The following is a 57671-nucleotide window of genomic DNA, read 5'->3' on the forward strand; positions in this document are numbered from 1 at the left end:
AACACGTCACGCGTCGCATCATCGGCAATATGGCGATAGCCCGGCAATTCATGCGGGAACGATCCCATATCGCACGAACCCTGCACGTTGTTCTGCCCGCGAAGCGGGTTCACCCCCACGCCCGGACGCCCGATATTACCCGTCGCCATTGCAAGATTGGCAATCGCCATCACGGTGGTCGACCCCTGGCTGTGTTCGGTCACGCCAAGCCCGTAATAGATCGCGCCATTTCCACCGCGGGCAAAAATACGCGCCGCCTTGCGCACGGTTTCTGCCGGAACACCCGACTGGCGTTCGACTTCTTCCGGGCTGTTTTGTGGACTGGATACAAACGCTGCCCAATCCTGAAATTCATCCCAGTCGCACCGTTCGCGAATGAATGCCTCGTCAAACAGGCCTTCGGTTACGATCACATGCGCAAGCGACGTCAGAACCGCAACGTTCGTCCCCGGACGCAATGCCAGATGGGCGGCAGCCTTGATATGTGGCGTGCGCACCAGATCAATACGGCGCGGGTCAATCACGATCAGCTCCGCCCCCTGACGCAACCGCTTTTTCAGGCGCGATGCAAAAACAGGGTGCCCGTCCGTCGGGTTGGCCCCGATCAGGATCACGACGTCTGTATGCTCGACACTGTCAAAATCCTGTGTTCCGGCCGATGTCCCGAATGTGGTTTTAAGGCCATAACCGGTCGGCGAATGACAGACACGCGCACAGGTATCGACGTTGTTATTGCCAAACCCGGCCCGGATCAGCTTCTGCACAAGGAAGGTTTCCTCGTTCGTGCAACGCGATGACGTAATCCCGCCAATCGCGGCCTTGCCGTATTTTGCCTGAATTGAACGGAACTTGTCCGCCGTGTATCTCAGGGCTTCTTCCCAACTGACTTCGCGCCACGGATCAGACGTGTTTTCGCGGATCATCGGGTTCAGGATACGGTCCTTATGGCTGGCATAGCCATAGGCAAACCGACCCTTGACGCATGAATGCCCGCGGTTGGCCTTGCCATCCTTGTACGGCACCATGCGCACCAACTCATCGCCGCGCATTTCCGCCTTGAACGAACAGCCGACCCCGCAATAGGCACAGGTGGTGACGACCGAATGTTCAGGCTGACCGATTTCGATCACCGATTTTTCCTGAAGCGTTGCCGTCGGGCAGGCCTGAACACAGGCACCGCACGACACGCATTCTGAATCCATGAAGTTTTCATGCATACCGGGCGACACCCGGCTTTCAAACCCGCGCCCCTCGATCGTCAGGGCGAAGGTCCCCTGCACTTCCTCACATGCCCGCACGCAACGCGAACAGACGATACATTTCGACGGGTCATAGGTGAAATACGGGTTGCTCTCGTCCTTGGCCATATAGCGCGGATTTTCCTCGCCATTCTGGCGGGTTTTGACGTGGTTTTCGCCGTCATAGCCATATCGTACATCACGCAGGCCAACCACACCCGCCATGTCCTGCAATTCGCAATCGCCATTGGCCGCACAGGTCAGACAATCCAGCGGGTGATCGGAAATATAAAGTTCCATCACGCCCTTGCGAATTTTCTTCAATCTTTCAGTCTGGGTATGAACAACCATGCCATCCGCGACCGGGGTCGTGCAGGATGACGGGGTGCCATTACGACCTTCGATTTCAACCAGACACAGGCGGCATGACCCAAACGCATCAACCATATCGGTTGCGCACAGTTTCGGCACCTGAATGCCCGCCTCCATCGAGGCGCGCATGATCGACGTGCCTTCGGGCACGGTCACATCAAATCCGTCGACATTGAGTGTAACGGTCTTTTCAGATTTGGCGGCGGGGGTTCCGTAGTCGACTTCTTTTACCAAGGACATCGTTCTCACTCCGCGGCTATGTCAAGCGCATGGGGCTTGAAATCATCAGGGAAATGGGTCAGCGCACTCATCACCGGATAGGGCGTAAACCCGCCCAGCGCACATAGCGACCCGAACTTCATCGTTTCACACAGATCGGCCAGAAGTTCCTTCTGCATTTCGGGATCTTCGCCGCGTGCGATTTTATCTACAACTTCGGTACCGCGTGTTGACCCAATGCGGCATGGCGTGCATTTGCCACATGATTCAATCGCACAGAATTCCATGGCAAATCGGGCCTGCTTCATCATGTCGACACTGTCGTCAAACACGACAACACCGGCATGACCGATCAAACCGTCCGCCTTGGCAAAGGCCTCGTAATCAAACGGCGTATCAAACAGGTCACGCGGGAAATATGCGCCAAGCGGACCACCGACCTGAACGGCCTTGACCGGGCGGCCGCTTGCCGTACCCCCACCGATCTGATCAACAATTTCACCCAGTGTCAGGCCAAAGGCCGTTTCATAAAGGCCGCCATGTTTAACATTGCCCGCAATCTGGATCGGAATGGTCCCACGCGAACGACCCATACCGAAATCGCGATAATATTCCGCCCCCTTTTCAAGGATCACCGGCACCGAACACAACGAGATAACGTTGTTAACAACCGTCGGCCGGGCCATGAAGCCCTCAAGGGCCGGAAGCGGCGGCTTGGCGCGGACAACGCCCCGCTTGCCTTCCATGCTGTTCAAAAGCGAGGTTTCCTCGCCACATACATAGGCACCCGCACCCATGCGGACTTCCATGTCGAATGCGTAATCCGATCCCAGAACCTTGGGACCCAGCAGTTTGTTTGCCCGTGCGACTTCTATTGCTTCGTTCATGATACGGATCGCATCAGGATATTCCGACCTTGTATAGACATACCCCTTGGTCGCCCCCGTCGCCAGACCGGCAATAATCATCCCTTCGATCAGGACGAAGGGCTCGCCCTCCATGATCATGCGGTCGGCAAATGTGCCGCTGTCGCCTTCGTCGGCATTACAGACGATATATTTCTGATCACCCGGCGCCTGCCGCACGGTATTCCATTTGATACCCGTCGGAAAACCGGCACCACCGCGCCCGCGAAGGCCAGAATCCGTCACTGCCTTGACGATATCCTCGGACGTCATCTTAAGGGCATTTTCAAGCCCCTTGAGACCGTCATTGGCACGGTAATCGTCAAGCGACACCGGATCGATAATCCCGCACCGCTGGAAGGTCAGGCGTCTCTGCGCCTTCAGGAACGGGATATCCTGCGTATGTCCAAGATACCGTTTATGTTCGCCACCCCTCAGGAACCCGGCATCAAACAGACTGTCGACATCCTCGACTGCGACCGGGCCATATGCCAGACGCCCGCGCGATGTTTCGACCTCGACCATCGGCTCCAGCCAATACATACCAAACGAACCGTTACGCACGATCTGGATATCTTCGCCGCGCTTTGCTGCCGCAGATGCAATCGCGCTTGCGACCTCATCCGCCCCAAGCGCAACCGAACCGGAGTCAAGCGGGACGTAAATCCTGACTGTCATGATCCCACCTCGCTCAGGATGCGATCAAGGCGATCCTTGCTGACACGACCGACAACCTTGCCATCGACCATCGCCGCCGGGGCGCAGGCACAAAGCCCAAGGCAGAATACCGGTTCAAGCGTGACATTCCGGTCGCTTGTCGTTTCCGACCAGCCGACTTTCAGCTTGCGTTTGGCATGGTCCGCAACGTCATCCGCCCCCATGGCCTGGCAGGCTTCGGCACGACATATCTTGATGACATGCTTACCGGGTTTTTCTTCACGGAAATCGTGATAAAAACTGGCAACGCCGTGGACTTCCGCCCGGCTGAGATTGAGTTTCCTGGCGATTGTCTGAAGGGCGCCATCGGGAATAAAGCCGAATTCCTCCTGTACTTCATGCAGGATCGGCAAAAGCGGCCCTTCAAGCCCGGCCAAACCATCACAGATGGTACCGACGCGGACGGATATTTCCTCGGTCGTCTCTGATAAAGACATGCAAGCCTCTCTCACTTAGCAGTCTATTGAATTCTTTGTTATTCCATCCAGTGTCGGTGATTGCCAACGTCTGTTCAATAAAGCGATCCCGTTACGCGATAGCGAAAACCTATCAAGGGGTTTTCAGACCGGTTCCAGTTCCGAAATATTCTTTGCCTCTTTCAACAAGGCCGACACAACCGGCGTCGCCGGTTCCCGTTTTGCCGCAATCATGCCCACCAGATGCGATGCATCGGGATCGACAATCGGGATCGATTTGACCCGGTCGCGCATGCTGAATTCCTTGACCATCTTGACCGGCATGATGCTGGCCCAGTTGCCGGTATGCACATGGGTAAAAAGCGCAATCATCGAATCACTTTCCAGCGTCGGGCTGACGCGCGCACCTGCCTCGGTCAGATGCTGATTGATAATCCGCCGGTTCTGCATGTCGGGCGTCAATAGGCACAGCGGAAATTCGGCGGCCTCGCGCCAGGTAATACTTTCGCGATCCCCGATATCATCGAAATTCGACGTCACTAGATGATAGCGTTCATAATAAAGCGGGATCGATGTCACCCGGCCAAGCGGCTCATTATCCAGATAGGTGATCCCGACATCGATTTGAAGGTTATCCAGCAATGCCTGAATTTCCACCGAGGTTCGCGACAGGACGGAAAAAGTTACATCCGGATGCTTTTCGCGAAACGGCGTGGTCAGTTCATGGACCATCGATAATGCCGTCGGAATAACCGCAATCTGCACCTGCCCGGTCAGACCGAACCGCATGGCGCGCATTTCATCGCGCATCGACCGCGAACTGCCGACAATATGACGTGCCCATTCCAGAACCCGCTCCCCCTCGGGCGTTAACCCCTGATAACGCGAACCACGCCGCACCAGCACCACACCAAGATGGTCTTCAAGCTGGCGCAGGGCACTGGAAAGTGTCGGTTGCGTCACGCCGCACTCCTCCGCGGCATGGCCAAAATGCTGCTCGCGGGCGAGCACCATAAACATTTCAAGTTTGTCGATCATGGCGTATCCGGCGCCTTTCCGGGTTATCCCGTTTTTGTAGCGCAGTTAAACAGGTTGATAGACACCTTGAGCGGGCGGCGTCCTGTTTGCAGGATAACCCATTTTACGGGTCATCCTGCAACAAAACCGGACATGAAAATACCAATGCGTCTTCATGTCCGACGGCACCGGTCCGGGTTGTGCCGACCGGTGCCAGAGACAGCAAGTTACGCTTCGGAAGTCGCCTCACGACCGGACGGTGCCGGTTTGGCGGGTTTCGCCGACGTTTCCATGTAATGCTTTTCGGCAATCGGTTTGACCAGCGCGTTAGCAATCAGGCCAACCACCAAAAGTGCTGCCATGGCATACATGGTCGTGTTGTACAGACCTGGCGTCGGATCGACCGTCCCGGTCGGGGCGATTTCCATCAGACGGCCAATGGTAACGGTGTTGGCCGCGATCAGCTGATCAAGCTGATCCATACCGGCACCAAACTTCGCCTGAAAAGCTGCCGGATCAACTTTCGCGGCCAGATCCCTGATCGAATTCCCTACCGAAGTTTCACGCAACTGGGTGATGGCAACCGGACCAAGCACACCGGCAACACTCCATGCGGTCAGAAGACGGCCATGGATACCGCCAACATATTTGGTCCCGAACACATCGGCCAGATAGGCCGGAATGGTTGCAAAACCGCCACCATACATCGTGAAAATGATCATGGTTGCGCCATAGAACATCACAAGCCACGTCACGACCGGGTCCACACTGACCTGCCCCGCCGCATACGGGATCGACAGATACAGCACGATGCCAAGGATAAAGAAGCAGTAATAGGTATTCTTGCGCCCGATATAATCCGATGTCGACGCCCAGAAGAACCGGCCGCACATGTTAAACACCGAAATCATGAACACATAGGTCGCAGCAAAGCCGGAATTGACGATCAGCGGCAGGGTACTGCCAAAAATTTCGCTCATCATCGTTTTTGCGACACCAAGCACACCGATGCCCGCCGTCACGTTAAAGCACAGCACGATCCACAGCAGATAGAATTGCGGCGTTTTCAGCGCCTGATCTATGTGGACATTCTTGCGCGTAATCATGCGCTTGGAGGCTTCCTCGCCCGTGGGCGGTGTCCAGCCGGCTGGCAGCCACCCTTCACGCGGCACGCGATAGGACAGGGCCGCAATGATCATCACAATGAAATAGGCAACACCAAGTGTAATGAAGGTCGCCGCCGCACCGGTGTTGCCGGTGCCTGCCACATAAACGCCTTCCTCGATCGGAACGGGTGCCGATGCCACCTGTGCCGCCCCCGCGATCACAACCTCGACCATTTGACCGCCGACTTCGGCCATACGTTTGCCGCCTTCGGTCACAAGGGTGACGGCACTTTCCGGGCCAAGATATTCCGGCACCTTGTAGAACAGCGAAAGCAGACCTTCCTTGATCGGCGTTGCGATCATCGCACCACCGCCAAAGCCCATGATGGCCATACCGGTTGCCATACCGCGCCGGTCCGGGAACCAGCGGATCAGCGTTGAAACCGGTGACACATAGCCAAGGCCAAGACCGGCCCCGCCAATCACACCATATCCCAGATAAACCAGCCAAAGCTGATGAGTAGCAATCCCGAGGCCGCCAATGATAAAACCACCGCCCCAGCAGCAGGCAGCAACAACCCCGACCATACGCGGGCCGACTTCTTCAAGCCACTTGCCGCCGAATGCCGCCGCAAGACCAAGGCAGACAATGGCGACCGAGAAAATCCAGACAACGGATTGCAGCCCCCAGTCACCGGAACTTGCGGCAACAACGCCGAATTCCTTGATCAAGGGCGGATTGAAAATCGACCACGCATAGACCGAGCCGATGCAAAGATGAATGGCGATGGATGCTGGCGGTACTTTCCAGCGGTTGAAATCGTCCCCTGCGACGATATGTTCTTTTTTAAGGCGATCAAACATTTGTGTTTTCCTCCCGGTATTTGTTCATCCGGCGACCCCATCCCCCCATATTTGGATGAATGCTGCATGGCCATATCGGTAAGACCTGGAAATGACACTGTGGCAATCGCTATGCCATTCAGTCTGTTGCCTGATTTTCTGGAAGTTTTTGAAAGACAATCATCATGTTGCGGCGCACGCGCACAGACAAAATGTCCAACATTTTTTTACTGTGCAATGCACCATCCGGACAAAATGTCCAATCCCTGACGGGATAATCAGTCCGCCTCGGGCAACCAGATGGTGAATAACGTTCCCTTGCCTGGCTCGCTTTCAACCGTCATGGTTCCGCCTTGCCGGTCAATCAGGGTTTTACTGATCGACAACCCCAACCCTGTACCTTCACGGCGCTTGGTCGTGTAGAAAGGATCGAAAATACGGCCCAGTATTTCGGGCGACATGCCCGTACCCGTATCGCGGATCGAAATGCGAATGCCGGGTTTTTCTTTCTGGTCAAAATCCTCGTCAATCAGGGTTAGCGTACCGCTGCCGGGCATCGCGTGCAGCGCATTGACCATAAGATTGACCAGCACCTGCTGCAATTCCGTCCGGTTCATCAGGATAAGCCGCGTGGCCAGACTTTCACGTGATACCTCAATATCGGCCTTGTTCAACAAATGCTGCACCAAAGGCAGGCAATCGCCAATCACCTCGCCCGGTGAATGGCGCTCGACAAATCCGGCATATTCTTCGGGTTTGGCAAATTGCAGAAGCTTGGTCACAATCAGGTTGATGCGGCTGACCTGTTCATCAATCAGCCGGAATTCGGTTTCCGCCAGCCGCACATTTTCACCCAGCAGGTCCCGCACCACATCAAGGTTCCCCTGAAGGACGGCCACCGGGTTATTGATTTCATGCGCCACACCGGCTGTAATTTCGCCAATCGCAGCGAGTTTTTCGGACATGATCAACTGCTTGGTCGTTGCTTCAAGTTGCCGGTTGGCTTCGCGCAGTTCGCTGGTCCGGGCATCCACCCGCGCGTTCAGTTCCTCGTTCCAGGCCCGCAATCGCTTGTCACGTTCCTGCACCTGATCCAACAGATCATCAAGATGTTCAGCCACCAGCGATATTTCATCCTGCACCTGATTGATCCGGGTACGCGCGCCAAGATCGCCGCTTTCGACCCGCGCAATCGTTTGCGTCACCCGCTCCAGCGGCTTGAAAATACCGCGCGCCCAGCGCAAAAAGATAGGTACACTTAACGTCGCGACAAACAGAAACGCCGCAATGATAATCAACAGGCTTTCATATTTCGTCTGGGCAAACGGTGCCTCAAGGAACCCGACATACAGCATCCCGACCCGCTTGCCAAAGCTGTCCACAATCGGCTCATAGGCAGAAATATACCAATCATTGACGACAAACGCGCTATCGAGCCACACCTTGCCGTCTTCCAGAACATTCTGGCGCACCGCCGCTGATACCCGCGTGCCAAGCGCGCGCCGCCCTTCAAACAGCCGCACATTGGTGCTGATCCGCACATCGTCGAGAAACAGGGTCGCCGTGCCCTGGCTGCCTTCGGGAAGACTACCTTGGCGGTAAACCAGATCATTGATCGTATCGATAAAGACAAGGTTCTGGTTCAACAATATTCCGCCAACCAGCGCGCCGTCTATCCCCTCTGCCCCGATCATCGGCAGGGATACATGGCTTGCGGAATGCACTACCATGCCACGCGTTTCTGCATCGCGCGTGGTTGGCTCCGCATTGGGTGTCTGCACCAGATCAAGCCGTGCACGCGCCGCCAGACCGGGCGAAATCGCCGCCAGATCGGCATTGTCAAATATATCCACCCCGGTCAAGGATGCCCCCGAAAGGGCCGCCGCAATCACCGGCCAGTCGGCATCAAGGCGCGGCGTGGCCTGCCTTGGCGCTGCCCCTGAAACAATCCCCTGCCGATTGGCGATATACAGGAAATCAAGGCCAAGCTCGGCCTGCTTTTTAGCCAGCAGATCATCAATCCGCATCCGGTCCCCCGATATCAGAACATCACGAAACGTCACTGATTGGCCAAGGGCCTCGATCTGTTCGCCGGTGGTTTCAAGGATATGGGTGAAATATTGATGGGCAATCGTCAGGTCGCCATTGACCTTTGATGTCAAAAGCGCGTCAAACTTGCTGTTCCAGCGCACCATCATCACGCCCAGCAAAAGCGGCAGGATGACCAGTGTTGGCAATAACGCAATCGCCAGCAATTTAAACCGGACAGACCGGGTGCGTTTGGCTCGGCGGCCCGGCCACTGCATCAGTCGGCCCAATCGGCAAATTTGCGATCAATCGTCTTGCGTGAAATGCCCAGACGCCGTGCGGCTTCATTGCGGTTGCCGCCGGTCTTGTGCAACATTGCCATGATGTGGCGACGTTCCATTTCCTCCAGTGTCTCGTCATGGTCTGTCTGCCCTTCGGCACCGGCCTGCTCGTCACGGAATTCCGCCGGGAACCGCCCCAGGATCAGAGTACGTTCGACAAGGTTGCGCAATTCGCGCACATTCCCCGGCCAGTCATATCGTGTCAATCCGGCCCGAACCGCCCCATCCATCGCGACTTGCGGTACGCCAAGCTGCTTGGATAGCTTGCTCATGAACAGGCTGGCAAGTTCAAGCACGTCATCGCCGCGATCACGCAGGGGCGGCATGGCGATATGCATGACATTGATCCGGTAAAACAGATCGGCACGGAACCGGCCTGCCTCGACCTCTGCCTCAAGATCGGCATTGGTGGCAAAGATGAATCGCAAATCAACCGGTGCCTCGCGCTCCGACCCTACCGGGCGAATACGGCGGCTTTCAATCGCGCGCAAAAGCTTGCTTTGCGTCGCCAGCGACAATTCACCAACCTCGTCCAGAAACAGGGTGCCGCCCTGCGCATGCATGAAAAGCCCGTCGCGCGTGGTTTGCGCCCCGGTAAAGGCTCCCTTAAGGTGTCCAAACAATTCGGCCTCGATCATTTCGGACGGAATCGCGGCACAATTGATCGGCACGAACGGCTTTTCGGCACGATCTGATAGCGCATGCAGGGAACGCGCCGTCACTTCCTTGCCCGTACCGCTTTCCCCGGAAATCAGGATCGATGTCGGAAGTGGCGCGACCCGCGCAATCGTTTCGCGGATTTCCTGGATTTGCGCCGAATAACCAATCAGCTTGTCGCGCAGCAAGACATGATCGGACGTTGCACGCAATTCATGGCGTAGAACATGGTTTTCGCGCCGTAACCGCATCCGGTCAAGGCAGCGCGCCACCGCGTTCAAAATCTGGTTGGATCGAAACGGTTTCAGGACAAAGTCAACCGCCCCGGCCCGCAATGCCTTGATCGCGGTATCCAGATCGGCATAGGCCGTCATCAGGATGGCATCGGAAAAAAAGCCGATCTCGCGCTGCTCGGTCAACCACTCAACCCCGGACTTGCCCGGCATGATGTTATCAAGGATCACGACATCAAAATGATGCTGATCGAGAAGCTTGGTCGCTTCTTCGCAATCGGCGGCTTCCTCGACCCGTTTGGCACGCGGCCCCAATGTGCGGACAAGGAAATTGCGCATCCCCGGTTCGTCATCGACAATCAGGATCGATGCCTTTTCCAGCCACGGTCCGAATTCCGGCCCCGGCTTGCCATCCGGTTGCGATGCAGGTAAAGATGCCGCCAAATCCGGCGCACCCATTGCACTCGATCTCATTGATATTCCTCCGCCGATCTTCCCGGTCATTTTGTTTTTATTTTTTCGAAGATTAGATCAGCAGCACCTGAAAAGCAAAACCGTTGGTCGCATTCCTCAAAGTTCTTCGCGCAAGCACAATAAAAATCGGGCGGGAAACCAATGTTCCCCGCCCGATAGGCTCAGTTTAGGATTTATGCTGCCAGCGGCATCACTTCATCGTCGGCATGACGAATTCGGCACCCTTGCGAATGCCCGTCGGCCAGCGCGAGGTGATGGTTTTAAGGCGGGTATAGAACCGCACACCTTCCATGCCATGCATGTGGTGATCGCCAAACAGAGATGCCTTCCAGCCGCCGAATGAATGGAACGCCATCGGAACCGGGATCGGCACATTGATGCCGACCATGCCGGTCTGGGTGCGGTTGGCAAATTCACGCGCCGTATCGCCATCGCGGGTAAAGATCGCAGTACCATTGCCATATTCATGGCTATCAACAAGATCGGCAGCGGTTTCAAAATCATCGGTCCGAACGATCGACAGGACCGGGCCGAAAATTTCTTCCTTATAGATCGTCATGTCGGGCGTGACATTATCAAACAAGGTGCCGCCAACGAAATAGCCGTCTTCATAGCCCTGCAAACGAATGTCGCGGCCGTCCACAACCAGCTTCGCGCCTTCTTCAACGCCCTTGTTGATGTAACCGACAACCTTGTCGCGATGCTGCGCAGTGACAAGTGGGCCCATCTCGGCTGCCGGATCTGTCCCTGGTGCGACGCGAAGCTCGTTAATGCGCGGGACAAGCTTTTCGACCAGCGCATCCGCCGTCGCCTTGCCGACCGGCACCGCAACCGAAATCGCCATGCACCGTTCGCCAGCCGATCCATATGCCGCTCCCATCAAGGCATCCACCGCCTGATCCATATCGGCATCCGGCATCACGATCATGTGGTTTTTCGCACCACCCAGCGCCTGGCAACGTTTGCCCTGCGCGGTCGCGGTTTCATAGATATATTTCGCAATCGGGGTCGACCCGACAAAGCTGATCGCGCTCACATCCGGGTCAAACAGCAACGCATCAACCGCTTCTTTGTCGCCCTGAACAACGTTGAACACGCCATCGGGAAGACCTGCCTCGCTCAGCCATTCGGCGAGCAGAAGCGACGCCGACGGATCGCGTTCCGACGGTTTGAGAATAAAACAGTTGCCGCAGGCAAGCGCGACCGGGAACATCCACATCGGCACCATCGCCGGGAAGTTGAAAGGCGTAATACCCGCAACAATGCCAAGCGGCTGGCGCACCGAATGGCTATCAACCTTGGTGCCGACATTCTCGGTAAACTCGCCCTTCAAAAGCTGCGGCGCGCCAGTGGCAAACTCAACAACCTCGATACCGCGGGTAACTTCGCCCAGCGCATCCGAAAGCACCTTGCCGTGCTCGGCAGTGATCGCGGCGGCCAATTCTTCGGAACGGCTTTCAAGAATGCCAAGGAATTTATTGAGGATACGGGCACGACGCAGCGGCGTGGTATTGGCCCATTCGGCGGCCACCGCACGTGCGCTTTCAACAGCCGTCCGAACCTCGGCCTTGGATGCAAGGTCAACCGTCGCACTCTGCTGACCGGTGGCCGGGTTGAACACGGCAGCACTGCGGCCCGATTTGCCGGCAACACGTTTGCCGTTGATGTAATGGGTGATCTGGCTGGACATTCGGCTTCTCCCGATAATCTGATGATCTTTTGTTGCGGGTCATAAAAAAACTGCCCGCAAAGTATGCCGATTATGGATATGCATATGGATGCACATCAATTATCATTATTGCAAATTCGATGTGCAATTTTTAAAGTCGACTAATCATGGATTGGGACCGCATTCGCATATTCCTTGCTGTTGCCAGACAAGGACAAATCCTGTCGGCTGCCCGTCAGCTTGGCCTGAACCACGCCACAGTCGGTCGACAATTGACCGCGCTGGAACAGGAACTTGGCACCAAGCTTGTCGAACGGCGCACTACCGGATCGGAACTGACCGAGGCCGGAAAGGCGCTAATGGGTGCGGCAGAGGCCGCAGAATCCGCCTTCCTTAAAGTCGGCACCGCCTTCCCCAACCGGGCAGAAGGCATCGTCGGGACCGTACGTGTCGGCGTACCCGACGGGCTTGGCAACTATTTTCTGGCGCGCGAACTGGCTGGCTTTGCCGCCCAGCATCCCGATCTGGTGATCCAGCTTGTGCCGCTGCCGCGCACCTTCTCGTTATCACAACGCGAGGCCGATATCGCCATCACCCTTGACCGCCCCAAACAGGGGCGGCTGGTGATCAAAAAACTGACCGACTACTCGCTCAGCGTCTATGCATCCCAAAGCTACATCACACAATATGGCGCGATCCGGTCGGAACGCGATCTGACCGACCGGTTGTTCGTCACCCATATCGAAGACCTGATTTACAGCCGCGCGCTTGATTACGCCGCACGCCTCGGCAAACTGATGAAGCGCCGCTTTGAATGCGGCAGTGTGGTCGCCCAGATGGAAGCGGTGCGCAACGGGCATGGCATTGGCATTTTGCATGATTATGCCGCACGCAATATGCCGGAACTGGTTCGGCTGTTACCCGATATCCATTTTATCCGGAACTACTGGATGCTGCTTCATCCCGATACCAAGGACACACGAACTGTTGCCGCCGTTGCTGATCATATTTCGCGAATCGTACGCGCGGCACGTGACCAGTTTGTTCTGGATTGATCCGGTTGATCAAACCTTGTCGGCAAGTCGCCAATCTGGCACTCCGGGGTCTGCTTTTTACCAAACCTGGCCATCGATAGATGCAGGCAATTCAATACTATACGTTTGATCGCAGGATCGAAGGCATACAGCGGTTTCTAATAAAGGCATTTGAATGCTCGGAGCCCCAAAAATCCAGCCTTTGGCTGCATTTTCATTTATTTAACATACAATTTTTCACGACAGTCTCTTGCAAAACAGGGCCGATCACGGCCATATTCTTTCAGATATGGTTGGGGGAAACAGCCAATTGTGATGCGGTCGCGTGAATAACCTGACGAACAGGATCATTAGGCCTGTCACAATATGGCAGTAACAACGTTTGAAAGGTCAGACGTTGCAGAAGCGCACAAACACGTTTGCGCCGGGGACAGAACGGCAGGGAGAACCGCTTACAACGCCGCAGTCGAGCATATGGCTTGACTGGGCCGAAGGCGACGATTGCGCAAATTACAATATTTGCAGCGTCATCCGGTTCGAGGGCGATCTTGATATTGCAGCCCTTTACAAGGCAATTGTCCAAACCGATCAGGAAAATGACGCCCTGCGTCTGCGCTTTGCATCAGAAGGCGGCAATCCGTTTCAGACCTTTGCCGATGACTGCCGCGAAACCGATTTCAGCGTCATCGATTTAAGTTTTACCGATGATCCGGTTCTGATCGCCAATAACGAAGTCGAGGAAATCCGCCGCCGTCCGCTTGACCCGGAAAACGGATATCATTGCCGCCATCGCCTGTTGCAACTGGGCACGGGACGTTACTGGTGGGTTCGGGTCTATCATCATCTGGTCTGTGACGGATATGCCGGGCATTTGATGGCGCAACGCGCGGCGGAAATTTACAGCGCACTTAAAACCGGTACTGCCGTCCCCGAAAGCACATTCGGGTCCTATGGCGACTTTATCGCTGCTGACGCGACCTATCCCGAAACACCGGCCTATCAACGTGACCTTGTCTATTGGCAGGAACGCCTGCAAAACGATCACGCGATCACGCGGTTTTCATCCGACAAACCATCGGGAAAGCTGATTCAGGCCCGGCTGGAACAGACGCTGGATGGTCAGGAACTTGCCAGACTGACCCAGACGGCCAAAGCCTGCGGCACATCGCCCACCGCGATTGTCATGGCCACATATTTCATCCTGCTGGGTCAGGTCACCCATATCAAACACCCGACCGTCACCATGCCGCTTCTAAACCGGATGGGACGGGTGGAACGCCATACGCCGGGGGCATTTTCCTATATCGTGCCCTTCGATGCCGATTTGGGAAAACACTCACGTTTTTCGGAATTGGCCCGCGATATCTTTGCCCGGGCGCGTCGCGATGTCCGGCATATGCGCCTTGGCGCGCCGCGCATGCGTGCGGCAAGGCTGGGTGCCAGGGGCCTGTCGGGCGGCGGTGCCTTTTTCAACAGTCTGGACGGGGCAGAACCCTTATCCTTTACCGGGATCGATACGCGCCGGGTCAATATCTATAACGGGCCGGTCACCGACCTTGGCCTGATCTATATGATGCAGGCCATAAGCCCGGACAGGCAGGAAGCCGAAATCATCTGGCAATATGATACCGCTTGTCACGACGTTAAATCCGTTACCCGCATCGCCGACCGTTTCCGTCATTTCCTGTCCCGTGCACTGGACGACCCGGAACAGGAAATTGCGACGATTGCCGCACCGCCATTGGACGAGCTTGCCGTTATCCGCAAACTTGAAACCGGCGCGGCATTCACAAGACCGGTTCCCGAACGACTCATTCCTGACCGAATTCAGCACGCCATATCATCACGCCCCGGCGATATCGCGCTGATCACCGATGATGGCCACGAAGTCACCTTTGCAACGCTGGGCCACATGGCCAATGCCGTTGCGCATCACCTGCGCCAAAGCGGGATTGCAGCGGGTGACTTTGTCGGCATGAATGTCTCGCCGAGCGCGCAGCAAATTGCCGCTGTGATCGGCGTCCTGAAATGCGGGGCAGTCTGCGTGCAGCTCGACCCGTTGCAGCCCGTCGCACGCAACGCGTCGATGACACGTCATCTTGATTGCCGACTTGTTCTGAGTGACAACACCGACGCATGGCGCGAGATCGGCAACACCACCATCACGGTGAAGGATATCAACGCCGTGCCGGGCATTGACGGCAGAACCGTCTTGGAAGATGTCCGTGCCGATATTTGCGGTGACGATATTGCCTTTGTCTTCCATACGTCGGGTTCAACCGGGCAACCAAAACCGGTTCCCGTTCATCACCAATCCCTTGCCGACAAGATCGACGTCGCCATTGCGCTATTCGGCATCGGATCACATGAAAACGGCAATCCTGAAACTATAGGACTGTTCCCATCGCTCGGATTTGATCCGTGGATGCATCAATTCTGTGTCGGGTTGATCTGTGGCCATCGTATGTGGCTGATGACCCATGCGATACTCAGCGACGGGCATAAATTCTGGAACGGTGTAGCGCGACACCATGTCACCCACCTTATGTCGGTGCCATCATTTTATGAAAGTGTGATTGATGCCATTCCGGCAGATGGCAATTTCAAATTGCGCCGAATGATCATTGGCGGCGAGGTCCTGCAACCAACACTTTCCCGGCGGCTTTATTCCGTTTTCGAGTCTGCCGATATCTGGAACTGCTATGGCCCGACCGAAGCCACAATCCATGCCGCTACCCATCTGATCCCAAGGGACATCAAAACCAAAAACATCCCGCTTGGCTGCGTCGACAGGGGGGCATTTGTCCGGATACTTGATGAGGACGGAAAACGGGTGCCGCTTGGTGTTCCGGGCGAGATTTACCTCGGCGGGATCGGGCTTAATCGCGGCTATATCAATATGCCCGCAGTAACCGCTGAAAAGTTTATCAAAGACCCGACTGGCGAGACCGGTGAAACCTTTTATCGCAGTGGCGATCTGGTTTCCTGGGGCGAAGACGGGCTGCTTTATTATCATGGGCGCACGGACGAGCAGGTCAAAATCCGCGGGCAACGTATTGAAATCGGGGAAATCGAATACCAGCTTTCGCGTGTTTCCGGCGTTGGACGGGCTGCCGTATCGTATGTCAAAACCAATCATGGCGGCGAACTGATCGGTTATCTTCTATCCAACGGAAACCCTTCGTCGCGGCCCGACATTGGCACCGTGCGTGGCGAACTGGCGCACCACCTGTCCGACGCAGCGGTTCCGACCCGCCTTGAATGGGCAGAAACGCTTCCACTGCTGCCGTCGGGCAAAATCGACCGTAAAGCACTTGCTGAATTTGCCGCACTCCGCGACAGCAAGCAACCTGTTGCCCAAGCCACCAGCCCGCAACCAGCGGTCCGTAAACCCGATCAGATGCGCATCCTTCAACTGGCAGATAAAATTGCCAAAATCTGGATGGATTTGATCGAAACCGACGAAATTGAATTTGACACCAACCTGTTTGAAGCCGGTGCCCATTCATTGCTGGTGCCACGTGCCCAGTTTGCCCTGTCAAAACTTGCCGGTCGCAATATCGCGTCGGTCGAAATATTCAATCATCCGACCATCAATTCCTTTGCCCGTCACCTTTGTGCCGATGACCAAGCCCCCCCCGAAACCGTACAGGCCGACCCAGTAAAGTCCCAACGCAATGTGTCTGAGAATCACGACATTGCGATTATCGGCATGGCGATGCGCCTGCCCGGTGCGAATGATCCCGACGCCTTCTGGTCAATGCTTGAAAACGGGATCAATCAGATAAAGGATGTCGATATTTCGCGGCTAAGCGCAATGGGCGGCGATCCATCGGCGCTCGAAGACGCCGATTTCGTCGCACGTCACGGGATTCTCGACGATATCGATATGTTCGATCCCGCCCCGTTTGCCATGACTGCGGGCGAAGTCATCGAAACCGATCCCCAACAACGCCTGCTGCTTGAAGTCGCCCTTGGCGCGATGGAAGACGGGTCTTGTGATCCGGCGCGCGACGGCCCTGTCGGTGCCTATGTTGGCGTCGGTTTCCCGACCTATCTGGTCGACAGCCTGCGCGACAGCCTGCGCGACCGCCCCGATGCGATCCGGTATGGCGTAACAATCGGCAATGACAAGGACTTCGCCGCCACACGGCTTGCCTACAAGCTGAACCTGACCGGCCCGGCCATCGCATCCTCGACCGCATGCTCGACCGGTCTTGTCAATATTGCGCTTGCCGTAAATGCATTGCGGTCCGGCCAATGCCGTGTCGCCCTTGCCGGTGGTGCCTCCCTTGGGATCAGCCCGGCTGGCGGATATTATTTCACGCAGGGCGGCATCGGATCACGAAGCGGCGTCTGCCGCCCGTTCGACAGCAAGGCAGACGGCGTTGTCGGCGGCAGCGGTGCGGCCATTATTCTTCTGAAACGTCTTGATGATGCCATTGCCGACAGGGATACCATTCATGCGATCATCAAAGGTGTCGGTATGAGTAATGACGGCTCTGCAAAAGCCGCCTTTACCGCCCCCAGTGTCGATGGTCAGGCAAAAGCCATCCAGACGGCCCTTGACGACGCCCAAATCGATCCATCCACCATCCGCTTTGTCGAAGGCCACGGCACCGCAACAGCCCTTGGCGACCCGATAGAGATCGCCGCACTGAACAAGGTTTATGCAAAGGCCGATGCAAGGCCAACGCATCCGATCTGGCTTGGCTCGGTCAAGGGCAATATCGGCCATCTGGACAGTGCCGCCGGAATTGCCGGTCTGATCAAGGCCGTATTGGCAATCCGCCACCGGGCATTCCCGCCGACCTGCCATTTCAATCAACCGAACGAAAACCTTGGTCTGGATCAGGGACCTTTTCGAATAAACAATACCGTTCAACCATTGTCGAATAATGATGATGAACCGCTGCGCGCGGGCATCAGCAGCTTCGGGGTTGGCGGCACCAATGCGCATGTGATTATCGAGGAGGCCCCCCGTTTCGATGGACCGGCATCACGCCAGACACAAAACGATATTCCCCATATCCTACCGTTCTCGGCGGCAAGCGAAACCGCCTTGCAGAAACTTCTGACCAACACCGCAAGCTGGCTTGACCGCCACGGATCAGGCATGGCGATATCCGATGTGGCCAACAGCTTGTCGTGCCGCCGCGCCTATCGTTTCAGGGCCGCCATCGTTGCCACCGACATCAACGCTGCGATTTCCTCCCTGACAAATCCGAAATCGCCCGCCCATCACCAATCCGTTGCCAGACGCAACACTCCTTCCATCACCTTCCTGTTCCCCGGTCAGGGATCGCAACGACCGGGCATGGCTAAAGATCTTTGTGCCGCCGATCACGCATCAGCAGAACGGATACGCAATGCCTGCCTGCATGTGGCACAAACCGGTGGCCCCGATGATCTGTTTGACTTGCTGACCGTGCCTGATGAAAGCCCGGCAACCGCAAACCGCATGGCACGCACCGAAATAGCCCAGCCCGCCCTGTTCATTTATGAATATGCGCTGGCAAACTGGCTGATCGAAAATGGCATTTCTCCTGCGGCACTGGCCGGGCACAGCATCGGCGAATATGTCGCCGCCTGTATTGGCGGGGTTATGTCCTTTGACGATGCGCTTCGCCTTGTGGTGATGCGCGGTCGCCTGATGGGCCAGACCGAACCGGGATCAATGTTTGCCCTGTCCATGGCCGAGGCCGAGGTCGGTGATCTTCTGTCGGCCTTTGGCCCCGATCTGTCGATGGCCGCAATCAACGGACCGCGTCAATGCGTGGTGGCAGGCAGCACCGAATGCATCGACGCACTTGAAGATCATATCACGGCTCAAGGGAAATCCGGTCGTCGGCTTGTGGTTTCCCATGCCTTCCATTCACGCATGATGGAACCGGTTCTCGACGAATTCCGCAATACGGTCGCCAAAATCAGGCTGAACGCGCCAACCCTTCCGATCCAGTCCAACCTGACCGGTAACTGGCTGACACCCGAAGACGCCACAAGCCCCGATTACTGGGTTCAACATCTGCGCAATGCGGTGCGCTTTGCCGATAATATCAAGGGACTTATCGCCGAAATGCCCGAAACGATCATGGTCGAATGCGGTTTTGGCAACACGGCAAGCCGCCTTGCCATCGTCAACGGTACCCCGACGGGAAACAGCATGGCCCTGCAACCTGCCCCCGATGCCGCCCGAAAAACAGATGCCGTCATCACCGGCTCAAATGCACTGGCCGGAACGATTGCCAGACTTTGGGTCATGGGCACGTCGCCCGATTGGGACAAGGTCAACCAATCCCATGATGCCCGCCGCATTCCATTGCCGACCTATGCCTTTGATCGACGCCGGTTCTGGCCGGACAAGGGAACCACCACAACATCCGACCTGCAATCTTTCGCAGCCCCTGCCACATCGGCAGAAGTCACATCGCCACCGGCACAGAATGCACAGAATGCACAGAATGCACAGAATGAACCAAACGCAAACATGCACCGGCAGGCCACCATTCTGGACGTCTGGCGCAATATGTTTGGCGATCCGACCATCGGTCCCGATGATGACTTCTTTGAACTTGGCGGGGACTCCTTATTCGCAGTGCGGATCGCAACACGGCTTTCCGAAATCCTGGCCGCCGAAATTCCGGCTGCCGTAATGTTTGAAGGCCGCACGGCTTCGGGTGTTGCCAACCTGCTTGCATCCTTTGATACAAACAGCACGCCGACCAATCCCCAGCCAGCGCCAGCGACAACAGCAAAACCAACTGCAACAGCCCCCCTTCCATCACGCGAACAGGGAGTGCTGTAATGAATACCGATCAGCTGTTTCGCCGCACGCAAACCGCACGCACCCTGCTTGATAAACTTCGTCAGCGCGACATTGCGCTAAGCCTGCATGCCAACGGGCACGATCTTTGTTTTGATGCCCCGACCGGTGCGTTTGACGATGCCCTGAAATCCGAAACCCGTGACCTGAAGGCTGAAATCATCGGCCTGCTGCGCGCACCCTCCGAACCAGACACCAAGGGTTCCAGCGCCGGTCCGATCCTCAAATCCTTCCCGGCCCATCCCGCCATCGAAGGACAATGGATTGCACGGCGCGACCAGCCGACAAGTGCGAATTACCATATCGTCACGGGCTTTTCCCTTCCCGAAGGAACCGGTTTCAGTGCGGTCCGCGATGCCATCGCCACCATTGTCAAGCGCCATGATGCCCTCAGATCGACCTTTGTCGAACAGGATGGGCAACTGATCCAGCGCGTGCATGCCTACATGCCTGTAAGCGTGCGCAAGATCGAAACCACCCGTGAAATTCGTCATGATCTTTTTGATCTCGCCACCGGTCCTTTGGCCCGGTTTGGCTATGTCGGACATGACGATGGACAAGTCCCGCAACTGGCCATGGCAATCGATCATCTGTGCTTTGATGGTCAATCGGTCATGTTGCTGCAAAAAGAGCTTCTTGCCATTCTTGCCGGAAATCCCCCCGGAAACATTCCCGACATCGAAAAACTTGTGCGCAACGCGCATTACAATTTGGATCGGGAACGCGGCGAAATCGCTCGGAAATTCTGGTCGTCACGAACCGATAAGTTGTTATCTGTCGGACTGCCTGACGATCCGGCAACAGACAGCAATGGCGACGGCAAACGCTTTTTGATCGAACTGACGGGGCAAGACGCCGAAGCCGTTGCAAAGCTTGCCAGCCATACCCGCAAAACGACCCAGACCACACTCTGGGCAGCACTCACCATCGCAGTGATCGCACGGCACAAGGAAAACGCCACAGCCATCATCGGGCTGCCTTTTGCCGGCCGCAGGGACAGGGAAACCATGCAGTCTATGGGCTGCTTTGTGAATCTCCTGCCTGTCGCGATCAAACCCGATATGACAGGCACCCTTGAAAACCTGACCAGACAGGTCGGGCACGAGGTCCTGTCCATACTCGATGTTCAGGATTACCCCCTGTCGCGTCTGGTTCACGATCTGACACAGGCGGCACAGGGCCCGATAGGCCAGCCATTCGATGCCGTTCATGTAATGGAAACCTCCGACAGCCCGTTCGTGATCGAAGATCTCGACTTCGGCGCGGGTAAATTCCCCCTGATGATCGGCATGATGAAAAACGGCGCGGAAACATTTTTGGCTGTCGAATATCAAAGTAACATCTATGGCAACGCATGGGCTGAACGCTTTGCAAAACGTTTCCTGACCTTTGCACGTGCGCTTGCCAAAAACCCGGACATGCCGCTTGGCCTTGTTGATCTGCTGCCCGAAGACGAACGCGACCACCTGTCCATCACGCTGAACGATACTGCATCGGATTACCCGCACGACTGCGGTCTTGGTGAATTACTCGCCCGGCAAATCGCCAAGCCAGCCAATGCGGACAAGGTCGCCCTGCAAGATCGTGATCGAAAAATCACTTATCGCATGTTGGGCCAACGGGTTGCCGCCATTTCTGCCGGGCTTGATGCTCTTGATGTTGCGCCCGGTTCGATTGTTGCTCTGGCCGCCGATCGTTCTCTTGATGCGATTATCACCCTTCTGGGCATTGCATGGCATGGGGCGGCCTATCTGCCGATTGATAAATCGCTGCCCGGCGATGCTATTGCCACCCTGATGGCCGAATGCGGTGCCGGTATTTTGCTGTGTGACGACGCCGAATTTGAACGCCTGTCGGGCCTGTCTGGTCGCGTTCGTATTGCCCGTCTTCCCGACACCAACGCAACATCCGATGCGACCTTTACCAGACGATCCGGCGATGATCTGGCTTATGTCATGTTTACCTCCGGCTCCACCGGCGCCCCCAAGGGGGTGCTGATCCCCAACCGGGCAGTGGCACGTCTGGTTGTCAATAACCGGGCGCTTGCGTTTGATGACACCGATGTCATGGCACAGGCCGCATCGCTTGGCTTTGATGCCGCAACCCTTGAAATCTGGGCCCCGCTTCTGAATGGTGGCAGACTGGTTCTGATCGATAACGAAACCCTGTTTGATCCAGAATCCCTTCACAATGCCCTTAAAGATGGCGGTGTCACCACCATGTGGCTGACCGCAAGCCTGTTTAACCGGATCGCCGATGATGCCCCGGGTTGCTTTGCCCCGCTCAAAAGACTGCTTTCCGGGGGCGAGGTGCTCAGTCCAGCTCACCTGCAAAAAGTCATGGCCGCCTGCCCGGACCTGGCCCTGATCAACGGCTACGGCCCGACGGAAAATACGACCTTTACCTGTATCCACCCGATCACGGCTCAAGACGTCCAATCGGCAAACATCCCGATTGGACGACCGATTGGCAATACCCGCACCTATATTCTTGATACCGGCGGTCAACCGGTTCCAACCGGGGTCTGGGGCGAACTTTACGCCGCAGGCGACGGGCTGGCACTGGGATATTCCGGCGCGCCCGAACGCACCGCCAAGGCATTCGTCACGTTCGATCATTTGCCCGAAACGCGCCTTTACAAAACCGGCGACCGTGCGCGCTGGCGGGCGGATGGTGTAATTGAATTTGGCGGCCGCGGTGACGGGCAGGTCAAAATTCGCGGGCACCGGATTGAAACCGCCGCCATTGAAAAACGCCTTGCCGAAATCGATGGCATTCGCAATGCCTGCGTGATTGCCGCCGACTCTGGTGCCGATGCCTTCCTTGGGGCGGCCATCGCCGCCGATCAGGATAACAGCACCATCTGGATGCAGGTCCTTGGCCGCAATCTGCCCGATTACATGATCCCCGAACGGTTTCTCGTGCTTGATCATCTGCCAGTCAATGTGAATGGCAAGGTGGATCGAAAACAGCTTCTTCATGCCCTGACAGATACGGCACCACTTGTCCCCCAAACCGGCAACGCTGCGACCGGCAACGAACTGGAACAGATCGTTACCGAACAATTCAGGGCCCTGTTTGGCAACCGGGACATCACCCCGTCATCGGATTTCTTTGCACTGGGCGGGCACAGCCTTGTCGCCATGCGCCTTGCCGGATTGCTCGAAAAATCCACCGGCATTCGCCCGAAACTTCAGGATATCTTTGTTGCCCGGACAGTCGGCGGGATAGCAACCCTTCTTGCCAACCATAAACAGAATGGCAAACAATTCCGGATCCCCAAGGCAGACGGCCCGAAATTCCCGCTTTCAAGCGGACAGGCCCGCCTTTGGGTTTTGCAACGCATGCAGCCCGACATGGCGGTCTATTCCGTCCCCGCCGCGTTTGAAATCAATGGTCCGATTGATGCCGATGCCTTGCAGGCCGCCCTGCACAAACTTGAAGAACGGCAACATGCGCTGCGCCTGCGCTTCAAATCTGATCCGCATCATCCCGATGGCGTCAGCCAGTATCTGGCACCCGCCGGTTCATGGGTTCTTGGCCGCCATCAAATGGACGAAGGCCCCGCCCGCCTGTTCATCGCACGCGAAACCGTTCGTCCGTTCGATCTTGAAAACAAACCATTGGCACGGGCCGATCTGATCACGCTCGCCCCCAAACGTCACTGGATGCTGGTTTCCCTGCATCATGCGATTTGCGATGGCTGGTCGATGCCGACATTGCTGCGCGATCTTGCCGCCCTTTATGCCGCCGAAACCGGTGCAACCGCTGCTTCCTTGCCGTTACTCGACCGGCATTACGAGGATTTTGCAAGCTGGCAACATGGTTATTTAAACTCGACCGGGGGCAAGGATTTGCTGGCCCGCTGGAAAGAACGGCTGTTGCCCCTGCCCGAACCACTGGCCCTGCCATCGGACCGACGCCGACCCAAAGTCCGTCGTTTTGCCGGTGATTTCAACGAAATTGCCTTTGGCGAACAAACCACGCGTCTGATCAACGATGCGGCGGATCGGCATGGCACAACCGCCTTTTCCATTCTGACCGCTTTGGTGCAAATCCTGATGTACCGCCAATGCGGGCAGACCGATATCCCGCTTGGCATGCTGGTGGCCGGCCGTGAACAGACCGCCCTTGATGATGTGGTCGGCTTCTTTGTCAACACCGTCGTCCTGCGCCAGAATGTTGATCCAAACGCCGGATTTGACGATCATCTGGCCCAAACCGGCAAAACCATCATTGATGCCCTGTCCGATCAGGCCGCCCCGTTCGAGGATGTGGTCGCCGCAGTCAATGCGCCGCGCGATCCCGCCCGCAATCCGCTGTTTGATGTTCTGGTCGCCTGGCAGGACAGCATACCTAACCTTGGAAAACTCGGCGATGCCGAACTCTCGCTGCTGAAAACCGAATTCCCGTTCTCGAAATTCGATCTTGCGTTCTATTTCAGCAAACAGAACGACGCCCTGCTGTGTCAGATCGAATTTGATACCGACCTGTTTGACAAATCCACCATTCAGGCAATTTTCAACCGGCTTGAAATCCTTGCAGTTGCGGCCCTGTCCACGTCATCAAGCGCCAAAATCGCCGAATTACCTATTTTGCCCGCGAACGAGCGCACCCGGATCGATCAATTCAATGCCACCGATCTTGACCTTGTCATTGAACGCAGCATTTCCGAACCGTTTATCGATCAGGTCCGTGCCACGCCAGACGCACCGGCGGTTATCGGAACATCTGCAACGCTAAGCTACGAACAATTCGCCCGTCGTGCTGCCGGGATTGCCGCAAAACTGCGCGCGGCATCGGTCGGACCGGGCGATGTCATCGGCGTTGCCGTGCGTCGTTCGGTCGATATGCTGGCCGCGATTCACGGGATTCTTCTATGCGGTGCGGCATATAGCCCCCTTGACCCCGACCATCCCGAACAGCGCCGTACGGACATGCTTGATGATCTCGGCTATCCGCGCGTCGTCACCACCGCCGATCTGGCCGACCTGTTTGATGCCAACAATGTCCTGATCATCGATGGCCACGAAGATGCCGATATCCCTGATGCAATCAACGCACCCGATGACCTTGCCTATGTGCTGTTCACATCCGGCTCGACCGGTCGCCCAAAGGGTGTCGAAATCGCCCATCGGGGTGTGTTGAACCGCATCCTCTGGATGCAGGACGCCTTCCCGATTGGCCCCGATGACGTGATTTTGCAAAAAACCCCGATCACATTCGATGTGTCGGTCTGGGAACTGTTCTGGTGGTCATGGACGGGCGCACGCATTGTTCTGCCTGATCCGGGTGTTGAACGCGATCCGCAACAACTTGCCCAGGCCATTCGCGATCATGGCGTCACCACCATGCATTTCGTGCCTTCGATGCTGGCAAGTTTCCTGTTTTCGGTCGAACACGGGCTGGTCGATATCGAACATCTTGGCAGCCTCAAACGCGTTTTCGCCAGTGGCGAGGCGCTCGACCCGGCACTGGTAAAACGCTTCAACGATCTGCTATTTGATCGCTTCGGAACCGAACTGCATAACCTTTACGGCCCGACCGAGGCGACGGTGGATGTCACATGGCATGCCTGCTCGCCACTTGAAAACCCCGATATCGTGCCGATTGGCAAACCAATTGCCAACACCACCATTCGCATCCTTGATGACAAACTTGGCGACATGCCGATTGGCATTGCGGGTGAAATCGTGCTGGGCGGGCCACAGATCGCTCTTGGGTATCGCAACCGCCCGGAACTAACCACCGAAAAGTTCCCCGACGATCCCCGCAATCCGGGTCATAAACTGTATCGCACCGGTGATCTTGGTCGCTTCCTTGCCGACGGATCGGTCGAATATCTCGGTCGGATTGATCATCAGGTCAAAATTCGCGGCTTCCGCATCGAATGCGGCGAAGTCGAAACCACGATTGAAAGCCACGATCTGGTCGAACGCGCATTGGTCAAGGCGGTCCGGGTTGGCGGTCTTGATGAATTGCATGCCTTTGTGCTGGGCGATGATGCACTCACCCTTGGCATTCTGCGCGATCATCTGCGCACGCGCCTGCCCGAATACATGATCCCGGCACGTTTCTTTGCACTTGATCATCTTCCCCTCACCAGCAGCGGCAAGGTCGACCGAAAGGCCCTTTCGGGCACACCAATGGCCGGTTCGCCCAAAACCGCCAGCCGAAGATCAAAACCGGCTATCGCCGCAAGATCCGACGCCGATAATCCCGATCTGGAAAATCTGGAACGGGTTCTGCAACGGCTGTGGCAGGAAATCCTGCCTGGTGTGATCGCGGGTCGTGACGACGGCTTCTTTGATGTCGGCGGCAATTCGCTTTTGCTGCTGCGTCTGCATGAAAAAATCAATGCCCGCTGGCCCGGCACGATCAGCATTGCCGATCTGTTCGCAAGCCCCACCATCGCCCGCCAGGCCGAACTTCTGGCCGGACTGGATATCGCAACCGACGATCCTGAACCGGCAAAGGGTGCGCCGCTTGCCACTAACGAACCGATTGCGGTGATCGGTATCGGCCTGCAACTTGCCGGGGCGGATGATATCGATACATTCTGGGCCGACGTCGCCCGTGGGGCGGATCGCGTCCGTCCGCTTCCGCCCGAACGCGACCACGAAACCCGCGACATGATGGCCGCCATTGGCCGTTCGGTTCCCGCGCGCTTCCGCGAAGCGGCCTATCTTGACCACATCTTTGATTTCGATCCGGGTCGTTTCCGCATGGCCCCGGCGGATGCCGCCCTGATTGACCCGGAACAACGGTTGTTTATCGAAACCGCCCTGATGGCGATGGAAAATGCCGGTTATGGCGGGCAGGCCCTGCGTGGCCAGAAAGTCGGCATTTTTGCCGGTGGCGGGGCAAACCCGGCATGGCGCATTGCGATGGAGCATGTCGCACGCGACAAGGCCGAACAGATTTTTGCCCTTAACGTGCCGTCAAACATGGTCACACGCCTGTCCTTCCTCAAGGACTGGCGCGGTCCGGCAAGTATCGTCGATACCGCCTGCTCGTCATCCTTGGTCGCGGTTCATCAGGCCTGCCAGAATTTGCGCAGCGGCACATGCACCGTCGCCCTTGCCGGCGGCGCGAAACTGATCCCCTGCCCGCCCGATGCCGATGGCGGCTTCACGATTGATTCTTCCACCGCCCGTACCCGCGCCTTTGACGATGCCGCTGATGGCACCGGCATGGGCGAAGGCAGCGTTGTCTTTGTCCTCAAACCGCTTGGTAATGCCATCGCCGATGGTGATCCCGTTCATGCCATTATCCGCGGCAGTGCCGTCAATCAGGACGGCGCCTCAAGCGGGGCGGCCGCCCCCAACCCGGCCATGCAGGCCGATGTGATCCGGCAGGCCGCGCAAACGGCGGATATCGAACTGGGCTCCCTTTCCTATATCGAAGCCCACGGCACCGGCACGTCGCTTGGCGATCCGATTGAAATCGATGGCCTGACCCGCGCCTTCGCCCAAAGCACGGATGAAAATGGCTTTGCCCTGATCGGCTCGGCCAAGGGGAATTACGGCCATCTTGATGGGGCGGCGGGGGCACTTGGTCTTGCACGCGCCATCATGGCATTACGCTTTGATCAGGCCCCGCCGCAACCCTTCTTTGAAACCCCCAACAGCCGGATTGATTTCGCGCGTGCGCCAGTACGCCCGACCAACCGCCTTGAACCGTTGGCGGACCGTGGCGCACCAAGACGTGCCGGTGTCAGTTCCTTCGGGCTAAGCGGCATCAACGCCCACGTCATCCTTGAAGCCGCCCCAAAACGCAGCGCAAATGCACCGTATGATATCGCGCAAAACGGGACCTTCATCCTTGCGCTGTCTGCTGCCAACGAGGCCGCATTAACCGACTATGCCGCCAAACTGCATCGCGACATCGCCAATGACACCACCCTTGATGTCCGGGACATCTGCCACACACTTGCTACCGGGCGCGACCAGCTCCGGCATCGCTTCGCCGTTTCGGTATCGGATCGCCAAAGCCTTCTGCACGCCCTTGCCGGTTTGATCGCCGGTGACACGGCAAATTGCGCCGCGCCCAAACCTGCCGCGTTCTCTGTCCCGGCGGTTTCAGGTGATCCCGCCGATGCCACGGCCAATGCGCGCCAATGGCTCGAAGGGGCCAATCTGATCTGGCCCGAAGATATGCGCGCACGCCGCGTATCCCTTCCCCATGCACCTTTTGCGAAAATCGTCTGCAAACCGGTCTTTGGCGACACCCGGGCACCCGATAACACGATCATGACCGGCCCGGTCGAAACCGAAAGGGGCCGCTGCTTTGCCATTCCGGTCGCCTCCCCGTCCTTCTGGCCGACGAATGAACATCACCTGAACGGTCAACCGACACTGGTCGGCATGGCCGTTCCCGCCATGATCGCAACTGCGGCCCGAAACGGCATGGGCGATCCGTCGGTACATATTTCTGACCTAAAATGGCAAAAGACCCTTCTGCCCAATGCCCTGCCCGATGGCACGGCAACGCTTTTGCTTGGAAATGACGGTCATGTCGAACTGGGTGGCCGCCTTAAAAACGGCAAATGGTCGGTCTTTGCCACCGCGCACTGGACGAATGATGCACCGGCAAACAGCCACCGCGACAATTTGCCGTCGCTTGACCATGTGCGCGCAAAATGTACGCTTGCGGCCAATATCCCCCCTTATGCCCCTCAGATCGGCCCGATCACGATCAGCGACCGCTGGGATTGCCGGACGTCCATGCATTACAGCGCGGACGAAACCACGGCGATCATGCATCTGAAACTGAAACCGCAATATCATGCCGACCTGCGCGACTGGATCATTCATCCGGCCATGGCCGATATTGCATGCAGCATGATTCTGACGGCCGAGGATAATGGCTCTCTCCCCGTCGGCATTGACGAAATCATACTGCACGCGCCGTTTAGCGGCGATATCATTGTCTGTGCCGACCGTCGTCATCCGGGGCAGGCCGACTTCACCTTCTTTGATGCCGACAGCCACAAACTGCTCCTGACCATACGCGGCATTCGTTTCTCGGGGGATAGTAACGGCAAAGCAGAATCCGCCATGCCGGAACTGCTCGAAATTGACTGGCTGCCGGGCACGGTTGAAATGCAACCGGTTCCCGAAAACACCCTGATGATTGTCGATGGCGATTTCTGGCCGGTCCCGCCTGCCTGCCTGCGTATCCATCCCGATGCCCTTGCCACCACCGGCAAGGATATGCTGGCAACGGCGCAAAACGTCATTCTGGCCTTGGAACCGGGCGAAGACATCGCCCTTCGCACCGCCCGATGCCTACGTTCTATCCTGCGCACCATGCGCGGGCGGATGCGGTTTGTCGTTGCCGGATGCGGCGCCTATCAGATCAATGGCGATACCATTCCCACCAACCCGGATCAAAGTGCAGCAGCCGGTGTTGCCATCGCCGCAAGCGCCGAAGAACCCCGCCTGGTCCTCTCCTTTGCCGATATCGCACCGGATGATTTCCTTGCTTATATCGGTACTGAGCTGGCAACCGAACCGGGCCACGATCCGGTTGCGGCTTATCGCAATCAGGTCCGCTATTGTCGCAAACTCCGCCCGGTTTCCGCGCATGACAATCTGGCAAAAACCAACTGGCCCGATCATGGCGTCTGTGTCGTAACTGGCGGTACCGGCGGCTTTGCCATGGCCCTTGCCGATGAAATGGCGATGGGCGGCAAAGTGGCTCTTGCCCTGCTTGCCCGTCGCGGTGAAGACGGCCTTGATGCAACAACAAGGACACAGCTTGCACACCTTCGCGCAACCGGCATCAAGGTATCAATCCACACCTGCGACGTTGCCGACAAAGACGCGCTTTCCGATACGCTTGCCACGATCCGAAATAGTCTCGGCCCGATCACGGCCATTGCCCATGCCGCCGGGCTTGCCGATGGCGGGTTCCTTGCCGTCCGCGACATGGATGCGTTCGACACCATCATGGCCGCCAAGATCAACGGCGCCCGTCATCTTGACACCCTGACCCTTAACGACCCCGTGCAGGCCTTTGTCATGTTCGGCAGCCTGACGGCCATCGTCGGTGTGCCCGGTCAGGCCGCCTATAGTGCGGCCAACGCCTTCCTTGACGGTTTTGCCCGTTACCGCAGGTCGCAGGGCCGCCCGGCCCTGACCATCGACTGGTGCGCTCTTGCCGATCAGGGCATGGCCGCACGTCACAATGTTCCGCTTCAGGACGGGGCCGCCATTACCCCGCAACAGGCCCCGGTCTTCTGGCGCGACGCGATGCACAGCACGGCCGCACAGCTTGTCGTGCTTGATCCCGCCCTTGCTGGTGAAACAGCGGCACAACCGGTAAAACCCGTTTCCGCACCGGCATCTGCATCTCCATCGACACCGGATATCCCGCAAAAGATCGCCACCATCTGGGCTGAAACACTCGGCTATGATGCCATCGCCCCGGATGATGATTTCTTTGCCCTTGGCGGGGATTCCATCACCGGCATGCAGATCGTGGATCGCATGAATGCCGAACTGAAATTGTCGCTGGCGATTTCGGACCTGTTTGCCGCACCGACGGTATCCGACCTTGCAGCACAATTCGGCCCATCACCGGCGGGCGATGTCAACCTGCCGGAACCATCCAGGTATCATGAGGCGATATCGACGGGCCCGGTCAATCCCACGGATAAAATCGCAAAAATCTGGGCCGAAATCCTTGGCTATGACAACATCGACCCGGACGAGGATTTCTATGCCCTTGGCGGCGATTCCATAACCGGCATGCAGATCGTGGATCGCATGAATGCCGAACTGGCCTGCAATATCGGTCTTGCCGACCTGTTTGAAACCCCGACGATCACGGCACTGGCCACAAAGATATCGCCATCAGTTGAAACTGTGAAACCATCGCCCGTTTCCCTGTCTCCGGCACCAAAACCGGCACAGCCCAAGGTCAAGCTCGAGGTTGAGGTTGAAACCGATCCGCGCCGCGCGCCGGAAATGGAATTCTATCCGCTGGCCCCCGAACAGGTTTCGGTTCTGCATGCCGAACAAAGCGGCAATCTGGGCACCGCCTTTAACCTGCCCCATGCCTTCATGCTTGACGACAGTGTCGATCTTGATCGCTTGCGTGATGCCATCATCCGCCTGACGGAACGTCATGAAATCCTGCGCACCCGCTTGATCGCCAAGGGTGATGACTGGGTCATGAAAATTCTGCCACTTCATGACGCCCTGCCCGATCTGACGCTGATCGAACTTGATGCTTCCGTATCGCTTGAAGATGCCGGTGTGTACCTTGTCATGCCGTTCGATCTGGCAACGGAAATTCCCGCGCGCTGGCGTCTGCTATGTGCTGCCGACGGCCAAAAGGCATTGTTCTTTGATATCCATCATACGGTTTCCGATGGCTTTACCATTGAAATGCTGCTGTCGGAATTGCTGGCGATTTATCGTGGGCAGCCCCTGCCACCCGTCCCCTATCAGTTGCGCGATTACGCCTGGTGGAGCCATCTACCCGAAAGCCGCAAGCGGCTTGAAACCGCGCGTGATTACTGGCTCTCCCTGTATCAGGGACCACTTCCGAGGCTCGACCTGCCATCGGATCGCAAACGTCCGGCTTTCCATAGCTTCACAGGGGAAATCGTCGCGTTTGATCTTGATCCGGCGGTGCTGAAATCGGCCCGCAAATTCGCATCCGATCAACGTGTGACCATGTTCTCGCTGATGATGGCAACATGGTTTGCCGTCCTTGGCCGGATCGCCGCCACCGACGATCTGGTCATCAGCGTCCCGGTCAACCAGCGCGATGGTGCTGGCTTCCGCGATGCGCCGGGCATGATGGTTTCACTTCTGCCACTCCGCATGCAGATTGCCGATGATGAAACCTTTGCATCTCTTCTGCACAAGGTGCAAAACCATCATATTGATGCCCTCCGCCACCGGGCCTATTTCCTGGATCTTCTACTGGATGATCTCTCACCACCGGCCGAACCCGAACGCACCCTGCTGTCCGAAGTTTCTCTATCCTATATGAACTATGCACAGGGCGATTACGGACCGGACGAACAAGCCAAATCCATGCGCCCCATTGGGCTTGGCCGGCAGCAATGCAAAAACGATCTGGCGATCTTTGTGCGCGACCTTCCCGAAAGAATGGTCATCTCGTTCGACTATTATGTCGATATGTTTGATCGCGCCCGCATGGTCGAACTCGGTCACATCTTTACGACAACCCTGAAAAAACTGGTTGCCACGGACGCCAACGCAAACACCGCACCGATTGCCTCCCTGGATCTTCTGCCCGATGATCAGAAAGCAAATATCGAAATCTGGGAACAGGGTCCGCAACCGGAAACCAGCCTTGATGCGGATGCGAATGCCGGGATCTTTGCGATATTCGCCAATCAGGCCTCCGTCACCCCCGATGCCCCTGCCATCCGCGATACCAATGGCACATGGACCTTTGGGGAACTGCATGCCAAGGCGCGCGCCATTGCCAATTGCCTGCAAACCGCCGGGATCGAACCGGGCGATCTGGTTGCAATGCATATTGAACGTGGTCGTCCGGCCATTGCCGCAATTCTCGCGATTACCGCCATCGGCGCGGGATATGTCCCGCTTGATCCGGCCTATCCGGTGGCACGCAATCAATTCATCCTTGCCGACAGCGGGGCCAAACTGGTTCTGGTTGATAACGCCGGGCATGACGCCCTTGGCTCCCTGTCCGAAACCGGCGATCCATCCCCGCAACGGATCAATATTGTGGGCATTGCCCCGGCACCAGCCGATTTCACCCTTCCCGAACTGACCAACCCGGACAGTTTTCCTGCCTATATCATGTATACCTCCGGCTCGACCGGAACGCCCAAGGGGGTTCTGATCGAACAGGGTGCAGTACGCCGGCTGGCATTGGGCGCGGATTACGCCAAAATCGTTGCCTCTGATGTGGTGGCACAGGCAGGCCCACTGGCATTTGATGCCTCGACCTTTGAAATATGGGCGACCTTGCTGCGTGGTGCGGAAATCGCCGTGATTGACCGCGATGACCTGCTTGATCCGGCCAAACTCGGCGATGCCCTGTCGCAATCGGGTGTTACGAAAATGTTCATGAGCGTCGGCCTGTTCAACCGTCAGGTCGATCATGATCCCCGCACCCTTGCCGGGCTTGATATCCTGATGGTCGGCGGGGACGCGATCAGCAAACAGCATGTCCGCACCTTTATCGCCGCCTGCCCGCACGTCACGGTTCTGAACGGTTATGGCCCGACCGAAAGCACGACCTTTGCCGTTGTCGGCCCGATCACCGAAAATGATCTGTCGGGCGATACCGATGCCACCATCATCGGCAAACCCATCCCCTGTACCAAAACGCTGATCCTTGATCAGAACGGTCAACGCACCCCGGTTGGCGTCTGGGGCGAATTGATGATTGGCGGGTCACGTCTGGCGCGCGAATACTGGCAACGTCCCGACCTGACCTGCGAACGGTTCATCCCCGATCCCGATCAGCCCGGCGAACGGCTCTATCGCACCGGCGACCTGACCCGATGGACCCGCGAGGGCCGAATCGAATTTGGCGGCCGTCATGACAATCAGATCAAACTGCGCGGTTTCCGTATTGAACTGGATGAAATCGAACAACAGCTTCAATCCACACCCGACATCAAAAATGCGGTTGCCCTGTTTGACTCGATCGCCCCTGATGGTGGGGCGATCATCGGCTGTATTCAGACGACACAGAATCAGGATATCGATTTCCCTGCCCTGATGACGTGGCTTGGCCAACATCTGCCCGGCTACATGATCCCGGCGAAATGGCATATCGTCGATGCCATCCCGATCACCGCCAATGGCAAGGTCGACCGAAAGGCCCTGCTCGAAACGGTGCGCACGCAATCGAGCGCGCTGGCCCTTGACGGCAACACCGATACCCCGCCCGCCAACGCCGCCGAAAAACTGGTTGCCGATATCTTTACCGAGGTTTTCGCAACCCCCATCCGTAACCGGCACGCAAGCTTCACCCAGCTTGGCGGTCACAGTCTGATGGCAATCCGGATCGTAAACCGCATTGCGGATCGGACCGGCAAACGCATCAGCATGGCCGACTTCTTTGCCGATCCGACGGTCGCGGGGCTTGCCCGCCATATCGACAATGCCACCATTGATATCGCCGCAACCGGCAATGGCCAAATCCCGCCCGCACCGGAAATGGAACATTACCCGGCCAGCCACGCGCAAAAACGGCTTTATCTGCTCTCAAAGATGGACGGCAACAGCGGTGCCTATGGGATGCTTTATGTCTTCCGCTGCACCGGTGATTTGCGTGCCGATATCCTGCAATCCGCCCTGACCCGGCTGGTCGACCGTCATGAAACATTGCGCACGGGCTTTGCCGAACAGGACGGCACGATCACGCAGAAAATCCATGCCACCACCCCGCCCGCCGTCGCGTTTGACGATCTTTCCGGTCATGCCGATCCGGCCCGCGAAGCCCTTCGTCTGACCCGGCTTGAGGCGGCAACACCGATCATCCTCGATCAGCCGCCGCTGATCCGCGGGCGCGTCATCCGGGTGGCGGCCAATGAAAGCCTGATGATCCTGATGACCCATCATATCGTCGGCGATGGCTGGTCTTCGCGCATCCTGATCAACGAACTTGGCGCGCTTTATGATGCCGTCCTTCATCAGCGGAACGATGCCCTGCCGCAACTTCCGATCACATACAAGGATTTCGCCCATTGGCAATCCCGACAGGATTGGGCCGATGCTGCCGATTACTGGCGTCAACAGCTTGCCAATGCCCCGGAACAGATCAATCTGCCAACGGATCGCCCTGTACCGGAAAAACAATCCTTCCGCGGCGCGCATGTGCATCTTGCCCTGCCTGATGACGTCCTGTCCGGCCTGCACCAGCTCGCCAGCCGGAACAAAACAACCCTGTCATCGGTTGGCCTGTCGCTGTTTTCCGCCATGCTCTATCGCCTGACGCGCCAACCTGACATGGTTATCGGCATGGGCGTTGCCGGGCGTGAACGTATCGAGACCGAGGGCCTGATCGGCTTCTTTGTCAATGTCCTGCCGATCCGCATGCAGCTTGACGACGACACCGATCTTGGCGACCTGATCCGTACCACCCATATCAATATTGGCAATGCGCTGGACCGGCAGGATTTCCCGTTTGATGAACTGGTCCGGGCCGTCGCACCAAAACGCAAATCCAACCGTCAGCCGCTGGTTAATGTGGTGTTCGAATATCAACGCTTCGAAGCCGTAACCAATATGACGCAATCCGGTCTGCCGCTGCTGGCTCCCGATGCCGACGGCATCCTGCCATCCAATATGGATGCCTTTGTCGATAACACGACGGCCAAACATGACATCATTCTGTTCCTGACCGAAGAAGCCGGTCAGGCACGCTTCACCCTTGAATATGACACCGATCTGTTCGATGCGGAAACCATGCAGCGCTGGTTGGCCTTCCTTGGCAAATTTGCCGCTGCCGCCGCACAAAATGCCCAAAGGGATGCATAATGAAAATCGCCGATTTCGATTTTGAAACTCTCGACACACCACCCGGGGCAGACAACCAACCCGATTCCCGACCATCGGCAACAACCGGCAGCATCGTGACCCGGTTTGCAACGATTGCCGCGTCGCATCCCAATCGCATTGCAACCCGCGATGAAACCGGCGAAATCAGCTATGCCGAACTGGACCGCCAAAGCAATCGTATCGCGCATTTCATTACCGGGCTTGCCCTGCCCGCCGGATCGCTTGTCGGCGTGATGACCGGGCGCAACCGCCATTACATCACCGCAACCCTTGGCGTCCTTAAGGCCGGTTTTGCCTTTGTGCCGCTTGATCCGAATGTACCGCTGATCCGCCGCACCACACTGGTCCGCAATGCAGCACTACCGCTGATCATTTCCGAAGGCCCCCATATCGGCGACCTGCACCAGTTGCAGTGGCGCTGCAAAACCGTCACCGACATTCTGTGTCTTGACCATGACGATATTGATATCCTGACGGAAAATCCCGGTTCCCTGATGTCGGTTGAACTGTGGGATCATCTGGCCGGCGATGATGCCGACAACATTCTGGCGGGTGGCTGGAAAAGTGCCTTTACCGGGCAGCCGATTGCGCAAAGTGCGATGGATGCCTTTGGCGCAAATGCGCGCAACAAGGTCGCCGGTCTGGTATCACGCGATGCCCGCGTACTTGAAATCGGCTGCGCATCCGGTTTCACCATGAAGCATGTCGCCCCCGTCGTCAGCACCTATGTCGCGACCGATCTGTCGCGTCGCAACGTCGAACGGACCGAGGCCCTGGCGATCAATCTTGGCATGACCCATGTTATCGGTCGGCAGCTTGGCGCGCATGATATCGATGTTTATGAACCGGGCTCGTTCGACCTGATCATCATGAACAGCGTCATCGAAAACTTCCCCGGCTACGGTTATCTGCGCACGGTCCTGGCAAAGGCAAAAACCCTGTTGGCACCGGGTGGAGCGATTTATCTTGGCAATGTCTGGGATGCGGATCGTCGCGATGATTACCTTGCCGATCTGGCGCAGTTTGCCCGTGACACGGTGGGCAAGGGATACAATACCCGACTTGATTTCCTCGAAGACCTGTTTGTCCCCCAGTGCTTCCTTGAAGACTGGGCACGCGAACAGGGCGGCTTTGCCGCCAACCGATCCGCAATCGATGCCGACGGGTTCGATCCCGCCCCCTACACATTCGATTTCGTCCTGACAACGGATGCTGCCAAACAGCCTGCCCCGCCGCAAAAGCGCCGCCACGATCTGGCCGCACTGACCAACGATGCGCACACCGCAACCGAAACCAATGCAAACGATCTTGCCTATGTCCTGTTCACCAGCGGTACCACCGGCACGCCAAAGGGGGTGATGATCGAACATGGCTCGGTTGTAAATCTGGCCCAGTCGGTTCTCGATACGCAGTTAAAACAGATCGGTGCCGATGCTCCCGACCGCGCCCTTAACCTGACCTGTGTCGCGCCCTTTGCCTTTGACGGCTCCATCGTTCAGATTTTCGCGGCCATCCTGAACGGGCATTGCCTGAACATCACCGGATCGGCCACGCGAAGCGACCCGGAAGCCCTGCATCACCTGATGGTCGCCAACGCAATTGATCAGCTTGACGCAACGCCAAGCCTGTTTTCCCTGCTCCTTGACTACTGGGAAGAAAACCGGCTTTCCTGCCCGGCTAGGATGGTGGTTCTGGGCGGTGAAACGGTTTCCGCCCGACTGGTCGAACGTTTCTTTGCCCTGCCCGGCCAGACCGACCGCAAACTGGTCAATGCCTATGGCCCGACGGAATGCTGCGTTTCATCGGCCCAGTATGTGATGACCGCGCACAACCATAAACAGATTCTGCCGCCCCCAATTGGCAAGGCCATTCAGGGCGTGCATGTGGAAATCTGCGATGATATGGGCCGCCCCTTGCCCGATGGTGTTCCGGGCGAAATCCGCATCGGCGGTGCCGGTGTCGCGCGCGGCTATCTGAACGACCCGGCCCTGACCGCGCACAAATTTGTCACCGATCACAACGGCAACCGGTTCTATCGCAGCGGCGATATGGGCCGGCGGCGCAATGATGGCGAAATCGTTTTTCTTGGGCGCGAAGACGGCCAGATCAAGGTGCGCGGCAACCGGATCGAACTGGGCGAAGTCGAACATGCCCTGCTTGCCCATCCCCATATCCGCCGTGCCGCCGTGGTCGCCCATGACCGTCATCAGAACGGCAATGTTGTTCTGGTCGGTTATGTCGTGACCGATGACAATGCCCATGCCGATTTCGATATCGCGGCGTGTAGGGCAAAACTTGAACAGGCCCTGCCGAACTATATGGTGCCCAACCATCTGATCACGATGGATGACCTTCCGCTGACCGTGAATGGCAAAATCGATCTTTCACGCCTTCCCATCCCCGAAAACACCGATCAGGCCACAAGCACCACCGCAAAGCCGCTTGGCAGCGACCATGAACGCACCGTTGCCCGCCTGATGGGCGAGGTCCTTGATTGCACCGTCGATGACGCCACCGCCGATTTCTTTGAACTCGGCGGTCACAGCGTCCTTGCGGTTCAGTTCCTGTCAAAAATCAACAAGGTTACCGACGTCAAAATCCCGCTGGGCGATCTGTTTACCTGTGCCTCGGTCGAAAAGCTCGCCGCGCGCATTTCCGAACGCGAAAACGAAAGCGACGCCAAAAGCCCGATTGTCACCGTCAATGCAGCGGGTACCAAACCACCGATGATCTGCTTCCATCCGGTCGGCGGCAATGTGCTGTGCTATCAAAACCTTGCCCGTGAATTCGGCCCCGATCAGCCGCTTTACATGGTCGAAGCCCAAGGCCTCGAAGAAGGCCAGAATTTGCAGCCAACGGTCGAGGAAATGGTGGCCGCATACATGCCTGCCATCCGCCACACCGTTCCCGACGGCCCGATCCATGTCATCGGCTGGAGCTTCGGCGGATTGCTGGCCTTCGAGGCCGCCTTCCGCATGCAGCAGGCAGGGATCGATGTGCGCAATATCATCCTGCTTGATGCGATTGCCGTGCCCGATGCGGTCCGCGCCATCCTGCGCAAGGGCGAGGCCGAATATCTTGCCGATATCTTTGCCGAACTCGGCCTTGTCACGGTTGACGAATTGCGTCCGCTCACCCCCGAAGAACGCATCGACCTGTTGCTGGAACGCGGCAAAAACTGCGACCTTCTGCCTGACGAGGCAGATCGCGGCACCATGCGCCGCCTGCTTGCAGTATTCCAGAATAACGCACTGGCCGCCGTACATTATGTCCCGCCGAAAATTGACGGGATTGATGTCCTGCTGCTGCGCCCGACAACCGAAACCCGCGCCGCACCCAGCATCGAAGGCGATCAATATAGCGGCTGGCAAAGGGTCGCGGGTGATGCCCTGACCCTTGAATGGGTTGGCGGCACCCACGGATCAATGATGTTCGATCCCCATGTGATCGAAGTTGCCGAACGCATCCGCCGTCATCTTGAAAAATCGAAATGATGGACTGAAAACTCAGGCCCAGGACAGGCTTGCCGGATCGAACTCCGTTTGATCCGGCAGTGTCAGGCCAAGCCACCCCTGCACACCCGGCCAGATGATCGTGCGATACTGGCCAAAATTGGCATACCGCACCTCAAAACCAAGGCCCTTGCGCTCAATCGATGACGGCGCATAAAGCTCAAGCGGCGTCATCATCCCCGTGGTGATGGTCTTGGCAAGGCTTTCGCGCGCCACCCAAAGCAGGCAAGCGACCCCATGATCGTCAAGATCAATGCTCCTGAACATCTTCCGCACATCGGGCGCAATTCCGTCCAGAATCGCGGGCACATCCTTCATCGTCGGCAGGTCGACATCAATCCCCAATGGATGGGCACGATGAAACACAAGGGCAACCGCAAACCGATCCGAATGCGACAGCGAAACCGACATGCCCTGAACATCGTCCCCGCCGCCAGCAATAATCGGCTGATCAAAAACCCCCGATCCGATTTCAATCGATTGCGGATCGATCCCCGGAAAATACGCCTTCAATGCCGCCTTCGCCGCCAGTCGCCCGCAGATAAAACTTTTACGGCGACGATCATGCCGGAAACTTGCCAGTCGACTCTTTTCCGCCGGATGTAACTGGTTTTCTGCCAGTTTGTTGCACCCGGCATCATCCAGCCCCTCCAGATCAAGAACCGCCAACACCGCGTGCAGGATATCGGATGGTGCATATGTTCCAGTGCCTTTCGGGCGCTGGAACATAAGGCTATGGGTTGTGATCGGGGACATCCGGGTGGCCTTCTGTGCGTCATCAAAAACAGATAAAAAAAGAATGCCCAAAGCACGCTTTGGGCATTCTCGAAATACGGTCTGAAAACCCGATGATCAATCAGGCTTTGGCGGTCGTTGCACCCGCTGCCGGTTTGGCCGTGGTTTTGCCGCCTTTGACAAATTCGGACGCCTTGCGTTTGCCGTCTTCGAATTCGTCCTTGAAACGACCCTTCATTTCATCGGCGTCGAAATCCTCAACCGTTCCGCCCTTGGCAAAGTGCCACGCGAAAACACGACCCAGCGCATAGGTGCAGGCACCGGCAAAGGTCGGCATGGCGACAACACCAAAGATCGTGCCAACAACCGGAACCTTGCGCACCAGCGCCGCCGTTGCATAACCGACACCGGTCATCGGCAGAACCGTTGCAACCAGGGTCGAAATCGAACTCTTGATCGCATTCTCAGAGAACGGAACACCATAAATGTCACAAAGCTTTGCAAGCATCCGCACCTGGATGGTGCTGCTGGTGGCCATTTCAAGGAACGGGATCGGGACAAGACCACCAACCGCAGCATAAACGCTATGACGATGGATGCAGTCACGGGACTGGGCACGAATTTCATCCGCTTTCGCGACGGCCAGTTCTTCAGTCTCTTCGATGGTTTCTGCTTCGCTCATTATCGCCTCTTGAATTTCTACCTGTAAGTTGATGATCTGCACGCAAAACTTATTCTTCAACTTTACCTGAACTAACCGAAAGTAGCAATGTGTAACACCCTTTATTTGCTACCGGTTTTTGAAATTTCAGGCTGCCCCGCACTCTCATGTGTCGCGGTCGGTTCCATGTCGCTCTGTTTTACAATACCGTCCCCGTCTCCGCCGGACCGGTCAAACGACGAGGCGACCGATTTCAAAACATCTTCTGCCGTCTTGCCCGAAGACGAAGCGCCCTCCGCCCCGCCTTCTGTCGGGGCCGCCGGCTTCATCAGGGGCGTAATCGGAAGCGGGTCAGAATTTGCCGGTGCGTTCCTGTTTGCCCCGGCCGGTCGTTGGCGTTTGCCCGCCGGATCGACCGGTTCGCGGATCCCGGGCGAAATCGCATTTTGCGGTGCCACTTCCTGCGAACGCGCATTCACCGCCCCCGCATTCGGCAGGCTTTCCTCGGTATCGTTCACAAGCTCCGCACCAGAATCTGAATCCGGGCTGCTGGCCGTCGGTGCATCCGCAGTATTAAGGATCACGGGCAGGCCGTCCTTGCCGCCAATGATGATCGTCTTGCTGTTTTTCGATGTCGCAAGCGTCATGGTGGCTTCGATACCGCGCAGGCGCAGATATTCCTCGGTAATCGTTTTGGCAACGATATCCTGAAATTCACGAATACCTTCCGCCTCGATTTTCTTGCGCTGCTTTTCCTTTTCCTCACGCGCAAGACGGAAATCATATTCCAGCATCGCCTGATATTGTTCGGCCTTGCGTTCAATGGCATCCGCAACGCGTTCCGGCAGAATAACTGACCGGATCAGAACATCCTCAACCGTTACCAGCCGCCCCTGAAAACTCTGATTAACCAGCGACGACCCCAGCTCGTTGACCATGCGTTCAAGAATTTCGGCCTGAATGAAGGCACGGGTTTCGGTATAAAGCTGTTCGGGGGTATAGCGCGAAATCAATTCACGCGCGTGCGATCCGATTTCCGGATAGACAAGGATTTCCGCATAATTCGGCCCGACCAGCTTGTGCAGCATCCCGACCGCTTCGCGATTGATCCGATAACGCACCGCGATATCGACTTCCATCGACAGACCGTTTGATGAAATGGTGTCGTAAACCCGCGCCTGATTTTGCAGACGCGCGTCATAGACATACATTTCATCCCACGGGAAGATCATGTGAATGCCTTCACCGTAACTTTGATCAACCACCGTCCCGCCAAAGAACCGGTACCACATCACCGCAACATGCCCGGCAGGCACGGTAATGAAAATCTGCGGTGCCAACGCGAAAATCGCGATCAGCAAAAACAGAATCCCGATCAGAAATGCCGTGCGCAAACGCCGCAGGCGTTCCCCTGCGCTGATGAAAAAGCGCCGCCAAAAGATCGACCACCGCCCTCTTTTGCGGGCAGTTGCGTTTTCGTCTGGTGCTCCGGGTGCGACTGTCGCGCTATCAACCATTCATCATCTCGTCGTCGGGTGTATCATGGCGCATGCTGATCGCCCCTCAGCCATCATCTTATTCATAGTCAAGGTCTTTAAGCTTTTCACGAAGCTCCCGCGACGGGCGCGCGACGATCTGAACCAGAAAATCACCAATCGGGGTAATGACAATCGCCAGCAGGAAATGGCCCAGAAACCCGAACGACGTTTTGCGCCCAAGCATGCCGCAAACAATGCAGGCCAGCAGATAAATTACAATCAAAATCAAATGCATCGTTTCGCCACCCGAATTCCTGTTATTGCGCGATTACGCATTCTTTACGCCGTTTTTCCGTCCCGTTCGAATTTCAGGCCATCCTTGAATTTCTGACGAAACTCGGCCTCCGCCTTTTTGGCATCAAAGTTCGTTAATGTGCCGCCCGCGGCATAATGCTGCTGGAAAACCCGGCCAAGCGCATAGGTAAATGCCGCATTGAAACCCGGCATCGTCACAATGCTCAGTGTCGATCCGACAATCGGCATCACCTTGGCAAGGTTGGAAAATATCCCGGTTCCCAAAAGAGCCCGCCCCAAAACACCACTGGTAATGCACGCCGTTAAGGCCGCAATCACCGATTTGCCGCTGCTTTTGTTGAATTCGACGCCATAAACATCGCTCAGTTCCGCCAGCATTTTAAGCTGCACGGCAACCGTCGCCGCAGAATCGACAACAGGGATCGGAACAAAGCCGGTCGTGGCGGCCCATAGTGTATTGCGTTGCACAACACCACTTGCAAGCCGGTGCTGTTTGCGCCGCTTCAGCACTTCAAGCGTTTCAGCCCCCATAACGTCCCCCGGTTTATTGTCCCGTGCCAAATCATAATCGCTAACTATCAGCACTGCAAACCGAATCAAGGTTTTATACAGCCTTGACCCAACTCCCGATGCAATCAACCATATGGTTTGTGAAAGCCGGTTTCTGAGGATATAACCGGCTTAACAGGATCATGATTTGAAAATATATGTCGCCGGAGACACGTTTTGAAGCTGTCTACCAAGATCGGGCTGGCCCTTTTTCTTGTGCTTGCAAGCGCACTGAGCATGACCACGGTCCTGAACTATCTGCGATTCGACCAGACGCTGCACACTCTTCTGTCACAGCGCATGACCGTGATCCTCAATGAAACCAGTCAGGATATCCTTGCGGGGATCGATCTGGGTTTGCGGCTGGAAAACATGGAAAATCTGCAATCAATCCTGAACCGGCGTCTGGATATGTCCAACGATATCCGCAATGTCGCCGTTCTGGACTGCGACGGCACGATCATCAGCAACGCCGCCCGGTCCGCTGATGACAAGGTCGGCTCCGGGGCCGCGATATCGCAACAGCCCCGTGATCAGTGGATCGATTTCGCACCGGGCATCGCCACCGCCGGGCAGGTTCTGCGCGACAGCCTTGGCCAATGCACCGGTCAGGTCGTCATCACCGCAAGCGCCCAGGCCTCCGAAGCCAAACTTGCCAATGCCCTATCTGAAATGTGGAAATCCGCCGCCCTTGGCATGGGCATGATCGTTCCCATCCTTGGCGTCCTGTTCATTCTGATGCGTCGTCGTCATCGCGTTTTCGAAGAACTGCACGAAGATCTGGCACGCGCGGTCGCGGGCGAAGCCCCCAATATCCGCCCCCATGACGGCGATGTCCTGACCGAAAGCGAAATCGAACTGATCGCCCTTTACCGTGAAATTCGCGATCAGTTACCTCATGACTCTGACAAAGACAGCACCGCTCGCGTATCAAAAACCCCGGCGGAGACAAAAAAATGACCCTCTCTGCCAACCCGAAAACCAAACCCCGTCCCGCCGCATCCGGTCACACACCCCCACATGGCGGGAATATCCGAAGCCGCCTTTTCCCCAAGGGCACCATCTGGATTCTGCTGCTGTTCAGCACAATCTCGCTTTGCATCGCGCTGGTCGGGATTTCATGGCGGGCCGCCGAGCTGGCGCGCGCAGATCTGCAAACCGAAATCCGCGAAAAAGCCGGGATCGAGGCACGGGTTCTTGGCGAAAAAATCGAAAACGCCCTGAATCTGGGCATTCCGCTGCGCGAGATTGTCGGCTTCGAAGCCGTCGTCTATCAGCTTCGCGACGGAGATCCCGATCTGGTTTTTGCAGCCATTGCTGACAAGGGCGGCGAAATACTGCATGCAGGCGGCCTGCCATCCGATGAAATCGCCACCGCCCTGAAGGCCCCGTCGGGGAACGACACCCCCTATATCGTGACCCGTCTGGGCCTCCCCCAAGCCGAGGGGCGCGACGATATCGAGGTTGTCCTTGGTCATGCCCGTGCCGCCCTGATGCGCCCGGTCACCGACAATCTTTATGACATTGCGATCATTTTCATCATTACGCTCGCCCTGTCGTTTGAACTGATGTTGCTGGTGCTGACCGTCAATGTCGCCCTGCCGGTGCGGGTTGCGCGCAAGGTTCTGGGCAATGTGCGCGACCGCAAATTCACCCTGCTGCATGGCCAAAGTACGCATGACGAAATCGGCCAGTTCATGGAACGCATCAATTCCATGATCAACACCACCGCCCAAAAGGTCGGCACACATCCTCAACGCGAACGCGAGGTAAAGCTGATCGGGGTTCGCATGCTGGCCTTCATGTTCGTTCTGGCCGAAGAACTGGCCCGCCCGATCATGCCTGCCTTCTTTAGCCAGGTCACATCCCACAGCATCGATGGGCAGCTTGGTGCCGGTGTGGTCATGGCGGTGCATCTTCTGATGATCGCCCTTGCCATGCCGATCTGCAGCCTGTTTCAGGAACAGGTCGGATCATTGCGCATGTATCTGTGCGGCGCGTTTCTGGCGACACTTGGCCTGATCGGCACCGCCTTTGCCGTTGGCATCTGGGACCTTGTGCTATGGCGCGCATTATCGGGGATCGGTTATGCCACCACCTTTGTCGCTTGTCAGTCCTATGTCCTTGATGCCACCAATGACAGCAACCGCACACAGGGTACGGCCATGATGGTCAGTGGCATCATGCTGGCCGATATCTGCGGCCCGGCCATCGGCGGGATTGTCGCCGGTCATTTCGGCCCGGACATGACCTTTATCGCCGGTGCGACCATTGCCTTTCTCGCCGTCCTTCTGGCCTTCTTCCTTATGGACAATATGGTGCGCGGCAAAACCCCGCCGCCGATCCCGACCAAAGCCGCCCTTCGTGCCATGCTCGGCAATCGCCGTTTGCAGGTGCTGATCCTGTTTGCCGCCATTCCCGCCAAACTGATCCTCAGCGGCTTTTTATATTACCTGACCCCGATGATCTTGCTGCAATCGGGTGCCACCACGGCTGAAACCGGGCGGGTGATCATGCTTTACGGTCTGGTCGCCATCCTGACCGGCTGGGCCGCGGCAAAATGGACCGACAAGAACCAGAATGAAACCCGTGCGGTCGGCATTGGCGGCGGGTTGACCGCCGCCGGGTTGTTGCTGGCGGGCTGGCTTCCGGAATATGCGCTGTTTGCGGTGGCGGTTGCCCTGCTTGGTCTGGCACAGGCCACCTCAATCCCCGCACAGCTCTCCGCCAGTCTGAAACTCAGCAAGGATTTCACCAAGGATCACGGCACCGGCCCGGTCCTTGCGGTCCTGCGTCTGGCCGAACGGCTGGGCGGGGCGGCAGGTCCGTTGCTAGCCGCCGGTTTGACCCTTCTGGTCGGAACCACACATGCCGTCCTGATTTTCGGGGCTTTTGCCGCCGTCTCGGTTATGTGCTTCGAACTTCTGATCGGTCATGTTCCAGCCGACCAAAAAGAGCAGGGAGGGAAAAAATGACATTCCCCCGTCCCCCGGCGTCACGCCTGTCTGGTATTCTCGCGGCCCTGATCCTCGCACTCGGCATGGTCGGCGTGGCGTTCTTGCCAACTGCATATGCGCAATCCTCAAAGGACCCGCTGAAAATCGCCATGATCCTGTGGCGCGGTGAAACCAATGTCGAACAGGGATTTCGCGCCTATTTCGATGAAAACAGCATCCCGGTCGACCTGACCATTTATGACGTTGCGCGTGATCTGTCGCGCGTGCCCGCCATCATCGATCAGATCCGCAAAGACCCGCCCGATCTGGTTTACACATGGGGCACCGGCATCACATCTTCTGTCGTCGGCAAATACGATGCCGTTGATCCGGCGCACAACATCACCGATCTTCCGGTGGTTTATGTAATGGTTTCATCGCCGTGGAAAACCGGCATCGCCGCCCCCGTGGGCCAAAGCCGCCCCAATGTCACCGGGGCCGCCCACATCGCCCCGCTTGCCGCCCAGATCAACGCCATCCGTGCCTATCGCCCGATGGATAAACTCGGGGTGGTCTATAACAGCCGCGAGGATAATTCCGTTTCCAACGTCGCCGATCTGACTGAACTCGGCCGCGAAATGGGGTTCGAGGTTCTGGCCGCCACCCTTGGTACCGACGGCGAACCGTCCCCCGATGACATTGCCCCTGCGGTTGCCGAACTGGCGCGCAAGGGTGCCGATATCCTGTATATCGGCCCCGACAATTTCATCGGCAATTATCGCGACACCCTGACCGATGCCGGTTTTGCCAACGGGCTTGCTGCGTTTAGCGCGACCGAACTTGAAGTCCGCGACGGTCACGCCATGCTGGGCCTTGTCAGCCGCTATGAACTTGTCGGCCGTCTCGCCGCCAGCAAGGTCGAACAAATTCTGATTGATGGCATATCGCCGGCCGATATCCCGGTCGAAACGCTTGACCGGTTTTCTTATCTGATCCGGCTGTCATCGGCGCGCAAACTGAAACTCTATCCGCCCCTGTCGCTGCTCGATTACGCGGAAGTCATCGAATGACCCAACTGACCCGGCTTGGCCCTTCCCATCTTCCGGCCATCATCGCCCTGCATCACAGGGTGATTGCGGACCTGCCGCCGGGTAATGCCGCCACCGAAACCGATCAGTTCTTTGCCGATCATCTGGATGCCTGCGGGCAAATCTTTGGGGCCTTTGACGGGGACCGTCTGATGGCCTATTGCGTGCTGGGATTGCCGCGCGAAACCGATCCGAATTTCGGCACCGACCATCACCTGCCCCCAGATCAGCTTCGCAAGGTCGCCCATATCGACGGGGTCGCGGTTGATCCGCAATGGCGCGGACGGGGATGGCAACGCAGAATGGTCGAATACCGCATCGAAATCGCCCGAAAAAGCGGGCGCACCATCGTTCTCAGCACCGTCGCACCAACCAATTTCGCAAGCCTGATCAGCACGGTCTCAACCGGCCTTACCATTCATGGGTTGATCGCAAAATTTGGTGGAAACCGTTTTCTGCTGCGCCGGGATATCGGCCCCGATCAGGATGCAAAATTCCCGTCCGCACCCGATACCGCAATCTGGTGCGCCAGTGACGATCTTGCGACCTGTCGGAAATTGCTTGATGACGGATTTATCGGCCCGCTTTGCCAATCATCAACCCACGGCACGGCACCGCGCATCGGCTGGGTTCCGGCTATATCCGCCTAATAACGCGGCTTATTGCTGATAGGTATAATTCCATTTGCGCGGCCCTTTCGGGTCGGCCTGCTGATAATAGGGTTGCCAGTCGCAGGCATGCGCATCGGTTTCCCAATAACATGCCGCCCCCTTATGGAACGGCAGGAAATTGCCCTTTTCAAACATATCGTCGGCAACCACACTCCGGAATGTCGGATATGTTTCCTTCATCCGGTCGATATTTTCATGAACGATCCGCGTGATCCAGTACACCACATATGGATCAGCCGGTTCATAGGCAATCAGGGACGCCTTGAAGCCATAGGATGAAATCGCTTCTTCCTGCGCGCTATATGTTTTCGCTGGCAAAACCTGATTAAAGAAATACTGGTTTGCCTTGACCATTTCATCGGTCAAAGGCCCGCCCATGCCAACAACCCGCGCCCCGCAGCCAAGCGTATCTTCAATCAGGGTCGCCGGATGCCCGATCCAAAGACCGAACGCATCGATATAATTCTCGCAGATGCCAAGCTCGTTATAATCCTGCGCAACGCCGTAAACGGTATCAAGATCATCAACCGTGATGTTGTAGCGCGACAGAAGTTCAAGCCACAATTCCCGCGATGCCGATCCTTCCGGCCCGATATTGATGCGTTTGCCGCGCAAATCGGCAACCGATTCAATGTCGGAATCATCGCGCACAACCAGCAGCCCCATTTCATCATGCAGCGACATTACCGACCGCGCACCGGGGATCGGCGCAATGCCTTTCTGCGCTTCCCAGTTATTGTTCGACTGCACGATGGCAAGCTGCACCCGCCCTTCCTTCATCAGGCGGATATTGCTGCCAACTCCCTGGGATCGCAACGGCACGCAATGCACGCGATGGCGTTCAAAGGTACGGCTCATCATCTCGCAAATCTGGGCTGCGACCTTGAAATACACGCCGCTCGTGCTGCCGCTGTAAATCGCCGCGTAATAGGATCTCTCGGTCTTGCCGTCCCCGGCAATCTCATCGATGTTGCTCAACGCCGCCAGACTTTCCGGGTCGGTTGCCCGGCGACGGTACTGCGACAACGGAATGGCATCGGGCTTGTAAATCAGGCCGTCGATCAGATCGGGATTGGATATTGCCGGATCAATGATGGCATCGTCATATGTGTCGACATTGATATCGGGCAGGACGTCAACCGGCGACATATCGGCATTTGCGTCCTCGGCAACAGTACCGCTCTGCGCATAGGCAACAGCAGACACCGCTGACAACATCATCGCCAGCATACCGGTCGCAATCGTTCTCATGCCGATCTCAAAACGCAAAACCGTCCACTCAATCGTTAGTGATGAACCAATCGCCGCATTCTAAAGGATCATCGGGAAGCCCGTCGAGAGCGAAGATGAATTAATATCCCTATTCTCAGCGATTTAACACAACGAACAATATTCAGATTGTGTTTGACGCAACATCATACGACCCTCATAAACCACAAGGATACATAACAGAAAACCGGACCACGGCCAGATTTCGGAGAAGACGATGACGTCCATCATCGCCCCTGATCCCGGGCGTAAAGATATTTATCAGGCTTTCGACCTGATATCCTCCTGGCCGGAATATCGCCAAAGCCCGCTGATCCGGGCAACGGGTCTTGCCCGCGAACTGGGTCTTGGCACTGTCTGGGTCAAGGATGAAAGCAAACGGTTCGGCCTTGGCGGGGTCAAGGCGCTTGGCGCGCCCTATGGCCTGAAACAGCAGCTTTTAAAACGCGGCCTGACACCCGGAAGCCCCATGTGCGCGGGCTATACCGCCGTTGCCGCAACCGATGGCAATCACGGCCTTGCCGTGGCATGGGCGGCCCAAAAATTCGGCTGTCATGCGCGGATCTATGTCGGCACAGAGGTCGATCAGGCCCGCATTGCCCGCATCACCGATAACGGGGCTGAAATCGTCCGGGTGGATGGCACCTATGACGATGCGGTTCTTGCCGCCGAAAATGCCGCACAATCACCCGACGTCCTTCTGATCACCGATACCGACTATGGCCATGCGCTCGACGTCACACGCGACATCATGGCGGGTTATGCGGTTCTCGGCATCGAATGCGCCCGGCAGCTCCGGGCTGAAAACATCACCCCGGATCATGTTTTCCTGCAATGCGGGGTGGGCGGCATGGCAGCAGGTTGCGCCATCGGCCTTTGGCATGAAAGCGGCCAGAAACCGAATGTCTGCACGGTCGAGGCAACAAACGCCGCCTGCATTCAGCAAAGCCTTGCAACCGGCGAACTGACATCGGTGCCGGGCAAGCTCCTGACCCGCATGATCGGACTGTCCTGTGGCAAACCGAGTCTCCCGGCGTTTGAAATCCTGCGCGAAGTATCCACCCATAGCATCGCGATTGACGATGACGTCGCCCTGCTGGTCCAAAACACGCTTTCCGCCGGGATCAACGGCGACGCCCCGCTTGAAACATGGGATACCGGCATTGCAGGCATCGCCGGGCTGTGGCATGTGGCAAAAAACCACGATCTTCGCACCCGTTTTGGCCTGAATGCCCAAACCAACGTGCTCGTGATCAACAGCGAAGGCCCTATTCCGCTGCCATACCGTACAAATATCTGAATTCTTTCGACGCGAAAAAGGCTTTCGGTTATGCCCCCAACTGGACAGCGACTGGACAGCCCTGCCGGGCACCGGTACAGTCGCGTACAATGACCACATCGGGTTCTATGGGGACTGCAAACAAATGAAATTGCTCGAACTGTTGTCTTGGGGGGATAACAGACTGATGGCCCGGCTTGCACTTGCCGGCGGGCTATCGGGTGCGGGCAGTGCGGTTCTGCTGGGTCTGGTCAATGCCGCCGCCGAAGGCATTGCCGATGACGGTGTTGACCGGGTTGACTGGCTTCTGGCGGGCGGCTTTATTGCCCTTGCCGTGGTCTATTTCCTCGCCGAGGTTTTCCTGCTTGCCAACATCTCGACCCAGATCGAACAGGGCATCGACAAGGTGCGGCGAAAACTGCTGGATCAGATCGCCCGTGCCGACTTTGCCCGGCTTGAAACCTTCGGACAGGCCCGCCTGTTTGACAGCATCACCCAAAGCACTCAGGTCATTTCGCAGAACTCGCACATGATCGGCATGTCGTTCCGCTCCCTTCTGCTGGTGGTTGCGGTCATGATCTATGTCTTCTGGCTCTCCACGCTGGCCTTTTTCCTGATCGTGCTGGTGATCGGGGCCGGGATTGTCATTTACCTGCGCATGGGCAAACAGCTCGGCATGTGGTTTGGCAAACTCCATCTCGCCGAAACCAGCCTGTTTGGCAAGGTCGCTGATCTGTTTTCGGGCATCCGCGAAGTCCGCATGTGGTCATCGCGCAGCAGCACCCTTTTCAATGCCTTTTCGGAAAATTCGCTGCAAAAGGAACAGATCACGGCGGAAACCCACAGCCTGATGTTCCGTCAGATGATCATGGGCATGACCGCCTTTTATGTCCTGCTGGCGGTGATCGTCTTTATCGTGCCGGTCTATACCGATAATTTCGGCTCCACGGTTTCCAAGGTCAGCACCGCCGTCCTGTTCATGATCGGCCCGATCAGCACCGTGGTGCAGGCAATGGCGGTTCTGGGGTCGGCGGAACAGGCCGCCGCGCGCATGGTCACGCTGTCAAAGGATCTGGACGAAATTGCCGAACCGATTGACGAAAACGGCACAAAGCTGCCCGATACATTTACGAACATCGCGTTTGATGACGTCTGCTTTACCTATCCCAACCGCGACCCGCGCCACGGCTTTGTTCTTGGCCCGATCAGCCTTGCGGTTAAAAAGGGCGAACTGATTTTCATCACCGGCGGCAACGGGGCAGGCAAATCCACCCTGATCAAACTTCTGACCGCTCTTTATCGCCCGGTATCGGGTGCCATCCGGTTTGACGATATCCAGCTTGGCGCGCAAAATATCGCCTCCTTCCGCGATAAAATCGCCACCGTGTTTTCCGATTTCCATCTGTTTTCGGAATTGCACGGATCGGCTGAAATTGATCCCGACGAAGCAGATTACTGGCTCAACCTATTTGAACTGTCCCACGTGACGGGTATTCGCGACGGCAAATTTGTTTCCATCGCCCTGTCGGCCGGGCAACGCAAACGGCTTGGCCTGATCACCGCCATTCTCGAACATCGCCCGATCCTTGTTCTCGATGAATGGGCCGCCGATCAGGACCCCTATTTCCGTAAAAAGTTTTATTACGAAATCCTGCCACAGATCAAAGCACGCGGCACAACCATCATCGCCGTCACCCATGACGACCATTATTTCGATGCCGCCGACCGCCGCCTGCACCTTGAATCCGGCACCCTGCACGAACTCGACCGCAACGACCCGCGTGGAAGGATCTGATCATGCTGCTCATTGATCTTCTGCGATCCAGAACCCGCATCGATCTGCGGCATGCCGTTGGCCTGCTGTCGCTGGCATCGATTGCCACCACCATGGTGCTGATCATCGTCAATCTGGCCGCCGAACAGGCCGAAGACGGCGTGGCCAGCATGCGCTATCTCGGCCTGATGGCCCTGTCGCTGATCGGCTATATCTGGGCCCAGAAAAAATCCAGCGACATGATCGCCGCCGAGGTGGAACACATCCTCCATCAACTCCGCCTCAGCCTGTTTGACCGTGTGCGAAATGCCGCTCCCGATACGCTGGCCAAGGTCGGACAGGGCGCGGTTCAAACCGCACTCACCCAGGAAATGCAAACCGTATCGGCCGCCCTGCCCCTGATGCTGAACGGCGTGCAGCAGGTGGTCCTGATCATCTGTGTCGCGGCCTATCTCGCATGGCTGTCGACCTTTGCCTTTGTGATGATTTCCGTTCTGGCCGTTGTGGTTTCAACCATCCATCTGCAACGCATGCGTAAAATCAACGCCGCCACCCGTGACGCGATTGATGATGAAAACCTGCTTTTTGGTGGCCTGACCGATCTGTTGCACGGCTTCAAGGAAGTCAAAATGAACAGTCGGCGTCGCGATGCGCTGCTCGGCGCACTCAATGACCGTTCCATCCGCGCGCGCGACACCAAATCCGTGGTCAAGGCCCAATGGTCGCGTGAATTCGCCCTGATCCAGTTGGCCTTCTACGGGATGATGGCGGCAATGGTATTCATCGTTCCGATCTTCACATCGGATTATCATGACGTTGCCGTGCAAACCACGACCGCGGCCCTGTTCATGATCGGCCCGATCGGGGCCGTGGTTGCCTCTGTCCCCAGCTTCACCGATTCCGATGTGGCGCTCCGCAAGATCAATGATATCGATCACCAGCTCGAAGACGCCCTTGACGCCCAACATGCCCAAGAGGCCACCAACGGCACGTCATCGCCCGAAACCCTTGATAAATTGCGCGGTGCCCTTGGCAATATCGCCGAAATCAGCCTGCGCGACGTTCGTTTCGCCTATCCCGGCACGACCGATAGCCCCGGCTTTGCCGTCGGCCCGATCAATGCCACCTTCAAAAAGGGCGAAATCACCTTTATCACCGGCGGCAACGGGGCTGGCAAATCAACCATCATCGCCGTTCTGACCGGCCTTCGCCCGGCGGCAAGCGGTTCGATCATGGTCAATGACTGCCCGCTCCCGACCGACGCCTTGCAGCTTTATCGCGATCATTTCGCGACCGTGCTCTCGGACTATCACCTGTTTCGCGAACTGTACGGCATGGATGATATCGATCCCAAACGGGTTGAAACCCTGCTTAAACAGATGGAAATCAATGACAAGGTCGAACTGGATGACAATGCCTTTTCAACGACGTCGCTGTCACAGGGGCAACGCAAACGCCTTGCCCTGATCGCGGCCCTGCTCGAAGAAAAGCCGGTTCTTGTCCTTGATGAATGGGCCGCCGATCAGGACCCGCATTTCCGCTCGGTCTTCTATGAAAAAATCCTGCCGTCCTTGCGCAAGCAGGGCAAGATCATCATCTGCGTGACCCATGATGACCGCTGGTTTGACACCGCCGATACCATCTATCACGTCCGCGACGGCGAATTTGTCGACGGGCGTCAAACCACCTCCGCCTGATCCGTCACGCCACCATCAGCGCATCCCCGACCACGCGCACGATGTCATCCCCGGCATTGCGCAGGAAAAAATGCCCGCCGGGCAAAACATGCTTGGCAAAATCACCCGTGGTTGCCACGGCCCAGTCGTCCAATTCGTCGGGCACCGGGTTCGGGTCATCTGCCCCGCCAAAGGCGGTAATCGGGCAGGAAAGCCGTGGCAGTCCGGTCGACACCGCGGTTTCCGACAATCTGAAATCCGCCCGAAGGCCGGGTTCAAACAACGCGCGATATTCCGCATTTTCCAGAATTTCGCTGGGCGTCCCGCCATAATTGGCAATCCCCTGCCAGAAATCCTCTGACGACAGATGATGTAACGGCGCCCGATGCCCGGCCACATTCGGCCCGCGCCGTGCCGCAACAAACAGATGAACCGGCGTTGCCATCCCCGCCTGTTGCAAATGACACGCCAGATGATGGGAAATCAGCGCCCCCATCGAATAACCGAAAAACGCAAATGGCCGATCCATAACCGGCTTTAATCCCTCGGCCACCGCCGCAACCATATCCGAAAGATCATCAATCACCGGATCGCCAAACCGCTGTTCGCGCCCCGGCAAATTGACCGGCACCACATCGATGTCATCGGGGAATTGTGTCAGCCACGGCCGATAGGCCAATGCCCCGCCCCCGGCAAACGGAAAACAGAACAGCCGCAACCGCGTCCCCGCCGTGATGCTCTGACCGACCCAGACATTTTGCGTCATGTTTCTTTCCGTCCCCAATTGCCGACTGCTTTACCTGTCGCAATATTATCGCGCAATTTCAAGCCGCTAAACGCGCCAGCGCGCCGGAAAACCCATCCATGGTTTCAATCGCAATCAATGTGGCCTGTGCCTGTGCCTGCGGGTCGGTTTCGCCCGTCGCCTTGAATGCCGCCTCGTAATCGCACCAGCCCTGATAAAAATCCCCGCCCTTCGCATCCCCGTCAAACAGCCAGCGCGACAATGCCTCGATATCACGGCTCGGATCGCGATACTCGATATCGATGCCGATCATGGCATCCGGGTCTTTGGCTATCGCCACCGCCACAAGATCGCGGCTGTGACTGATGCTCGCACAATGGGTCACACCATCGATGATCAAGCCCGGCTGACCCGAACTTTGCCGCACGGTTTCATATGCCGCCTCACCCGCAATATCGGGCCACATATACCGTCCAAGATCACCCAGCATCTGCCACCCGCGTGCAGAACTTTGCCGCCGCCGTTTCGCCCGGTCACCCTGCAAATCATCCATCCGCCACCAGCACCAAAAAACGGTGCCGTCAAAGGCGCTTTGAACATTGAAAATAGCGGAATTTTTCATATACCCGGCAAGTTTTGGTTGTGCGGTTGGCGGTAAGTTCATTAAACCTGATATACCTTGCCCGGTTCGGGCAGATGATCCTTGTCGATTACAGAAATAATATCAACAAAAGGCAGGTTGGATATGCGCAGTTTGAAATTTGCAGTCGTCGGTTTGCTGGCACTTGTTGTTGCCGCATGCCGCACCGCCCCGGTTCAGAATGTCACGAGTCAGCCCTTCCCGGCTGATGCGGCAAAGCTCAGCATGGCACAGATCGAAGAAAGCATCATCAAGGCCGCCGGTGAACGCGAATGGATTGTTCAGCGTAAAGCCGACGGCGAACTGATCGCGACCTATTCCCCGCGTGACCACCTTGCCAAGGTCGAAATCGATTTCGATCAGTCCGAATTTTCGATTTCCTATGTCGACAGCACCAACCTGAATTATGATGGGACTTCGATCCATTACAATTACAATCGCTGGGTCAACAATCTGCGACAGGATATCTTGCGCGAGGTATCGGCAAAGGCCGCCCTCGCCAACTAGGTTTGGATATGAGTTTGCTGCACGCCAGAATTTCGCACTGGGCGTTTTGGGAAGACCGCGACGAACACGCGGTTCTGAAATCCGGCGCATCCGGGCACATCGCCGTCCCGATTGACGGTATGAACAATGCCAATCTGGCGCGCAGCCTCAAACCTGCCTGGCGGCGGCGTCTTGACCTCTATGGCCGCGCCGCTGCCGAGGTGCTGGGCCATACCATCCGTGATGGCGACAACCCGCATATCGTTTTTGCCTCGCGCCACGGCAATATTGATCGAACCCTGAAACTCCTCCATCAGGTCGCGACCAACGAAACCCTCTCCCCCGCCGATTTCAGCATGTCGGTGCATAACGCGCTGGTCGGGGTTGCCTCGATCAACTGGTCGATCACCCAAAGCCACACCGCCATTTCGGCTGGAAATGACAGCCTGATCGCCGCCCTCACCGAAACATTATGCCAACTCACAAGCGAGGATGGCCCGGTCATCCTGTGCTATGTTGATCTGCCGCTGCCCGATATTTACGACGATAACGACCCCGACGACATTTCCGGCACCGCCCTTGCCATCCGGTTTGATCAACCGACTGAGCCGGAAGGCGAAATGTTCCGGTTCGATCCGATCGCCGATCATGATCCCGCCGTCCAGCCCCACCGACAGGCCCGCGCCATCGCCGCCTGCCTTGGCACACCGTCAAAAACCGGGTTGAACCTGCCGGGGAAATCCGGCGGCTGGGCAATGCAACCGCATGGCTGATAAACACGGTATCCCGGCACGGCTATCAAGGGGCGTTAACTGGTACTGGCGGTTGCTGGCGACCGGCTTTGCCTTTTTATTCTTCGGGTTGGGCGGGCTTTTGATGGCCATCACCATTTTCCCCGCCATGATGATCATCCTGCGCGACCGCGCCAAACGCCGCCAATATGCCCAGTTTGTCATCTGTCGCGGTTTTCGCGTCTTTGTCTGGATGCTTGATGTCACCGGGGTTGCCGTCGCCCAGACCGAAAATATCGAACGCCTGCGTTCCGCACGCGGCGCACTGATCATCGCCAATCACCCGACATTACTTGATGTCGTGATGATTTTGGCGCAGATGGATCGCTGCCAGTGTGTGGTCAAACATCAACTGTTTCGCAATCCGTTCATGGCCGGTGTGGTGCGCGCGGCCGGTTTCATTCGCAACAATGATGACCCGAAAAACCTGATATCGCAGGCGCGCGATCATCTTTCGGCCGGTGCGTGTATCCTGATTTTCCCCGAAGGTACGCGCACCCCCAGCCGCCGCAAACTGGGCCAATTGCAACGCGGGGTAGCGAATATCGCGATAGAAACACAAGTCGACTTGATTCCTGTGGTTGTGCACTGTAATCACGATACCCTGAAAAAGGGGGTACCGTGGTATCGCATTCCGCCGTCGAAAATCCGTTTTCGCCTCGTGGTCGATGCACCGCTATCATTTGGGGACATTGCTGATCCGACACTAAGCCGCGCCAGACAGGCGCGTTTGCTGACCCGGATCATCAAGGATTATTATCTGGATAGACTGACGCATGACTTCGCTGGAAACAGAACTTAAAGCCTTCATTATCGAGACACTTAATCTCGAAGACATAAGTGTCGAGGATATCGACAGCGAAGAAGCCCTGTTTGTCGACGGGCTGGGCCTTGATTCCATTGATGCCCTTGAACTTGGCGTTGCAATCCAGAAAAAATATGATGTCCGGATCGATGCCAAAAACGAAGATGTCAAAACCCATTTTGCATCGGTGCGCAATCTGGCGACATTCATTCAGGCTTCGGGAAAGGAGGGGTAATCATGCACAGTCGCCAGGACGTTTATCAGCAGCTTCACGATTACCTTGTCGAACTTTTCGAAGTCCCGGCCGAAGATATCACCCCTGATGCCCGCCTGTTCGAAGACCTTGACCTCGACAGCATCGATGCCGTCGACCTGATCGTCAAATTCCAGGAAATCACCGGCAAGAAAATCCCGGCCATGGAATTCCGGTCTGTCCGCACCGTCGATGACGTCGTCGAGAAGATCCATGACCTGGTCAGCTCCTAAACGGTTCGCGACCATCCTGCTTGCCGTACTGGGTGTCACCTATCCGGTTCTGGTTTATTTCGGCCTGTCCGTCTTTTCCCCGCAGATCATCCTGATCGGCCTTCTGATCATCGTGCTTTTGCGCGCCGTGACATTTGTTTTCGCAAAACGTTATGC

33 protein-coding genes (2 of these 33 only partly in view) are annotated in these 57671 nt (G+C 57.0%); 17 read left to right on the top strand and 16 right to left on the bottom strand.

The features are described 5' to 3' along the window. The 8 genes from fdhF to LG297_RS12195 all read right to left on the bottom strand — a co-directional run. Positions 1 to 1850, bottom strand: the 5' portion of a protein-coding gene (gene fdhF, locus LG297_RS12160; RefSeq protein WP_404420576.1) for a formate dehydrogenase subunit alpha. It extends 1030 nt beyond the left edge of the window; only the first 1850 of its 2880 coding nucleotides appear in the window; it begins with the start codon at positions 1848 to 1850; the stop codon falls past the left edge of the window. A 5-nt stretch (positions 1851 to 1855) separates the two neighbouring features. Beyond that, a complete protein-coding gene (locus LG297_RS12165; protein WP_404420578.1) occupies positions 1856 to 3412 on the bottom strand; it encodes a formate dehydrogenase beta subunit in 1557 nt (518 codons plus the stop codon). Next, the gene (locus LG297_RS12170; protein WP_404420580.1) at positions 3409 to 3888 is read right to left on the bottom strand and encodes a formate dehydrogenase subunit gamma; all 480 of its coding nucleotides are present in this window, start codon (positions 3886 to 3888) and stop codon (positions 3409 to 3411) included. Before LG297_RS12170 ends, LG297_RS12165 begins: the two co-directional genes overlap by 4 nt. A gap of 123 nt (positions 3889 to 4011) precedes the next feature. Next, positions 4012 to 4905 carry a LysR family transcriptional regulator gene (locus LG297_RS12175; protein ID WP_404420582.1) on the bottom strand — a complete coding sequence of 298 codons (894 nt, stop codon included), beginning with the start codon at positions 4903 to 4905 and terminating at the stop codon, positions 4012 to 4014. Between the two features lie 206 nt (positions 4906 to 5111). Then, positions 5112 to 6854: an OFA family MFS transporter gene (locus tag LG297_RS12180; protein WP_404420584.1), complete on the bottom strand. Its 1743-nt coding sequence runs from the start codon at positions 6852 to 6854 to the stop codon at positions 5112 to 5114. Positions 6855 to 7111: 257 nt separating this feature from the next. Continuing rightward, positions 7112 to 9139 carry a cache domain-containing protein gene (locus LG297_RS12185; RefSeq protein ID WP_404420586.1) on the bottom strand — a complete coding sequence of 676 codons (2028 nt, stop codon included), beginning with the start codon at positions 9137 to 9139 and terminating at the stop codon, positions 7112 to 7114. Continuing rightward, positions 9139 to 10566 (bottom strand): sigma-54-dependent transcriptional regulator, encoded by a 1428-nt coding sequence (locus LG297_RS12190; protein ID WP_404420588.1) that lies wholly within the window; start codon positions 10564 to 10566, stop codon positions 9139 to 9141. Before LG297_RS12190 ends, LG297_RS12185 begins: the two co-directional genes overlap by 1 nt. 190 nt (positions 10567 to 10756) lie before the next feature. After that, positions 10757 to 12256, bottom strand: a complete 1500-nt coding sequence (locus LG297_RS12195; RefSeq protein WP_404420590.1) for a CoA-acylating methylmalonate-semialdehyde dehydrogenase — start codon at positions 12254 to 12256, stop codon at positions 10757 to 10759. Between the two features lie 146 nt (positions 12257 to 12402). On the opposite strand from LG297_RS12195, the gene LG297_RS12200 reads away from it, so the two are divergent. From LG297_RS12200 to LG297_RS12215, 4 genes are all read left to right on the top strand, one after another. Continuing rightward, positions 12403 to 13290, top strand: coding sequence for a LysR family transcriptional regulator (locus LG297_RS12200; RefSeq protein WP_404420592.1), 888 nt, complete (start codon positions 12403 to 12405; stop codon positions 13288 to 13290). A 376-nt stretch (positions 13291 to 13666) separates the two neighbouring features. Then, positions 13667 to 20074 carry an amino acid adenylation domain-containing protein gene (locus tag LG297_RS12205; protein WP_404420594.1) on the top strand — a complete coding sequence of 2136 codons (6408 nt, stop codon included), beginning with the start codon at positions 13667 to 13669 and terminating at the stop codon, positions 20072 to 20074. Then, positions 20074 to 35598 carry an amino acid adenylation domain-containing protein gene (locus LG297_RS12210; RefSeq protein WP_404420596.1) on the top strand — a complete coding sequence of 5175 codons (15525 nt, stop codon included), beginning with the start codon at positions 20074 to 20076 and terminating at the stop codon, positions 35596 to 35598. The genes LG297_RS12205 and LG297_RS12210 overlap by 1 nt, the downstream gene beginning before the upstream one ends. Beyond that, positions 35598 to 39113: an alpha/beta fold hydrolase gene (locus LG297_RS12215; RefSeq protein WP_404420598.1), complete on the top strand. Its 3516-nt coding sequence runs from the start codon at positions 35598 to 35600 to the stop codon at positions 39111 to 39113. Before LG297_RS12210 ends, LG297_RS12215 begins: the two co-directional genes overlap by 1 nt. A gap of 12 nt (positions 39114 to 39125) precedes the next feature. On the opposite strand, the gene LG297_RS12220 is transcribed toward LG297_RS12215, so the two are convergent. The 5 genes from LG297_RS12220 to LG297_RS12240 form a co-directional block, all read right to left on the bottom strand. After that, positions 39126 to 39887, bottom strand: a complete 762-nt coding sequence (locus LG297_RS12220) for a 4'-phosphopantetheinyl transferase family protein (RefSeq protein WP_404420600.1) — start codon at positions 39885 to 39887, stop codon at positions 39126 to 39128. Positions 39888 to 39987: 100 nt separating this feature from the next. Continuing rightward, positions 39988 to 40548 carry a YcjF family protein gene (locus LG297_RS12225; RefSeq protein ID WP_404420602.1) on the bottom strand — a complete coding sequence of 187 codons (561 nt, stop codon included), beginning with the start codon at positions 40546 to 40548 and terminating at the stop codon, positions 39988 to 39990. Between the two features lie 101 nt (positions 40549 to 40649). Continuing rightward, complete coding sequence (locus tag LG297_RS12230; protein ID WP_404420604.1) at positions 40650 to 42044, bottom strand: prohibitin family protein; 1395 nt, start codon at positions 42042 to 42044, stop codon at positions 40650 to 40652. A 58-nt stretch (positions 42045 to 42102) separates the two neighbouring features. After that, on the bottom strand, positions 42103 to 42300 hold the full coding sequence (locus tag LG297_RS12235; protein ID WP_404420606.1) for a hypothetical protein: 198 nt from the start codon (positions 42298 to 42300) through the stop codon (positions 42103 to 42105). Between the two features lie 44 nt (positions 42301 to 42344). Then, on the bottom strand, positions 42345 to 42881 hold the full coding sequence (locus LG297_RS12240; protein ID WP_404420608.1) for a YcjF family protein: 537 nt from the start codon (positions 42879 to 42881) through the stop codon (positions 42345 to 42347). Positions 42882 to 43046: 165 nt separating this feature from the next. Here LG297_RS12240 and LG297_RS12245 point away from each other — a divergent pair, with 165 nt between their 5' ends. The 4 genes from LG297_RS12245 to LG297_RS12260 are packed head-to-tail and all read left to right on the top strand — an operon-like array spanning position 43047 to position 47543. After that, positions 43047 to 43829: a hypothetical protein gene (locus LG297_RS12245; RefSeq protein WP_404420610.1), complete on the top strand. Its 783-nt coding sequence runs from the start codon at positions 43047 to 43049 to the stop codon at positions 43827 to 43829. Then, the gene (locus LG297_RS12250; protein WP_404420612.1) at positions 43826 to 45844 is read left to right on the top strand and encodes an MFS transporter; all 2019 of its coding nucleotides are present in this window, start codon (positions 43826 to 43828) and stop codon (positions 45842 to 45844) included. Before LG297_RS12245 ends, LG297_RS12250 begins: the two co-directional genes overlap by 4 nt. Then, positions 45841 to 46875: an ABC transporter substrate-binding protein gene (locus LG297_RS12255; protein ID WP_404420614.1), complete on the top strand. Its 1035-nt coding sequence runs from the start codon at positions 45841 to 45843 to the stop codon at positions 46873 to 46875. Before LG297_RS12250 ends, LG297_RS12255 begins: the two co-directional genes overlap by 4 nt. Continuing rightward, positions 46872 to 47543, top strand: coding sequence for a GNAT family N-acetyltransferase (locus LG297_RS12260; protein ID WP_404420616.1), 672 nt, complete (start codon positions 46872 to 46874; stop codon positions 47541 to 47543). The genes LG297_RS12255 and LG297_RS12260 overlap by 4 nt, the downstream gene beginning before the upstream one ends. A gap of 9 nt (positions 47544 to 47552) precedes the next feature. Here the strand turns inward: LG297_RS12260 and LG297_RS12265 are convergent, their stop codons facing one another. Next, the gene (locus tag LG297_RS12265; RefSeq protein WP_404420618.1) at positions 47553 to 48815 is read right to left on the bottom strand and encodes a TAXI family TRAP transporter solute-binding subunit; all 1263 of its coding nucleotides are present in this window, start codon (positions 48813 to 48815) and stop codon (positions 47553 to 47555) included. Positions 48816 to 49050: 235 nt separating this feature from the next. On the opposite strand from LG297_RS12265, the gene LG297_RS12270 reads away from it, so the two are divergent. From LG297_RS12270 to LG297_RS12280, 3 genes are all read left to right on the top strand, one after another. Continuing rightward, on the top strand, positions 49051 to 50133 hold the full coding sequence (locus LG297_RS12270; protein ID WP_404420620.1) for a diaminopropionate ammonia-lyase: 1083 nt from the start codon (positions 49051 to 49053) through the stop codon (positions 50131 to 50133). Between the two features lie 124 nt (positions 50134 to 50257). Continuing rightward, positions 50258 to 51907 carry a cyclic peptide export ABC transporter gene (locus LG297_RS12275; RefSeq protein WP_404420622.1) on the top strand — a complete coding sequence of 550 codons (1650 nt, stop codon included), beginning with the start codon at positions 50258 to 50260 and terminating at the stop codon, positions 51905 to 51907. A gap of 2 nt (positions 51908 to 51909) precedes the next feature. Beyond that, on the top strand, positions 51910 to 53583 hold the full coding sequence (locus tag LG297_RS12280; protein ID WP_404420624.1) for a cyclic peptide export ABC transporter: 1674 nt from the start codon (positions 51910 to 51912) through the stop codon (positions 53581 to 53583). 4 nt (positions 53584 to 53587) lie between these two features. Here the strand turns inward: LG297_RS12280 and LG297_RS12285 are convergent, their stop codons facing one another. Together LG297_RS12285 and LG297_RS12290 are read right to left on the bottom strand one after the other, a co-directional pair. After that, positions 53588 to 54328 carry a thioesterase II family protein gene (locus LG297_RS12285; RefSeq protein WP_404420626.1) on the bottom strand — a complete coding sequence of 247 codons (741 nt, stop codon included), beginning with the start codon at positions 54326 to 54328 and terminating at the stop codon, positions 53588 to 53590. 58 nt (positions 54329 to 54386) lie between these two features. Then, positions 54387 to 54971, bottom strand: a complete 585-nt coding sequence (locus LG297_RS12290) for a 4'-phosphopantetheinyl transferase family protein (RefSeq protein ID WP_404420628.1) — start codon at positions 54969 to 54971, stop codon at positions 54387 to 54389. 81 nt (positions 54972 to 55052) lie between these two features. Here LG297_RS12290 and LG297_RS12295 point away from each other — a divergent pair, with 81 nt between their 5' ends. The 6 genes in view from LG297_RS12295 to LG297_RS12320 are tightly spaced (at most 8 nt apart) and all read left to right on the top strand, a layout consistent with a single transcriptional unit that may run on beyond the window. Continuing rightward, positions 55053 to 55454, top strand: coding sequence for a hypothetical protein (locus tag LG297_RS12295; RefSeq protein WP_404420630.1), 402 nt, complete (start codon positions 55053 to 55055; stop codon positions 55452 to 55454). An 8-nt stretch (positions 55455 to 55462) separates the two neighbouring features. Continuing rightward, complete coding sequence (locus LG297_RS12300; protein ID WP_404420632.1) at positions 55463 to 56206, top strand: beta-ketoacyl synthase chain length factor; 744 nt, start codon at positions 55463 to 55465, stop codon at positions 56204 to 56206. Continuing rightward, positions 56199 to 57026 carry a lysophospholipid acyltransferase family protein gene (locus tag LG297_RS12305; RefSeq protein WP_404420634.1) on the top strand — a complete coding sequence of 276 codons (828 nt, stop codon included), beginning with the start codon at positions 56199 to 56201 and terminating at the stop codon, positions 57024 to 57026. The genes LG297_RS12300 and LG297_RS12305 overlap by 8 nt, the downstream gene beginning before the upstream one ends. Continuing rightward, positions 57001 to 57264, top strand: coding sequence for a phosphopantetheine-binding protein (locus LG297_RS12310; protein ID WP_404420636.1), 264 nt, complete (start codon positions 57001 to 57003; stop codon positions 57262 to 57264). Before LG297_RS12305 ends, LG297_RS12310 begins: the two co-directional genes overlap by 26 nt. A gap of 2 nt (positions 57265 to 57266) precedes the next feature. Continuing rightward, positions 57267 to 57515 carry an acyl carrier protein gene (locus tag LG297_RS12315; RefSeq protein WP_404420638.1) on the top strand — a complete coding sequence of 83 codons (249 nt, stop codon included), beginning with the start codon at positions 57267 to 57269 and terminating at the stop codon, positions 57513 to 57515. After that, a protein-coding gene (locus tag LG297_RS12320; RefSeq protein WP_404420640.1) for a hypothetical protein crosses the window boundary here: on the top strand, positions 57496 to 57671 show its 5' portion. 424 nt of this gene lie beyond the right edge of the window; 176 of the gene's 600 nt are visible here — the first part of the coding sequence; the start codon lies at positions 57496 to 57498; its stop codon lies beyond the right edge, outside the window. The genes LG297_RS12315 and LG297_RS12320 overlap by 20 nt, the downstream gene beginning before the upstream one ends.

Origin of the sequence: Thalassospira australica, assembly GCF_044790785.1 — a bacterium.
GTDB classification, from domain to species: domain Bacteria; phylum Pseudomonadota; class Alphaproteobacteria; order Rhodospirillales; family Thalassospiraceae; genus Thalassospira; species Thalassospira australica_A.

Bases quoted from the DNA above. Each gene is read 5' to 3' on its own strand.
- LG297_RS12165 (WP_404420578.1), bottom strand. From the start codon at position 3,412: ATGACAGTCAGGATTTACGTCCCGCTTGACTCCGGTTCGGTTGCGCTT.
- LG297_RS12170 (WP_404420580.1), bottom strand. From the start codon at position 3,888: ATGTCTTTATCAGAGACGACCGAGGAAATATCCGTCCGCGTCGGTACC.
- LG297_RS12175 (WP_404420582.1), bottom strand. From the start codon at position 4,905: ATGATCGACAAACTTGAAATGTTTATGGTGCTCGCCCGCGAGCAGCAT.
- LG297_RS12180 (WP_404420584.1), bottom strand. From the start codon at position 6,854: ATGTTTGATCGCCTTAAAAAAGAACATATCGTCGCAGGGGACGATTTC.
- LG297_RS12185 (WP_404420586.1), bottom strand. From the start codon at position 9,139: ATGCAGTGGCCGGGCCGCCGAGCCAAACGCACCCGGTCTGTCCGGTTT.
- LG297_RS12190 (WP_404420588.1), bottom strand. From the start codon at position 10,566: ATGAGATCGAGTGCAATGGGTGCGCCGGATTTGGCGGCATCTTTACCT.
- LG297_RS12195 (WP_404420590.1), bottom strand. From the start codon at position 12,256: ATGTCCAGCCAGATCACCCATTACATCAACGGCAAACGTGTTGCCGGC.
- LG297_RS12200 (WP_404420592.1), top strand. From the start codon at position 12,403: ATGGATTGGGACCGCATTCGCATATTCCTTGCTGTTGCCAGACAAGGA.
- LG297_RS12210 (WP_404420596.1), top strand. From the start codon at position 20,074: ATGAATACCGATCAGCTGTTTCGCCGCACGCAAACCGCACGCACCCTG.
- LG297_RS12215 (WP_404420598.1), top strand. From the start codon at position 35,598: ATGAAAATCGCCGATTTCGATTTTGAAACTCTCGACACACCACCCGGG.
- LG297_RS12220 (WP_404420600.1), bottom strand. From the start codon at position 39,887: ATGTCCCCGATCACAACCCATAGCCTTATGTTCCAGCGCCCGAAAGGC.
- LG297_RS12225 (WP_404420602.1), bottom strand. From the start codon at position 40,548: ATGAGCGAAGCAGAAACCATCGAAGAGACTGAAGAACTGGCCGTCGCG.
- LG297_RS12230 (WP_404420604.1), bottom strand. From the start codon at position 42,044: ATGGTTGATAGCGCGACAGTCGCACCCGGAGCACCAGACGAAAACGCA.
- LG297_RS12235 (WP_404420606.1), bottom strand. From the start codon at position 42,300: ATGCATTTGATTTTGATTGTAATTTATCTGCTGGCCTGCATTGTTTGC.
- LG297_RS12250 (WP_404420612.1), top strand. From the start codon at position 43,826: ATGACCCTCTCTGCCAACCCGAAAACCAAACCCCGTCCCGCCGCATCC.
- LG297_RS12255 (WP_404420614.1), top strand. From the start codon at position 45,841: ATGACATTCCCCCGTCCCCCGGCGTCACGCCTGTCTGGTATTCTCGCG.
- LG297_RS12260 (WP_404420616.1), top strand. From the start codon at position 46,872: ATGACCCAACTGACCCGGCTTGGCCCTTCCCATCTTCCGGCCATCATC.
- LG297_RS12265 (WP_404420618.1), bottom strand. From the start codon at position 48,815: ATGAGAACGATTGCGACCGGTATGCTGGCGATGATGTTGTCAGCGGTG.
- LG297_RS12270 (WP_404420620.1), top strand. From the start codon at position 49,051: ATGACGTCCATCATCGCCCCTGATCCCGGGCGTAAAGATATTTATCAG.
- LG297_RS12275 (WP_404420622.1), top strand. From the start codon at position 50,258: ATGAAATTGCTCGAACTGTTGTCTTGGGGGGATAACAGACTGATGGCC.
- LG297_RS12280 (WP_404420624.1), top strand. From the start codon at position 51,910: ATGCTGCTCATTGATCTTCTGCGATCCAGAACCCGCATCGATCTGCGG.
- LG297_RS12285 (WP_404420626.1), bottom strand. From the start codon at position 54,328: ATGACGCAAAATGTCTGGGTCGGTCAGAGCATCACGGCGGGGACGCGG.
- LG297_RS12290 (WP_404420628.1), bottom strand. From the start codon at position 54,971: ATGAACTTACCGCCAACCGCACAACCAAAACTTGCCGGGTATATGAAA.
- LG297_RS12295 (WP_404420630.1), top strand. From the start codon at position 55,053: ATGCGCAGTTTGAAATTTGCAGTCGTCGGTTTGCTGGCACTTGTTGTT.
- LG297_RS12300 (WP_404420632.1), top strand. From the start codon at position 55,463: ATGAGTTTGCTGCACGCCAGAATTTCGCACTGGGCGTTTTGGGAAGAC.
- LG297_RS12305 (WP_404420634.1), top strand. From the start codon at position 56,199: ATGGCTGATAAACACGGTATCCCGGCACGGCTATCAAGGGGCGTTAAC.
- LG297_RS12310 (WP_404420636.1), top strand. From the start codon at position 57,001: ATGACTTCGCTGGAAACAGAACTTAAAGCCTTCATTATCGAGACACTT.
- LG297_RS12315 (WP_404420638.1), top strand. From the start codon at position 57,267: ATGCACAGTCGCCAGGACGTTTATCAGCAGCTTCACGATTACCTTGTC.